The sequence below is a fragment of the Klebsiella ornithinolytica NBRC 105727 = ATCC 31898 genome (assembly GCF_001598295.1).
Classification (GTDB): domain Bacteria; phylum Pseudomonadota; class Gammaproteobacteria; order Enterobacterales; family Enterobacteriaceae; genus Klebsiella; species Klebsiella ornithinolytica.
In genome coordinates this window covers 115344-172840 of sequence record NZ_BCYR01000009.1, presented here as the reverse complement: position 1 = coordinate 172840, position 57497 = coordinate 115344, and the positions used below count along the sequence as shown (strand labels likewise).

The 57497-nt window shown below is 56.3% G+C and carries 56 protein-coding genes, 5 tRNA genes and 1 other RNA gene (2 of these 62 cut by a window edge); 19 read left to right on the top strand and 43 right to left on the bottom strand.

The features are described from left to right. Together ROR01S_RS18115 and ROR01S_RS18110 are read left to right on the top strand one after the other, a co-directional pair. Window positions 1–84: the 3' end of a sigma-70 family RNA polymerase sigma factor gene (locus ROR01S_RS18115; RefSeq protein WP_064359745.1), read on the top strand. Its footprint begins 468 nt before the window's first position; 84 of the gene's 552 nt are visible here — the last part of the coding sequence; its start codon lies off the left edge, out of view; it ends in the stop codon at window positions 82–84. Beyond that, window positions 77–706, top strand: a complete 630-nt coding sequence (locus ROR01S_RS18110) for an NrsF family protein (protein ID WP_004859734.1) — start codon at window positions 77–79, stop codon at window positions 704–706. The genes ROR01S_RS18115 and ROR01S_RS18110 overlap by 8 nt, the downstream gene beginning before the upstream one ends. A gap of 137 nt (window positions 707–843) precedes the next feature. Here ROR01S_RS18110 and pgl read toward each other — a convergent pair whose 3' ends face one another. After that, the gene (gene pgl, locus ROR01S_RS18105) at window positions 844–1839 is read right to left on the bottom strand and encodes a 6-phosphogluconolactonase (protein ID WP_054829419.1); all 996 of its coding nucleotides are present in this window, start codon (window positions 1837–1839) and stop codon (window positions 844–846) included. Window positions 1840–2012: 173 nt separating this feature from the next. Between pgl and ROR01S_RS18100 the strand changes: the two genes are divergently transcribed. Beyond that, entirely contained in the window at window positions 2013–2831 is an 819-nt protein-coding gene (locus ROR01S_RS18100) for a pyridoxal phosphatase (RefSeq protein ID WP_004859730.1), read from the top strand. On the opposite strand, the gene modC is transcribed toward ROR01S_RS18100, so the two are convergent. The 4 genes from modC to ROR01S_RS26400 all read right to left on the bottom strand — a co-directional run bounded on the left by modC (window position 2832) and on the right by ROR01S_RS26400 (window position 5663). After that, window positions 2832–3890, bottom strand: coding sequence for a molybdenum ABC transporter ATP-binding protein ModC (modC, locus tag ROR01S_RS18095; protein WP_015584861.1), 1059 nt, complete (start codon window positions 3888–3890; stop codon window positions 2832–2834). A 2-nt stretch (window positions 3891–3892) separates the two neighbouring features. After that, window positions 3893–4582, bottom strand: coding sequence for a molybdate ABC transporter permease subunit (gene modB, locus ROR01S_RS18090; protein WP_004859726.1), 690 nt, complete (start codon window positions 4580–4582; stop codon window positions 3893–3895). After that, window positions 4582–5355 carry a molybdate ABC transporter substrate-binding protein gene (gene modA, locus ROR01S_RS18085; protein ID WP_064359744.1) on the bottom strand — a complete coding sequence of 258 codons (774 nt, stop codon included), beginning with the start codon at window positions 5353–5355 and terminating at the stop codon, window positions 4582–4584. Before modA ends, modB begins: the two co-directional genes overlap by 1 nt. Window positions 5356–5513: 158 nt before the next feature. Beyond that, complete coding sequence (locus tag ROR01S_RS26400) at window positions 5514–5663, bottom strand: AcrZ family multidrug efflux pump-associated protein (protein ID WP_004859721.1); 150 nt, start codon at window positions 5661–5663, stop codon at window positions 5514–5516. A gap of 153 nt (window positions 5664–5816) precedes the next feature. On the opposite strand from ROR01S_RS26400, the gene modE reads away from it, so the two are divergent. The 7 genes from modE to gpmA all read left to right on the top strand — a co-directional run bounded on the left by modE (window position 5817) and on the right by gpmA (window position 13574). Next, a complete protein-coding gene (gene modE / locus ROR01S_RS18080; protein ID WP_004859720.1) occupies window positions 5817–6605 on the top strand; it encodes a molybdenum-dependent transcriptional regulator in 789 nt (262 codons plus the stop codon). A 67-nt stretch (window positions 6606–6672) separates the two neighbouring features. Then, a complete protein-coding gene (modF, locus tag ROR01S_RS18075) occupies window positions 6673–8148 on the top strand; it encodes a molybdate ABC transporter ATP-binding protein ModF (protein ID WP_032717173.1) in 1476 nt (491 codons plus the stop codon). A 206-nt stretch (window positions 8149–8354) separates the two neighbouring features. After that, a complete protein-coding gene (gene galE, locus ROR01S_RS18070; RefSeq protein ID WP_004859716.1) occupies window positions 8355–9371 on the top strand; it encodes a UDP-glucose 4-epimerase GalE in 1017 nt (338 codons plus the stop codon). Between the two features lie 9 nt (window positions 9372–9380). Then, the gene (galT, locus tag ROR01S_RS18065) at window positions 9381–10427 is read left to right on the top strand and encodes a galactose-1-phosphate uridylyltransferase (RefSeq protein WP_015584864.1); all 1047 of its coding nucleotides are present in this window, start codon (window positions 9381–9383) and stop codon (window positions 10425–10427) included. Between the two features lie 2 nt (window positions 10428–10429). After that, window positions 10430–11578: a galactokinase gene (galK, locus tag ROR01S_RS18060; RefSeq protein WP_004859713.1), complete on the top strand. Its 1149-nt coding sequence runs from the start codon at window positions 10430–10432 to the stop codon at window positions 11576–11578. Continuing rightward, window positions 11572–12615, top strand: coding sequence for a galactose-1-epimerase (gene galM / locus ROR01S_RS18055; RefSeq protein ID WP_015584865.1), 1044 nt, complete (start codon window positions 11572–11574; stop codon window positions 12613–12615). The genes galK and galM overlap by 7 nt, the downstream gene beginning before the upstream one ends. Before the next feature lie 206 nt (window positions 12616–12821). Beyond that, entirely contained in the window at window positions 12822–13574 is a 753-nt protein-coding gene (gene gpmA / locus ROR01S_RS18050; protein WP_004859709.1) for a 2,3-diphosphoglycerate-dependent phosphoglycerate mutase, read from the top strand. 95 nt (window positions 13575–13669) lie between these two features. On the opposite strand, the gene aroG is transcribed toward gpmA, so the two are convergent. Next, on the bottom strand, window positions 13670–14722 hold the full coding sequence (gene aroG, locus ROR01S_RS18045; protein ID WP_064359743.1) for a 3-deoxy-7-phosphoheptulonate synthase AroG: 1053 nt from the start codon (window positions 14720–14722) through the stop codon (window positions 13670–13672). Between the two features lie 408 nt (window positions 14723–15130). Here aroG and zitB point away from each other — a divergent pair, with 408 nt between their 5' ends. Next, window positions 15131–16069 (top strand): CDF family zinc transporter ZitB, encoded by a 939-nt coding sequence (zitB, locus tag ROR01S_RS18040; RefSeq protein WP_064359742.1) that lies wholly within the window; start codon window positions 15131–15133, stop codon window positions 16067–16069. Here the strand turns inward: zitB and pnuC are convergent. The 27 genes from pnuC to sdhC all read right to left on the bottom strand — a co-directional run bounded on the left by pnuC (window position 16066) and on the right by sdhC (window position 39049). After that, entirely contained in the window at window positions 16066–16785 is a 720-nt protein-coding gene (gene pnuC, locus ROR01S_RS18035) for a nicotinamide riboside transporter PnuC (protein ID WP_004859705.1), read from the bottom strand. The two genes, zitB and pnuC, sit on opposite strands and share 4 nt — an antisense overlap. Window positions 16786–16821: 36 nt before the next feature. Next, window positions 16822–17865: a quinolinate synthase NadA gene (nadA, locus tag ROR01S_RS18030; protein ID WP_004859703.1), complete on the bottom strand. Its 1044-nt coding sequence runs from the start codon at window positions 17863–17865 to the stop codon at window positions 16822–16824. Between the two features lie 209 nt (window positions 17866–18074). Next, window positions 18075–18208, bottom strand: a non-coding RNA gene (locus tag ROR01S_RS18025) — RtT sRNA. A 22-nt stretch (window positions 18209–18230) separates the two neighbouring features. Next, window positions 18231–18306: transfer RNA gene (locus ROR01S_RS18020), tRNA-Lys, on the bottom strand. Between the two features lie 128 nt (window positions 18307–18434). Beyond that, a tRNA-Lys gene (locus ROR01S_RS18015) sits at window positions 18435–18510 on the bottom strand. 142 nt (window positions 18511–18652) lie between these two features. Continuing rightward, window positions 18653–18728: transfer RNA gene (locus ROR01S_RS18005), tRNA-Lys, on the bottom strand. 3 nt (window positions 18729–18731) lie between these two features. Next, window positions 18732–18807, bottom strand: a tRNA-Val gene (locus ROR01S_RS18000). Window positions 18808–18945: 138 nt separating this feature from the next. Continuing rightward, a tRNA-Lys gene (locus tag ROR01S_RS17995) sits at window positions 18946–19021 on the bottom strand. A 162-nt stretch (window positions 19022–19183) separates the two neighbouring features. Beyond that, window positions 19184–19972 (bottom strand): cell division protein CpoB, encoded by a 789-nt coding sequence (gene cpoB / locus ROR01S_RS17990; protein ID WP_064359741.1) that lies wholly within the window; start codon window positions 19970–19972, stop codon window positions 19184–19186. A gap of 9 nt (window positions 19973–19981) precedes the next feature. Then, the gene (gene pal, locus ROR01S_RS17985; protein WP_004859700.1) at window positions 19982–20506 is read right to left on the bottom strand and encodes a peptidoglycan-associated lipoprotein Pal; all 525 of its coding nucleotides are present in this window, start codon (window positions 20504–20506) and stop codon (window positions 19982–19984) included. A 34-nt stretch (window positions 20507–20540) separates the two neighbouring features. Continuing rightward, window positions 20541–21833: a Tol-Pal system beta propeller repeat protein TolB gene (gene tolB, locus ROR01S_RS17980; RefSeq protein WP_004859698.1), complete on the bottom strand. Its 1293-nt coding sequence runs from the start codon at window positions 21831–21833 to the stop codon at window positions 20541–20543. Window positions 21834–21962: 129 nt separating this feature from the next. After that, window positions 21963–23300, bottom strand: a complete 1338-nt coding sequence (gene tolA, locus ROR01S_RS17975) for a cell envelope integrity protein TolA (RefSeq protein WP_044349716.1) — start codon at window positions 23298–23300, stop codon at window positions 21963–21965. Window positions 23301–23403: 103 nt separating this feature from the next. After that, window positions 23404–23832: a colicin uptake protein TolR gene (tolR, locus tag ROR01S_RS17970; RefSeq protein WP_004859694.1), complete on the bottom strand. Its 429-nt coding sequence runs from the start codon at window positions 23830–23832 to the stop codon at window positions 23404–23406. A gap of 3 nt (window positions 23833–23835) precedes the next feature. Then, complete coding sequence (tolQ, locus tag ROR01S_RS17965; RefSeq protein WP_004859692.1) at window positions 23836–24528, bottom strand: Tol-Pal system protein TolQ; 693 nt, start codon at window positions 24526–24528, stop codon at window positions 23836–23838. Beyond that, complete coding sequence (ybgC, locus tag ROR01S_RS17960) at window positions 24525–24929, bottom strand: tol-pal system-associated acyl-CoA thioesterase (protein ID WP_004859689.1); 405 nt, start codon at window positions 24927–24929, stop codon at window positions 24525–24527. Before ybgC ends, tolQ begins: the two co-directional genes overlap by 4 nt. Window positions 24930–25089: 160 nt before the next feature. Then, window positions 25090–25383, bottom strand: a complete 294-nt coding sequence (ybgE, locus tag ROR01S_RS17955) for a cyd operon protein YbgE (RefSeq protein WP_004859687.1) — start codon at window positions 25381–25383, stop codon at window positions 25090–25092. Beyond that, window positions 25383–25496 (bottom strand): cytochrome bd-I oxidase subunit CydX, encoded by a 114-nt coding sequence (gene cydX / locus ROR01S_RS17950; RefSeq protein ID WP_004859685.1) that lies wholly within the window; start codon window positions 25494–25496, stop codon window positions 25383–25385. The genes ybgE and cydX overlap by 1 nt, the downstream gene beginning before the upstream one ends. A gap of 15 nt (window positions 25497–25511) precedes the next feature. After that, window positions 25512–26651, bottom strand: a complete 1140-nt coding sequence (cydB, locus tag ROR01S_RS17945; RefSeq protein ID WP_004859683.1) for a cytochrome d ubiquinol oxidase subunit II — start codon at window positions 26649–26651, stop codon at window positions 25512–25514. 15 nt (window positions 26652–26666) lie between these two features. After that, complete coding sequence (gene cydA / locus ROR01S_RS17940; RefSeq protein WP_004859682.1) at window positions 26667–28235, bottom strand: cytochrome ubiquinol oxidase subunit I; 1569 nt, start codon at window positions 28233–28235, stop codon at window positions 26667–26669. An 839-nt stretch (window positions 28236–29074) separates the two neighbouring features. Beyond that, a complete protein-coding gene (gene sucD / locus ROR01S_RS17935) occupies window positions 29075–29944 on the bottom strand; it encodes a succinate--CoA ligase subunit alpha (protein ID WP_004859678.1) in 870 nt (289 codons plus the stop codon). Beyond that, a complete protein-coding gene (gene sucC / locus ROR01S_RS17930) occupies window positions 29944–31110 on the bottom strand; it encodes an ADP-forming succinate--CoA ligase subunit beta (RefSeq protein ID WP_004859677.1) in 1167 nt (388 codons plus the stop codon). Before sucC ends, sucD begins: the two co-directional genes overlap by 1 nt. A 145-nt stretch (window positions 31111–31255) precedes the next feature. Then, a complete protein-coding gene (gene odhB / locus ROR01S_RS17925) occupies window positions 31256–32476 on the bottom strand; it encodes a 2-oxoglutarate dehydrogenase complex dihydrolipoyllysine-residue succinyltransferase (protein WP_004859675.1) in 1221 nt (406 codons plus the stop codon). A 14-nt stretch (window positions 32477–32490) separates the two neighbouring features. Then, on the bottom strand, window positions 32491–35298 hold the full coding sequence (gene sucA, locus ROR01S_RS17920) for a 2-oxoglutarate dehydrogenase E1 component (RefSeq protein WP_004859672.1): 2808 nt from the start codon (window positions 35296–35298) through the stop codon (window positions 32491–32493). A 507-nt stretch (window positions 35299–35805) separates the two neighbouring features. Then, window positions 35806–36522: a succinate dehydrogenase iron-sulfur subunit SdhB gene (sdhB, locus tag ROR01S_RS17915; protein WP_004859670.1), complete on the bottom strand. Its 717-nt coding sequence runs from the start codon at window positions 36520–36522 to the stop codon at window positions 35806–35808. Between the two features lie 15 nt (window positions 36523–36537). Next, complete coding sequence (gene sdhA, locus ROR01S_RS17910) at window positions 36538–38304, bottom strand: succinate dehydrogenase flavoprotein subunit (protein WP_004859668.1); 1767 nt, start codon at window positions 38302–38304, stop codon at window positions 36538–36540. Continuing rightward, window positions 38304–38651 (bottom strand): succinate dehydrogenase membrane anchor subunit, encoded by a 348-nt coding sequence (gene sdhD, locus ROR01S_RS17905; protein ID WP_004859665.1) that lies wholly within the window; start codon window positions 38649–38651, stop codon window positions 38304–38306. Before sdhD ends, sdhA begins: the two co-directional genes overlap by 1 nt. Next, complete coding sequence (gene sdhC, locus ROR01S_RS17900) at window positions 38645–39049, bottom strand: succinate dehydrogenase cytochrome b556 subunit (RefSeq protein WP_004859662.1); 405 nt, start codon at window positions 39047–39049, stop codon at window positions 38645–38647. The genes sdhD and sdhC overlap by 7 nt, the downstream gene beginning before the upstream one ends. A gap of 324 nt (window positions 39050–39373) precedes the next feature. On the opposite strand from sdhC, the gene ROR01S_RS27765 reads away from it, so the two are divergent. Continuing rightward, a complete protein-coding gene (locus tag ROR01S_RS27765; RefSeq protein WP_418325369.1) occupies window positions 39374–39505 on the top strand; it encodes a hypothetical protein in 132 nt (43 codons plus the stop codon). Window positions 39506–39686: 181 nt separating this feature from the next. Next, the gene (locus tag ROR01S_RS17895) at window positions 39687–40973 is read left to right on the top strand and encodes a citrate synthase (protein WP_004859660.1); all 1287 of its coding nucleotides are present in this window, start codon (window positions 39687–39689) and stop codon (window positions 40971–40973) included. A 705-nt stretch (window positions 40974–41678) separates the two neighbouring features. Here the strand turns inward: ROR01S_RS17895 and nei are convergent. The 8 genes from nei to ROR01S_RS17855 form a co-directional block, all read right to left on the bottom strand. Then, window positions 41679–42470: an endonuclease VIII gene (gene nei / locus ROR01S_RS17890; protein ID WP_004859657.1), complete on the bottom strand. Its 792-nt coding sequence runs from the start codon at window positions 42468–42470 to the stop codon at window positions 41679–41681. Window positions 42471–42485: 15 nt separating this feature from the next. After that, on the bottom strand, window positions 42486–43130 hold the full coding sequence (gene pcp / locus ROR01S_RS17885; RefSeq protein ID WP_004859654.1) for a pyroglutamyl-peptidase I: 645 nt from the start codon (window positions 43128–43130) through the stop codon (window positions 42486–42488). 9 nt (window positions 43131–43139) lie between these two features. Continuing rightward, window positions 43140–44135: a DUF979 domain-containing protein gene (locus ROR01S_RS17880; protein WP_015584870.1), complete on the bottom strand. Its 996-nt coding sequence runs from the start codon at window positions 44133–44135 to the stop codon at window positions 43140–43142. Further along, window positions 44132–44860, bottom strand: a complete 729-nt coding sequence (locus tag ROR01S_RS17875; RefSeq protein ID WP_004859651.1) for a DUF969 domain-containing protein — start codon at window positions 44858–44860, stop codon at window positions 44132–44134. The genes ROR01S_RS17880 and ROR01S_RS17875 overlap by 4 nt, the downstream gene beginning before the upstream one ends. Before the next feature lie 62 nt (window positions 44861–44922). Then, window positions 44923–45669, bottom strand: coding sequence for a 5-oxoprolinase subunit PxpA (gene pxpA / locus ROR01S_RS17870; protein WP_004859649.1), 747 nt, complete (start codon window positions 45667–45669; stop codon window positions 44923–44925). After that, complete coding sequence (gene pxpC / locus ROR01S_RS17865) at window positions 45659–46591, bottom strand: 5-oxoprolinase subunit PxpC (protein ID WP_044349706.1); 933 nt, start codon at window positions 46589–46591, stop codon at window positions 45659–45661. The genes pxpA and pxpC overlap by 11 nt, the downstream gene beginning before the upstream one ends. Then, the gene (pxpB, locus tag ROR01S_RS17860) at window positions 46585–47241 is read right to left on the bottom strand and encodes a 5-oxoprolinase subunit PxpB (protein WP_032716910.1); all 657 of its coding nucleotides are present in this window, start codon (window positions 47239–47241) and stop codon (window positions 46585–46587) included. Before pxpB ends, pxpC begins: the two co-directional genes overlap by 7 nt. Before the next feature lie 16 nt (window positions 47242–47257). Next, on the bottom strand, window positions 47258–48001 hold the full coding sequence (locus ROR01S_RS17855; protein ID WP_004859643.1) for a type 2 GTP cyclohydrolase I: 744 nt from the start codon (window positions 47999–48001) through the stop codon (window positions 47258–47260). A 270-nt stretch (window positions 48002–48271) separates the two neighbouring features. Between ROR01S_RS17855 and dtpD the strand changes: the two genes are divergently transcribed. Continuing rightward, on the top strand, window positions 48272–49750 hold the full coding sequence (dtpD, locus tag ROR01S_RS17850; protein WP_004859642.1) for a dipeptide permease DtpD: 1479 nt from the start codon (window positions 48272–48274) through the stop codon (window positions 49748–49750). Here the strand turns inward: dtpD and phrB are convergent. Together phrB and ROR01S_RS17840 are read right to left on the bottom strand one after the other, a co-directional pair. Then, a complete protein-coding gene (gene phrB / locus ROR01S_RS17845; RefSeq protein ID WP_064359740.1) occupies window positions 49722–51164 on the bottom strand; it encodes a deoxyribodipyrimidine photo-lyase in 1443 nt (480 codons plus the stop codon). The genes dtpD and phrB overlap by 29 nt on opposite strands. Window positions 51165–51352: 188 nt before the next feature. Then, entirely contained in the window at window positions 51353–51559 is a 207-nt protein-coding gene (locus ROR01S_RS17840) for a DUF2517 family protein (RefSeq protein WP_004859627.1), read from the bottom strand. Between the two features lie 308 nt (window positions 51560–51867). On the opposite strand from ROR01S_RS17840, the gene kdpF reads away from it, so the two are divergent. The 5 genes in view from kdpF to kdpD are tightly spaced (at most 20 nt apart) and all read left to right on the top strand, a layout consistent with a single transcriptional unit that may run on beyond the window. After that, a complete protein-coding gene (kdpF, locus tag ROR01S_RS26845) occupies window positions 51868–51957 on the top strand; it encodes a K(+)-transporting ATPase subunit F (protein WP_015584874.1) in 90 nt (29 codons plus the stop codon). Continuing rightward, a complete protein-coding gene (gene kdpA / locus ROR01S_RS17830; protein WP_064359739.1) occupies window positions 51957–53636 on the top strand; it encodes a potassium-transporting ATPase subunit KdpA in 1680 nt (559 codons plus the stop codon). Before kdpF ends, kdpA begins: the two co-directional genes overlap by 1 nt. A gap of 20 nt (window positions 53637–53656) precedes the next feature. After that, window positions 53657–55705: a potassium-transporting ATPase subunit KdpB gene (gene kdpB / locus ROR01S_RS17825; protein ID WP_015584876.1), complete on the top strand. Its 2049-nt coding sequence runs from the start codon at window positions 53657–53659 to the stop codon at window positions 55703–55705. A 10-nt stretch (window positions 55706–55715) separates the two neighbouring features. After that, window positions 55716–56291, top strand: coding sequence for a potassium-transporting ATPase subunit KdpC (kdpC, locus tag ROR01S_RS17820; RefSeq protein WP_004859621.1), 576 nt, complete (start codon window positions 55716–55718; stop codon window positions 56289–56291). 1 nt (window position 56292) lies between these two features. Further along, window positions 56293–57497, top strand: the 5' end (the start) of a protein-coding gene (gene kdpD / locus ROR01S_RS17815) for a two-component system sensor histidine kinase KdpD (protein WP_064359738.1). 1483 nt of this gene lie beyond the right edge of the window; only the first 1205 of its 2688 coding nucleotides appear in the window; it begins with the start codon at window positions 56293–56295; its stop codon lies off the right edge, out of view.

Genomic DNA, 57497 nt, shown 5'->3' with positions numbered 1-57497 from the left:
AATAATCTGAGTGTCGCCGCAGTGAAATCGCTGCTGCATCGGGCGCTGAAAAACCTGCGCCGTTTTGGAGCTCATCATGACTAATCATGACCTGTTAATTGACAAACTGGGGCGCGACATGCGGCCGGTGAAACGCCTGCCGTCGACCGGCAGGCGGGTTCTGACCTGGCTGGCAGCGGCGCTGCCGTGCGCGGTTGCCGCCAGTTTCCTTGTGCAACGCAGTCCGACCGACTGGTCACAGCCCGGCGCCCCTCTGGCGGTGGTGCAGCTGCTGCTGGCTTTTGTGCTCGGCGCGCTGGCGATTCGCAGCGCCTTCACGATGAGCATTGCCGGCCGGCGTTCGCTCAGCTGGAAAGCCCTGCTGCCGATTGGGCTGATGTGGCTGGGGTTGAGTATCAGCAGCATTCCCTATCCGGCGCTGCGGGTGGCGGAGAGCGACAGCACGCCCTGCTTTACCTTTTTGCTGGTGGTCAGCACGCCAATGATGGCGCTGATGATCGCCAGTCTGCGCCGCACCCGAACGCTGCATCCGGTGCGCAGCCTGGCAATGGCGGGACTGGGCATTGCCAGCATGGCGGTCAGCCTGCTGGCGTTTTGCCATCCGGTGCATCTGCACCCGATGGATTTTGTCATGCATCTGGCGGCGATAGTCACAATCGTGGCGCTGACGGTGTTGGTTGGCAGGCGCTGGGTGGCGCTGGATTAGCGGGCGTTCTCTACCGCTCATCGCTGCGCTATCGGGTCTGGTCATCCATCAGGTTGATGGCACTTTGTTTGCCGGCGCTTCAGACTACGCTAACCGATAAAAAACCTCGCCGCGGCGAGGTTTTTTATCTCAGCAACTTAGTAAGCGTTAACGACCACCCACATTGGCCCCTGACCGACGGCATAGCGCCCTTTCTCTGTCAGCAGCCCCTGCTCACCGACGATCTCATAGACCGCAATATGGTGTGATTTCTGCCCCGCAGCGATCAGATATTTACCGCTGTGATCGAGATTGAAACCGCGCGGCTGCGCCTCCGTCGGCTGATACCCTTCAATGGACAGCACGCTGCCATCTTCGGATACGCTGAAAATGGTGATGATGCTGGCGGTACGGTCACAGGCGTACAGATGACGGCCATCCGGCGTCAGATGAATATCCGCCGCCCAGCGTACGTCGGTAAAACCGGCGGGCATCATATCCAGCGTCTGGACGCACTCAATTTCGCCATGCGGATCTTTCAGCTCCCAGACGTCAACGGAGCTGTTCAGTTCATTCACGCAGTAGCCGTATTGCTGATTCGGATGGAACACCATGTGACGCGGGCCAGCCCCTTCAACGGTGGTCACTTCCGCCGGTTCTTGCGCCGCGAGGAAGCCATCATCGCTGAGGGTAAACAGGCAAATACGATCCTGTTTCAGCGCCGGGACCCACAGGGTGCGGTTGTCGGGCGAAATATTGGCCGAGTGACACCCTTCCAGCCCTTCCACAACGGCCACCGTTTCACCCGGCAGACCATCGATCAGCGGAGTAACGCTCACGCAGCCGGCGTTATAGGACGCGCTGAAGACAAAACGGCCCTGATGATCGGTCGAAATATGCGTCGGGCTGCCCGGCAGCGCCGCTTCGCCGGCGAAAGTCAGCGCGCCGTTATCGGGCGCAATGCGGTAAGCCAGGACGCGAAACTCCGGACGTACGCCAACGTAGAGATACTCTTTATTCGGGCTCACCACCATCGGCTGAACCTGACCCGGGGCATCCACAACCTGAACAAGCTTCAGGTTACCCTCAAGATCGAGACTCCAGACATGAATCTGCTGGCTTTCCGGGCTGGCGGTATAAACGGTTTGTTTCATGACTGCTCCTTTCCTCACTGCACAGGGAAAACGTATACATTTCATTCATCAAGCTGCTGAGCTGATGCAATGTATAGACTCTTTTAACGGTAGATGCTGAAAAATTTGCCCCGCAGGCATAGCGGTGTACCATCATGCCAGGCAATTTTTTCATCATTAACCGGAAACAACACATGACATCACGCGTGATTGCACTGGATTTAGACGGCACCCTGCTCACCTCCAACAAAACTATCCTGCCCGCCTCGCTGGAAGCCCTGGCCCGCGCCAGAGCGGCAGGGTTCCAGGTGATCGTCGTCACTGGCCGACATCACGTCGCTATCCATCCTTTTTATCAGGCACTGGCTCTGGATACACCTGCAATTTGTTGTAATGGCACTTATTTGTATGATTATCAGGCAAAAAAGGTTCTGCAGTCCGATCCGATGCCGGTTGATAAAGCGTTGAGCCTGACCGATATGCTCGCCGCGCACGATATTCACGGCCTGATGTATGTCGACGACGCAATGCTCTATGAACGTCCGACCGGGCACGTTATCCGTACTAGCCGCTGGGCACAGTCGCTGCCCGTCGAGCAGCGTCCGGTGTTCACCCAGGTCGCTTCGCTGGCGCAGGCCGCCCGCGACGTCGAGTCGGTGTGGAAGTTTGCCCTCACCGATGAAGATATACCTAAGCTGCAGCAGTTCGCCCTTGATGTGGGTCAGACGCTGGGTCTGGAGTGCGAATGGTCGTGGCACGATCAGGTCGATATCGCCCGCGCGGGCAACAGCAAAGGCAAGCGCCTGACGCAGTGGGTGGAAGCACAGGGCCTGTCCATGCAGGACGTGGTGGCCTTTGGCGATAACTATAATGACCTCAGCATGCTGGAAGCCGCCGGAACCGGCGTGGCGATGGGCAATGCAGTTGAGGAAGTCAAAGCGCGCGCCAACGTGGTCATTGGCGAAAACGAAAGCAACAGTATTGCCGACTTCATCAACCGCAACCTGCTGTAATCAGGCGGCAATCGATACGCTTTTAATCTGCGCATACAGCCATTGACCTGGCGTGACCCCCAGGTCATCTCTGGCCCACGGGCTGATGCGCGCCCACAGCGGACGGCCGCTGACGTTCAGCTGCACTTCGATCTGTCCGTGTGTTTCAAGACACTGCACGACCCGCGCCGGCAAAATATTGCGAATGCTGGTCTGCTGCGGCTGTTCGAGCACCAGCGAGACGTCGGAGGCCTGAATGCGAATTCGCGTCGCCTCGCCGATTGGCCGATCGAGATAGTTCACCCAGATCTGCTGCTCGCCCAGCGCCAGCGCGGTCATGGCATAACGGGGATGCTGTGCTGCAACGGACACGTTCAGTATTGTGCTCTGCTGATCCGGCGGCAGCCACGGATGCATCACGCTGCTGCTCCATACCTCCTCCAGATCGCCAAAGGCTTTGACGCTCCCCTCCTCCAGCACCAGCACCTTATCCGCCAGATGTTGAATCTCATCAAGCGAGTGGCTGACGTAGAGCATCGGGATATGTATTTCCCGCGCCAGCCGCTGCAGGTACGGCAGAAGCTCACGTTTACGAGGGATATCCAGCGAAGCCAGCGGCTCATCAAGCAGCAACAGCTCAGGTGCGGTGAGAAGCGCTCTGCCAATCGCCACACGCTGCTTTTCTCCGCCGGACAGCCCCCCCGGCAGGCGATCAAGCAGCGGTTCGATACCGAGCAGCGCCACCAGCTTATCAAACTGACCGGCCATACTTTTCGCCATGCCGTACTTCAGATTGCCGCGCACCTTATAGTGCGGAAACAGGCGTGCATCCTGAAACACATAGCCCACCCGCCGCTTTTCCGGGGCCAGGCAGATGCGTTTTTCCGTGTCATTTAAAACCCTGCCGTTGAGCACAATTCGCCCTTTCTGCGGCCGGGTCAGGCCGCTGATGGCATTAATCAGGGAGGTTTTGCCTGCGCCGGAGACGCCAAAAACGGCGGTGATACCGCTGGCAGGCAGCGTTTCATCGATACTCAGGCAGTGGCTGCCCAGCGTCTGGGTAAAATGGAGTTCAAGCATGGTTATTTCCCCGTCCGCACGCGGCTGAGCCGCGCCAGCCATTCAGAAACCAGCAGCGAAACCAGCGCCAGCACGATGGAAATCAAACATAAGCGCGCGGCGGCCCCTTCGCCGCCGGGGGTTTGAATCAGGGTATACATCGCCGAAGGAATAGTGCGCGTTTCTCCCGGGATATTGGAGACAAAGGTAATAGTGGCGCCAAACTCCCCTAGCGAACGGGCGAAGGCCAGAACGGTACCGACGATAATGCCCGGCAGCGTCAGCGGCAGCGTTATCGTAAAAAACACCCGCCAACGGCCCGCCCCCAGAGTTCGCGCCGCCTGTTCCAGCTTCACGTCCACCCCTTCCAGCGCCAGACGAATGGCCCGCACCATCAGCGGAAAGGACATGACCGCCGCCGCCAGCACCGCCCCGCGCCAGCTGAAGGCAAAGGTCAAACCGAACCAGTCATATAGCCAGCTGCCGATAAAACCGCGCCGACCCATGGCAATCAACAGCAGGTACCCCACCACCACCGGCGGCAGCACCAGCGGCAGGTGGATAATACTGTCGAGCAGCGCCTTTCCGGGGAAATTGCGCCGCACCAGCAGCCATGAGATAAAAATCCCAAAAGGTAAGCTTAACACCACCGCCAGGGATGAGACTTTCAGGCTCAGCAGTACCGCCTGCCATTCGGGATCGCTTAAAATCATTAGCGGGTGGTAAATCCGTATTGTTTGAAGATGGCGGCCGCCTGCGGTCCTTTCAGGTAGTCGTAAAATCCGGTGACGGTGGCATTTTTATGCCCGTCGACGATAGCCAGCGGGTATTCAACTTTCTTGTGCGAATCTTCCGGGAACGTCCCGACCACTTTCACACCTTTGCTCGCCACCGCATCGGAACCGTAGACGATACCCAGCGGGGCTTCGTTACGCTCAACCAGCGCCAGCGCTCCGCGCACGTCTTCAGCCGGTGCCAGTTTCGGCGCCAGCGTCTCCCAGGCACCCAGTTTTTGCAGCGCTTCTTTGGCGTAGATACCTGCCGGCACGTGCTCCGGGTCGCCAACGGCCAGACGGCCGCCTTTCAGCAGGCTGGTCCAGTCGGTTTTGTTGTTAATCACTATGTCGCCCTGCGCGCTGGCTTCAGGCGCGACAACGACCAGGCTGTTGCCAAGCAGCGTTGCACGCGAGGCGGTATCAATCGCTTTTTTCTCGACCGCGTAATCCATCCATTTCTGGTCGGCAGAGATAAACAGATCCGCAGGCGCGCCGGCTTCGATTTGCCGTGCCAGCGTGGATGAAGAGGCAAACGAGGAGACCACATCGACGTTTTTCTCTTTCTTATAGGCCTTCGCAATATCCTGCATTGCATTCGTTAACGATGCCGCGGCAAACACCGTAATTTTCCCTTCTTCTGCCAGCGCGTGCCCTGCGACGGAAAGTGTTAGCGTCGCTCCGGCAAACAAGGGTAACCATTGACGTGCCATCTGAAACTCCTGTAGTTGCGTTATGTATATGACAATATAACGATAAGATCAGGGTTTTCCCAGCGCGAATTGGTGGTAGCCAGAGGAGGATCAAAAGAGGGTGAAAAAAAGAAAAGAACGAGGAAATGAAAACGCCCGGAAAACCGGGCGCCGGGAAATCAGTTGTTCTGCTGGCCGCGATCTTTGTGACCTGCGCCGGAGAAGATGTTAAACACTTCGCCCAGACCGTAAATCAGACCGAGGATGATGGCCATCACCACCGGGACCATGACAACGGCAAAAACCAGACTTTTCAATAGCTCTAACATGGTTGGCTCCAGAAAGTACGAATGCTTTATTGTAACCGCTTCAGCTGGAAAAACACGCCCCATTTGTGCGGTGGCTGGCCGATAACGGCGACAGATGCATCTTGCAAGATGCCCGCTATCGGTCACAATACTCTTTTTTGCCAGGATATCATTATGCAGGCTGAAATTCTTCTGACCCTCAAGCTACAGCAGCGCCTGTTTGCCGATCCGCGTCGTATCGCCCTGTTAAAACAGATCGATTCCACCGGTTCGATTAGCCAGGGCGCGAAAAACGCGGGCATTAGCTATAAAAGCGCATGGGACGCCATCAATGAGATGAACCAGCTCAGCGAACAGACGCTGGTGGACAGGGCTACCGGCGGTAAAGGCGGCGGCGGCGCCGTGCTGACCCGCTACGGACAGCGGCTGATCCAGCTGTACGATCTGCTGGCGCAAATTCAGCAAAAAGCTTTCGATGTGTTGAGCGACGACGATGCCCTGCCTCTCGACAGCCTGCTGGCCGCTATTTCGCGCTTCTCGCTGCAGACCAGCGCGCGTAACCAGTGGTTTGGTACTATCACCGGCCGCGACCACCAGCAGGTACAGCAGCATGTCGACGTGCTCCTTGCCGATCGTCAGACCCGCTTAAAAGTCGCTATCACCGCGCAGAGCGCAGAGCGCCTTGGCCTGGATGAGGGTCAGGAAGTGCTGGTGCTACTGAAGGCTCCCTGGGTGGGGATGACTCAGGATCCGGCGGTTGCCAAAGAGGCCGATAACCAACTCGCCGGGCGGATCAGCCATATCGAATACGGCCCGGAACAGTGTGAAGTGCTGATGGCGCTGCCTGATGGCCAGAGTTTGTGCGCCACCCTACCGCTGGAACAGACCCGAAAACTGGCAGAAGGTGCTGAGGCGATAGCATATTTTAATGCCGATCGAATCATTCTCGCCACGTTATGCTGACGGCATTGACATTGCGCGCGTGACGTCGTATCCCTGTGGCAAATCGCTGCAAAAAGTGGGATACACAATGTCATCATTGCAAATTTCGCAAGGCACGTTTCGCCTGAGCGACACAAAAACGTTAAAAATCGAGCACCTCACCGTTGGCGCTGGCGAGAGCTGGGCCTTCGTCGGCAGCAACGGCAGCGGGAAGTCGGCGCTGGCTCGCGCGCTGTCCGGTGAGCTCACCCTGCTGTCCGGCCAGTATGAAAACCGCTTTTCCCGGGTAACCCGCCTCTCCTTCGAACAGCTGCAGAAGCTGGTCAGCGATGAATGGCAACGCAACAATACGGACCTACTCAGCCCAGGCGAAGAGGACACCGGCCGCACGACGGAAGAGATTATTCAGGAAGAGTCCAAAGACGCCGCCCGCTGCGCGCGTCTGGCGGAGTTGTTTGGCATTACTTCTTTGCTCCAGCGCCGCTTTAAATACCTCTCCACCGGAGAAACGCGTAAAACGCTGCTCTGTCAGGCGCTGATGACGCAGCCGGACCTGTTGATTCTCGATGAGCCGTTTGACGGCCTGGACGTGGCTTCCCGCCAGCAGCTTGCCGGGCTGCTGGCGCGGTTGCACCTCGAAGGGCTCACGCTGGTCCTGGTACTCAACCGCTTCGACGAAATCCCGTCGTTTGTCCAGTTTGCCGGCGTGCTGGCCGATTGCACCCTGAGCGAAACCGGCGAAAAGCAGGCGCTGCTGCAACAGGCGCTGATTGCCCAGCTGGCGCACAGTGAAAAACTGGCTGGCATGAGCTTACCGGAACCAGACGCCCCCGCCGCCCGCCATGCTCTCGACGCCGGGGCCCCGCGCATCGTCCTGCGGGATGGCGTGGTGTCATACAACGACCGGCCGATCATCGAGCGCCTGAGCTGGACGGTTAACCCCGGTGAGCACTGGCAGATCGTCGGTCCCAACGGCGCCGGGAAATCGACCCTGCTCAGTCTGGTGACCGGCGACCATCCGCAGGGCTACAGCAACGACCTGACCCTCTTTGGCCGCCGCCGCGGCAGCGGTGAAACCATCTGGGACATCAAAAAGCATATTGGCTACGTCAGCAGCAGTCTGCATCTTGAGTACCGCGTCAGTACCACGGTTCGCAACGTGATCCTGTCGGGTTATTTCGACTCTATCGGTATTTATCAGGCCGTTTCTGATAAGCAGCGCAAGCTGGTGCAGAACTGGCTGGATATACTGGGAATCGACAAACGTACCGCCGATGCGCCGTTCCACAGTCTCTCCTGGGGACAACAACGGCTGGCGCTGATCGTCCGGGCGCTGGTGAAGCATCCGACGCTGTTGATTCTTGACGAGCCCCTGCAGGGACTGGATCCGCTTAACCGTCAGCTGGTACGGCGCTTCGTGGATGTTTTGATTAGCGAAGGTGCCACTCAGCTGCTGTTTGTCTCCCATCACGCCGAAGATGCGCCGGACTGCATTACCCATCGTCTGGAGTTTGTGCGCAGTGGAGACGGTTACACTTATCAGGTCGGTCCACTCACGGACTGAGCCAAAACAGGGGGCCATGCCCCCCTGTTTTTTTTCAGAGAAATAACCAGAAAAACAATCAACATGCTGTTTTTAAACACTAAAAAGTAAAAATATCGCATTATGTCTTTTAGTGTAAGCGATTCCACCAATTTGGCCTGTGTCACACTTTCCACTTCTTTGATATGCTATCTTCATCACACACGATAAGCCTATTGGAGCGAATCATGAAAGTACTGGTTACAGGTGGTAGCGGTTACATTGGAAGTCATACCTGCGTTCAACTGCTGCTGCAGGGACATGAAGTGATTATTCTCGACAATCTCTGCAACAGTAAGCGCAGCGTATTGCCGGTCATTGAACGTCTCGGCGGGAAAACAGCCACCTTTGTCGAAGGCGATATTCGTAATGAAGCGCTGATGACGGAAATTCTGCACGATCACGCTATTGAAGCAGTGATCCACTTTGCCGGCCTGAAAGCCGTCGGCGAATCCGTCGCGAAGCCGCTGGAATACTACGACAATAACGTCACCGGTACACTTAAATTAGTTTCCGCCATGCGCGCCGCTGGCGTGAAGAACTTTATTTTTAGCTCCTCCGCGACCGTCTACGGCGATCAGCCGAAGATCCCTTATGTCGAAAGCTTCCCGACCGGTACGCCGCAGAGCCCGTATGGCAAAAGCAAGCTGATGGTCGAACAAATTCTGACCGACCTGCAAAAAGCCCAGCCGGACTGGAGCATTGCGCTGCTGCGTTACTTCAACCCGGTCGGCGCGCATCCGTCAGGCGACATGGGCGAAGATCCGCAGGGTATCCCGAACAACCTGATGCCTTATATCGCGCAGGTGGCCGTTGGTCGTCGCGAATCGCTGGCCGTTTTCGGCAATGATTATCCGACCCCTGACGGTACCGGCGTACGCGACTATATCCACGTCATGGACCTCGCCGACGGCCACGTTGCGGCGATGGAAAAACTGGCGGGCCGCGAAGGCGTACACATTTATAACCTCGGCGCAGGCGTCGGCAGCAGCGTCCTCGACGTGATCAATGCCTTCAGTAAAGCCTGCGGCAAACCTGTTAATTACCACTTCGCGCCGCGCCGCGATGGCGACCTCCCGGCCTACTGGGCGGATGCCGAAAAGGCCGACCGCGAGCTGAACTGGCGCGTTACGCGCGACCTTGACGAGATGGCGCAGGACACCTGGCACTGGCAGTCCCGTCATCCGCAGGGTTACCCAGACTAAGGAACCGTCATGAGCGTATTTAACCCCGTCGACCATCCGCATCGTCGTTATAACCCGTTAACCGGGCAGTGGATTCTGGTATCACCGCATCGCGCCAGGCGCCCCTGGCAAGGGGCGCAGGAAACGCCGGCAAAAGCAACCTTGCCGGCGCACGATCCGGATTGTTTTCTGTGTCCGGGTAACACCCGCGTCACCGGCGACACGAACCCGAATTACACCGGTACCTACGTGTTTACCAATGACTTTGCGGCATTGATGACCGACACGCCCGATGCCCCGAATAGCGACGATCCGCTGATGCGCTGTCAAAGCGCACGCGGCACCAGCCGGGTCATCTGCTTCTCGCCGGATCACAGCAAAACGCTGCCTGAGCTGAGCGTTGAAGCGCTGGAAGAGGTGGTTAATACGTGGCAGGAACAGACGGCTGAGCTGGGCCAAACCTATCCGTGGGTGCAGGTGTTTGAGAATAAAGGCGCGGCGATGGGCTGCTCCAACCCGCACCCGCACGGGCAGGTCTGGGCCAACAGCTTCCTGCCAAATGAGGCGGAACGCGAAGATCGTTTGCAAAAAGAGTATTTCGCCGCTCAGGGTTCGCCGATGCTGGTGGATTACGTTCAGCGCGAATTAGCCGACGGCAGCCGGACTGTCGTCGAAACAGAACATTGGCTGGCCGTCGTACCTTACTGGGCGGCCTGGCCTTTTGAGACGCTGCTGCTGCCGAAGGCACACATTCAGCGCCTCACCGATTTAACCGCAGCCCAGCGTAGCGATCTTGCGCTGGCGCTGAAAAAGCTGACCAGCCGTTACGACAACCTGTTCAAGTGCTCATTCCCTTATTCCATGGGCTGGCACGGGGCGCCGTTCAATAACGAAGAGAATAATCACTGGCAGCTACACGCTCACTTTTATCCGCCGCTGCTGCGCTCTGCGACGGTGCGTAAATTTATGGTCGGCTACGAAATGCTGGCTGAAACTCAGCGCGATTTGACGGCTGAACAAGCCGCCGAACGCCTGCGGGCAGTGAGCGACGTCCATTTTCGCGAATCCGGAGAATAACAATGAGTCTGAAAGAGAAAACCCAAACCCTGTTTGCTGAAAAGTTCGGCTACCCTGCGACCCACGTTATTCAGGCACCGGGCCGCGTCAATCTGATCGGCGAACATACCGACTACAACGACGGCTTCGTGCTGCCCTGCGCGATTGATTATCAGACGGTGATCAGCTGCGCGCCGCGCACGGACCGTATTGTCCGGGTGATTGCCGCCGATTATGACAATCAGAGCGACGAGTTCTCCCTTGATAAGCCGATTGTCAGCCACGAGACCCAACAGTGGTCAAACTACGTCCGCGGAGTGGTAAAACACCTGCAGAAGCGCAATAACCATTTTGGCGGCGCCGATCTGGTGATCAGCGGTAATGTGCCGCAGGGGGCGGGGTTAAGCTCTTCCGCTTCGCTGGAAGTGGCCGTCGGAACCGTGTTCCAGCAGCTGTATCATCTGCCGCTGGACGGGGCGCAAATTGCCCTCAACGGTCAGGAAGCGGAGAACCAGTTCGTCGGCTGCAACTGCGGCATCATGGACCAGCTTATCTCAGCGCTGGGTAAGAAAGATCACGCGCTGCTGCTTGACTGCCGCACATTAGGAACCAAGGCCGTCTCGATGCCGAAAGGCGTCGCGGTGGTGATCATCAACAGTAATTTTAAACGTACTCTGGTCGGTAGCGAATACAACACCCGTCGCGAACAGTGTGAGACCGGCGCGCGTTTCTTCCAGCAGCCTGCGCTGCGCGACGTCAAAATCGCCGAGTTCAATGCCGTTGCCCATGAGCTGGATCCGGTGGTTGCGAAACGCGTCCGCCATGTCCTGACCGAAAATGCGCGTACGCTCGAAGCCGCCACCGCGCTGGAAAAAGGCGACCTCAAGCGTATGGGTGAACTGATGGCGGAATCTCATGCCTCGATGCGCGATGATTTTGAAATTACCGTTCCGCAAATTGACACGCTGGTGGAGATCGTCAAAGCCACCATCGGCGATAAAGGCGGCGTACGCATGACCGGCGGCGGATTTGGCGGCTGCGTCGTGGCGCTGGTGCCGGAAGAGTGCGTTGATACCGTTAAGCAAGCCGTCGCGCAGCAGTATGAAGCGAAAACCGGCATCAAAGAGACCTTCTACGTGTGCAAACCGTCACAGGGGGCCGGCCAGTGCTAAACCAAACGACAGACCTGGCGCCGGACGGGCAGCCGTGGAATCTGATCACCCTGCGGAATAATGCCGGGATGGTGGTCACGCTGATGGACTGGGGCGCAACATTATTATCCGCCCGGGTACCGCTGGCCAACGGCGAAGTACGCGAAGCGCTGCTCGGCTGCGCAACGCCGGAAAACTATACCCGCCAGGCGGCCTATCTCGGCGCCTCCGTGGGCCGCTATGCCAACCGTATCGCCAACAGCCGGTTTACTCTGGATGGCCAGACGATCCAACTGACCCCTTCTAACGAAGCCGGTCATCAGCTGCACGGCGGGCCAGACGGCTTTGACAAACGTCGCTGGCAGATCGTTAGCGCCGACGAACATCAGGCGCTGTTTGCCCTCGCTTCTGATGACGGCGACCAGGGTTTTCCCGGCAACCTGAAAGCCACGGCGCACTACCGTCTTACTGAAGATAACCGCATCGCTATTGAGTATCGTGCGACGGTTGACAGGCCCTGTCCGGTCAACCTGACCAACCACGTCTACTTCAACCTCGACGGCGGGCAGACGGACGTCCGCAATCACCAGCTGCAAATTTTCGCCGACAGCTACCTGCCGGTGGAGAGCGACGGCATTCCGGGCGGCCATTTGCAGGACGTCGCCCGGACCAGCTTCGATTTTCGCTCGCCGAAAACCGTAGCGGTCGATTTTCTTCGCGATGCCGATCAGCAGAAAGTCAAAGGGTATGATCATGCTTTCCTGCTACAGGCAAAAGGCGATGCCCGCAAGGCGGCGGCCCATGTCTGGTCTCAGGATGGTCAACTGCAGATGGCGGTGTATACCTCCGCCCCTGCCCTGCAGTTTTATTCTGGTAATTACCTGGGCGGTACGCCGTCGCGTACCGAACAGCCGTACGCCGACTGGCAAGGTCTGGCGCTGGAGAGTGAATTTCTGCCGGATTCACCCAATCACCCGGAATGGCCCCAGCCCGACTGCATATTGCGCCCGGGCGAGGAGTACGTCAGTCTGACGGAATATCAGTTTATTGCCCGATAAGCCCCCGCCCTCCTGATGGAGGGCTTTTTTTCGCCATTTTGCTGCAAATTACGCCACTTACAGACAAAAATATAACCGCCGTTTTACAAGCATCTTACACTGAGCCACTATTTTCGCTATGGTTAGGGATAAGCATTGCCGTGGCTCAAATCGCGGCAATATAATGAGAATTGTTATCATTCAAACAAAGCTTGAGGAGTAAGTGTATGGCTGTAACTAAGCTGGTACTGGTCCGTCATGGCGAAAGCCAATGGAACAATGAAAACCGTTTCACCGGTTGGTACGACGTCGATCTGTCCGAGAAAGGCGTAGGTGAAGCAAAAGCGGCAGGTAAACTGCTGAAAGACGAAGGCTTCAGCTTCGATTTTGCTTATACCTCTGTGCTGAAACGTGCCATCCATACTCTGTGGAACGTCCTGGATGAACTGGATCAGGCCTGGCTGCCGGTTGAGAAATCCTGGAAACTGAACGAGCGTCACTACGGGGCATTGCAGGGTCTGAACAAAGCTGAAACCGCTGAGAAATACGGTGATGAGCAGGTTAAACAGTGGCGCCGTGGCTTTGCCATTACTCCGCCGGAGCTGACCAAAGACGACGAGCGCTACCCGGGCCACGATCCGCGTTATGCTAAACTGACCGATAAAGAGCTGCCGGTAACCGAAAGCCTGGCGCTGACCATCGAGCGCGTTGTGCCTTACTGGAACGAAACCATTCTGCCGCGTCTGAAAAGCGGTGAGCGCGTGATTATCGCCGCTCACGGCAACTCCCTGCGTGCGCTGGTGAAGTACCTGGACAATATGGGCGAAGACGAAATCCTTGAACTGAACATCCCGACCGGCGTACCGCTGGTTTATGAGTTCGATGAAAACTTCAAACCGATCAAACACTACTATCTGGGCAATGCGGATGAAATCGCTGCAAAAGCCGCCGCGGTAGCAAACCAGGGTAAAGCGAAATAATTTTCGCCAGCCATAAAAAAAGCGTGGATTCGTCCACGCTTTTTTATTGGCTCTGAATCCCGGCATCGCGACGCTCTGCCGGGCCAGGCGGCGGATTAACCGCGACGGGCTTTTACCGCATCCGCCAACTGACGCAGGATGGTATCGGTATCTTCCCAGCCGATGCAGGCATCGGTGATGCTTTTGCCATAGGCCAGCGGCACGCCGCTCTCCAGACTCTGGCTACCTTCCACCAGATGGCTTTCAATCATCACGCCCATAATTGCCTGCTCGCCGCTGGCAATCTGCCGGCAAACATCGGCGCCTACTTCCATCTGTTTTTTAAACTGCTTGCTTGAGTTTGCGTGGCTGAAATCAATCATGATCTGCGCCGGCAGGCCCGCTTTCGCCAGCCCAACCTTCACTTCAGCAACGTGCTTCGCGCTGTAGTTCGGCTCTTTGCCACCGCGCAGAATGATATGACAGTCGCTGTTGCCGCTGGTATTCACAATCGCCGAATGGCCCCATTTGGTCACTGACAGGAAGCAGTGCGGCGCGCCGGCGGCGTTGATCGCGTCAATTGCCACTTTTATTGTCCCGTCGGTCCCGTTTTTAAAACCTACCGGGCAAGAGAGGCCAGATGAAAGCTCGCGATGCACCTGGGATTCCGTGGTGCGTGCGCCGATGGCGCCCCAGCTCATCAGGTCAGCGACGTACTGCGGGGTGATCATATCGAGGAATTCACCCGCCGCAGGCAGTCCGCTGTCGTTAATCTCCAGCAGCAGCTTACGCGCAATGCGCAGGCCGTCGTTGATGCGGAAGCTGTTATCCATATGCGGATCGTTGATTAACCCTTTCCAGCCAACGGTGGTACGCGGTTTTTCAAAGTAAACGCGCATCACCACTTCCAGCTCGCCCTTCAGCTCTTCACGCAGCGTCAGCAGGCGTTCAGCATACTCTTTCGCAGCGGCAGGATCGTGGATAGAACACGGGCCAATCACCACCAGCAGACGATCGTCGTTGCCTTTCAGGATCTGATGGATCGCTTTACGAGAGTGCGCCACGGTGTTAGCAGCATTTTCGGTCGCGGGGAACTTTTCCAGGAGGGCAACGGGAGGTAATAATTCGTTGATCTCTTTAATACGTAAATCGTCGTTCTGATAATTCATTTTCTTTCCAGCGTTGCCATACTTAATCAATTGTGTGCAATGCTTTCAATCTAACTCGCCGTCAGAAAAGTGTAAACAGACTTTTACAGTCACAAGGGTAATTCACTGATTAAACAGATAAAAACAATACAAACCATAAAAATGGCGAAAAAAAGAGCCTTAACATCAGTTTTATACTCTGAAAAATTATCATATGTAAATATTATATATTGCACTGACGGGGGAATGATTCGACATTACTCCGTCTCCCCGTGCTTTCACCCTATTGTTGCCTCATTTGCGGCTTGTTGCAGACACATGCCGCCGTACCTTGCCCTATCGACATTGGCTGATGGAACAGACGCCTGATTGTGGTTAATCTGTAATAAGGTCAGAGACTAATTGATAAAATAATGACAGGATTCTGTAATGGCCCATGCTCACACTCCGTCAGAAACCACCGATCGCGGTAACGAAAAACGCCTGTTGCAGGCTTTCATCGTCACCGCCGGCTTTATGCTTGTTGAAGCCATCGGCGGTGTCGTTTCCGGCTCGCTGGCGCTGCTGGCTGATGCCGGTCACATGCTTACCGATTCAGCCGCTCTGTTATTTGCGCTACTCGCGGTCCGCTTCGCCAGCCGTCCACCCAATACCCGTCACACCTTCGGCTGGCTGCGTCTGACCACGCTGGCGGCCTTCGTCAACGCCATTGCGCTGGTTGTGATTACCATTCTGATTGTCTGGGAAGCAATTCAACGCTTTAACCATCCTCAGCCCGTTGCCGGCACCACAATGATGGTGATTGCCGTTGCCGGGCTTCTGGCGAACATACTGGCATTCTGGATCCTGCACCGCGGCAGTGAAGCAAGAAATCTTAATGTCCGCGCGGCCGCCTTACACGTACTGGGCGACTTGCTGGGTTCGGTCGGGGCGATCGTTGCCGCTCTCGTGATTCTCACCACCGGCTGGACGCCAATTGACCCGATTTTGTCGGTGCTGGTCTCATGTCTGGTACTGCGCAGCGCCTGGCGGCTGTTGCAGGAAAGTTTGAACGAACTGCTGGAAGGGGCGCCGCGGTCATTAGATGTCGAGGGGTTAAAGCGGGATTTACGCCGTTCGGTGGCGGAAGTCCGCGATGTGCATCACGTCCACGTCTGGCTGGTTGGTGAAAAAACGGTCATGACGCTGCATGTTCAGGTTGTCCCGCCGCACGATCACGATGCCTTGCTGAATCGTATCCAGGCCTTTTTGCAGCATAAATATAATATCGGGCATGTGACCGTGCAGATGGAGTACCAGCCCTGTAACGGCCCGGAATGCCATCTCAACATGACGCACGCCGGGCACGCCCCTCATCACCACCATTAGCGAGAAAACGCGTGAGAACCTCGCTCACGCGCGCTGTTCATCCACATCCGACTGCCGTTAAGGGCAATAAAGGTCAAAAGCAGATATTCCAGCGACATCGCGTAGACGCCCTGAAGGGCAAAAATCACCACGCTGATGACGTTGATGATCACCCAAAGCAGCCAGTTTTCGACATATTTACGGGTCATCAAAATCATGGCGGCGATCGACAGCACCATCATGCAGGAGTCCCAGAACGGGAAGGCATCCGGCTGCAGTTCCGGCATCGTGACCTGCAGTCCCAGGCTCTGCATAAGCGTGACCGCGATCCGCGTCAGAAAGGCAAAGACCGGATTAATGAAGACCGTCATCAGCGCAATTGCCGCAATACAAGCCGTCAGCCAGCCCAGCGCCTTCGGTAATGGCAACCAGCGAATACGCAGTTCGGCTTCATGGCTGCTGGTTTGCCGGGACCAGGCGTACCAGCCATAAACGTTGGCGGCAAAGAAAAAGACCTGTAGCAGCAGGCTGGCATAAAGCTGAATCTGAAAGAAAATAATGGCAAACAAGGTGACGTTGACCAGCCCAAATGCATAGTTGCTGATCTTTTCCAGACTCGCCAGCCAGATACACAGCAGCCCGGCAAGCGTGCCGACCGCCTCGATCCATGATAAGTCGTATCCGCCGGCGCCGATGGGTATATGCACCAGAATATTCTGCGTACTAAAAAAATCCATATTTTCCCCGCACTGTATTGATTGCGTAATTAACCACTATCCCCGAAGTGTAGCCGCAAAATCCAGCATTCTGTTCAGCGGGACTAATGCGCCGGCGCGCAGCTGCGCATCGACCTTAATTTCGTGTTCGGGGCCACCGTTTTCCAGCCCCTCTGCAATCGCTTGCAGGCCGTTCATCGCCATCCACGGACAGTGGGCGCAGCTACGACAGGTTGCCCCTTCTCCCGCCGTCGGTGCTTCCAGCAGCTCTTTTTCCGGTACCGCCTGCTGCATTTTGTAGAAGATCCCGCGATCGGTGGCGACAATGAGCTGGCGCGCCGGAAGCGTTTTAGCCGCGGCAATCAGCTGGCTGGTAGACCCTACCGCATCCGCCATATCCACAATGGACTGCGGTGATTCAGGATGCACCAGAATGGCGGCATCGGGGTAGAGGGCTTTCATCCGCGTTAACGCCTGGGTTTTAAACTCATCGTGGACAATACAGGCGCCCTGCCAGCACAAAACATCTGCCCCGGTTTGCCGCTGCACGTACCGCCCTAAGTGCCGGTCGGGCGCCCAGAGAATTTTTTCCCCGAGGCTGTCGAGATGTTCAATAAGTTCAACGGCAATACTGGAAGTCACAACCCAATCGGCACGCGCTTTAACCGCCGCTGAGGTGTTGGCATAAACAACGACGGTACGATCCGGGTGGGCATCGCAGAACGCGTTGAACTCCTCAATCGGGCAGCCGAGATCCAGAGAACACTCGGCATTCAGCGTTGGCATCAGGATGGTTTTTTCCGGGCTGAGAATTTTTGCCGTTTCCCCCATGAAGCGCACTCCGGCCACCAGCAACGTCGAGGCGGAATGGCGGGCGCCGAAACGAGCCATTTCCAGAGAATCAGCGATACAGCCGCCGGTCTCTTCAGCCAGCTGCTGAATTTCAGGGTCAGTATAGTAATGAGCAACCATCACCGCATCGCGCTCGCGCAGCAGACGTTTAATCTTTTCACGGTAAAAGTGTTTTTCATCGCGACTTAATGGCAATGGTTTCGGCGGGAAAGGATAAATCGCCGTTTCAGGGTCAAACATTACGCTCATCTTGCAATCTCGTTTTACTGGCTTAACTCAAATACCGTTAATATGCCTTCAGAGGGCATAGCGGCGGTCATGATGTTTTATATGCTAAACAAGATAGCGGATTGTACAGAAAATGTCGTGCGGAATTTATTGTCGTCTGAAGGCAAAAAAAGGAGGATTAATATTTATGGAGGGAAAACAACAGATAGCAAAAAGGCGCCTTTTTACATTGGTGGGTCGTGCAGGATAACGCGCTTTGCTCGCCCTTCGGGCCGTCGCCGCCAGCGGCTCCGTTGTCTCGCCTTGCTCGACTCGAACCTGCCGCAGGTTCGAATCGTTAAATTCTGCGCATAGCAAAAAGGCGCCTTTAGGGCGCCTTTTTACATTGGTGGGTCGTGCAGGATTCGAACCTGCGACCAATTGATTAAAAGTCAACTGCTCTACCAACTGAGCTAACGACCCCTTTCGGGACTTAATACTTGCAATATTCAGGATGCCGGGTGGTGCAGGATGACTGGCTTTCGCTGGCCTTGTGGGCCGTTGCTACGTAACCTTATCCTTCACATTTAACATCAACTTCAATGTTAAAGTGGTGGGTCGTGCAGGATTCGAACCTGCGACCAATTGATTAAAAGTCAACTGCTCTACCAACTGAGCTAACGACCCGCTCGGGTACTACCTGAATTTTTTCACTCGTCACCAATCTTAAACTGGTGGGTCGTGCAGGATGACTCGCTTTCGCTCGCCCTGTGGGCCGTTGCTACGCAACGTTATCCTTCACGTTCAACATCTGAGTTCGATGTTAAATTGGTGGGTCGTGCAGGATTCGAACCTGCGACCAATTGATTAAAAGTCAACTGCTCTACCAACTGAGCTAACGACCCGAGTGGTGGGTGATGACGGGATCGAACCGCCGACCCCCTCCTTGTAAGGGAGGTGCTCTCCCAGCTGAGCTAATCACCCGATACTACGCTGGATACTACATCTGACTAAAGTCAGCGGTGGTTCGTGGAGGAAGACTCGGCTTTGCCTCGCCCTGTGGGCCGTTGCTGACGCAACGTTATCCTTCACGTTTTACTACCGTTCCACCCTGGTAGTTAGTGGTGGGTCGTGCAGGATTCGAACCTGCGACCAATTGATTAAAAGTCAACTGCTCTACCAACTGAGCTAACGACCCACTTTTTTCGTCGCTTCAGGCTTGTTCGATATCCCGTGGCAACGGCGGCATATATTACTGATTTAAGAATTCAGCGCAACAAGTATTTCGATAAAAAACATCTGACTGCTTAGGATTCACGCGACAAGACCAGAAATAATGCGATTTCTGGTCATGCCATAATCACCCAAGGGCATTAAGACGTTTCTGAGCCTGTTTCGCGCCATCGGTGCCAGGGAATTTACTGACTACCTGTTGGTAAACAGCCTTCGCCTTCGCGGTATCACCTTTATCCTGCATAATCACGCCGACCTTAAACATGGCATCAGGCGCTTTCGGGGATTTAGGGTAATTCTTCACCACGGAAGCAAAATAGTAAGCGGCATCATCTTTTTTCCCCTTATTGTAATTCAACTGACCGAGCCAGTAGTTCGCGTTCGGCTGATAGGTTGAATCCGGGTACTTTTTGACGAAATTCTGAAATGCTGCCAGCGCGTCATCCTGGCGGGATGGATCCTTCACCAGCGCAATAGCCGCATTGTAGTCCGTATTTGCATCTCCGGTTGAAGCAGGAGCGCCGGTAGAGGCCGCTGGCGCCGCGGTAGCCGCCGCACCCTGATCGCCTACCGAAGACGATGGCTGTGCACCTGCCGCCGCCCCACCGCTGCTCAGACCGTCGATCTGTAACAGAATTTGCTTCTGGCGTTCGACAACCTGATTGAGCTGATACTGGCTTTCCTGAATCTGGCCGCGCAGGGAGTCAATATCATTCTGGTTATCGGAGAGCTGTTGCTGAAGTTGGGTTAAAAGCTGACTGTGAGCGTTAGAAATACGCTCGAGTTGAGTGACCCGGTCTTCGACCGAGCCTGAGCCGACACTACTGATTGGCGCCTGAGCAAAAGCGGCCCAGGGGGCCGCTATGCCAACCAGTAACGACAGACTCAACAGATGATGTCTGAAGTTACTGCTCATGCAATTCTCTTAGTAAACCAGTACGGCGCGACGGTTTTTAGCGTAAGCCGCTTCGTCATGGCCCAGTACTGCAGGTTTTTCTTTACCGTAAGAAACGATGGAGATCTGGTCAGCAGAAACACCTTTGCCCTGCAGATACATCTTAACGGCGTTAGCACGACGCTCACCCAGAGCGATGTTGTATTCCGGCGTACCGCGTTCATCCGCGTGACCTTCAACAGTCACTTTATAGGATGGGTTGCTACGCAGGAAGTTAGCGTGCGCATCCAGCATTGCAGCGAAGTCAGAACGGATATCGTACTTGTCGAGATCGAAGTAAACGATGTTGTTCTGCTGCAGCTGCTGCATTTGCAGACGAGCTTGCTCTTCGGAAGACATGTTGCCACCGTTAGCGTTAGCATCCATACCAGTGCCGGCACCCAGCATGCCTTCACCGCTCTGGTCGTTGCTGGCGTTCTTGTTAGAAGAACACGCCGCGATTGCCATAACCGGCAGAGCGATCATCAGCCCTTTCAGCACTTTGTTCAGTTGCATTTCTTTGATTCCTTTAATAATCAATTATTTATTATCACAGATACGGAGACCAGGCAGGGAATTTTACCTGTCCATCAGTCGCCGGAAGACGCGCTTTGAAACGCCCATCTGTAGAAACCAGATTCAGCACGGATCCCATCCCCTGAGAAGAGCTGTAGATTACCATAGTGCCGTTAGGTGCCAGACTTGGCGTTTCATCCAGGAACGTTGACGACAGAACTTGTACGCCACCCGCTACCAGATCTTGTTTGGCAATGTGCTGCTGACCGTTGGCCGAGCTGACCATTACCATAAATTTACCGTCGCTGCTGACATCCGCATCCTGGTTCTGAGAACCTTCCCAGGAGATACGCTGCGGAGTACCGCCGCCGACGCTGACTTTATACACCTGCGGACGACCGGCCTGGTCGGAAGTAAAGGCCAGATTCTGACTATCCGGGAACCAGCTTGGTTCGGTGTTGTTGCTGCGACCATTGGTCACCTGGCGAATCTGACCCGAACCCAGATCCATCACATACAGGTTCAGGCTACCGGTTTTCGACAATGCGAATGCCAGTTTGCTGCCATCCGGCGAGAAGGCCGGAGCCCCGTTATGCTGCGGGAAGGAGGCTATCTGACGCACCGCGCCATTTGCCAGAGTCTGGACCACCAGCGCAGAACGGCCGCTTTCGAAGGTCACATAAGCCAGTTTAGAACCATCCGGAGACCATGCCGGAGACATCAGCGGCTGCGGTGAACGGTGGACAACAAACTGGTTATAACCATCGTAGTCGGAGACGCGCAGCTCATACGGGAACTGGCCGCCGTTAGTCTGCACAACGTAGGCAATACGGGTACGGAAGGCGCCCTTAATAGAGGTCAGCTTCTCGAATACCGCATCGCTGGCGGTGTGAGCCGCATAGCGCAGGTACTGTTTAGTCACCTTATAAGAGTTCTGCGCCAGAATCGTCCCCGGAGCACCGCCGGTATCAACCAGCTGGTAAGCCACGTTGTACGATCCGTCAGGGTTCCCGGTCACCTGACCGACAACCACCGCATCAATACCCAGCGCAGACCATGCCGCAGGTTGAACCTCTTGTGCCGTCCCCGGTTGCTGAGGCAGACGCGAGCGATCCAGTGGGTTGAACTTACCGCTGTTACGCAGGTCAGCCGCAACGACACCGCCAATATCTTCAGGCGCGGCACCCGGCCCTGCCCACTGGAACGGTACAACACCGATCGGGCGCGCCGAGTCCACCCCCTGGGTGATCTCGATACGTACTTCTGCGTGCAGCACCGCCGCCCACAGCATTAAAAAACCAAACGCTACTCGTAATGCCTGCTTCATCATATCTCCCTTATCCGGACGGAAAGCCCACGATAATTTAGCAGAATGTTAACAAACTCAAATACACAAAACTACCAAAACCCGGCGTCAGCCCTGGATTGTGTTCCCCCGCTCGCGCCGGGAAACACATCACTGCGGTTTGAAGTCCAGTGGTGCATTTTTGAACGTCTCATACACAGCCTGAGAAGGCGGTTTCGGGAACTTGCTCATCCGGCTGGTTGCCGCCAGCATCTGCTGACAGAAAGCAGGATCGCCTCCCTCCGACTTCACGCTCAATAACGTCCCGTCCTGAGCCAGGTTCACGCGTAACGTACATGTTTTACCTTTGTACGTGTCCCAGTCATAGAGATGCCCTTTAATCGCCGCCTGAACCTGCGAAATATAACTGGCAATCTCAGCCTGAGACGCGCCCCCCTGCCCCGGTTTACTTCCTTTAGCAGGAGATGAGCCTCCATTGCTACCGCTGGTGCTACCTTTAGGCGCATTCTTACCTGAACTCAGATCGCCGAGCAGGTCGTCTACGCCATCAGCATCTTTCGCTGCCGCGGCTTTTTTCGCTGCCGCGGCTTTCGCTGCGGCGGCCTTAGCTGCAGCAGCCTTGGCGGCTTTATCGGCTGCGGCTTTTTCCGCTGCTGCGGCTTTCGCTGCGGCAGCTTTTTCCGCTTTCTCCGCGGCGGCTTTCTCTGCTGCGGCGGCCTTTTCTGCTGCCGCTTTCTCAGAGGCGGCTTTTTGCGCCGCTGCTTTTTCTGCTGCTTTCTCAGCGGCTTTTTCCGCAGCAGCTTTCTCAGCCGCGGCCTGCTTAGCGGCTTCCTGCTGGGCTTTCTTCTCAGCCTGCTGCTGCGCTTTCTTCGCCGCATCGGCTTCGGCTTTCTTCTGGGCATCCGCCGCAGCTTTCGCCGCTTCGGCTTCTGCCTGTTTCTTCGCATCGGCTGCGGCTTTCGCTGCCGCAGCTTCCGCCGCTTTAGCCTGCGCGTCTGCCTTCGCTTTCGCGTCAGCAGCGGCTTTCGCTGCCGCTTCCTGTGCTTCTTTCGCCTGAGAATCCGCTTTGGCTTTCGCCGCTGCCGCCGCTTTCGCCGCCGCTTCTTCAGCCTGCTTCTGCTCTTCCTTCGCTTGCTTAGCCGCTTCCTGCGCCTGCAGACGATCCTGCTCAAGCTGCTTCAGACGCTCCTGCTCAGCGGCCTGCTTTTCACGCAGTTCTTCAGCCTGCTGCTGAGCCTGCTTTTCGCGCTGCTCGGCGGCACGGCGCGAGCTGGCCTGCTGCTGCTGCTGGCGGTTGTAATTATTCACCACCGCCCCAGGATCAACCATCACCGCATCAATGGAAGAACCTCCGCCGCCGCCGGCTGAGGCATCCAGATGCTCGTCGAACGAACTCCAGATCAGCAGCGCGATCAGAATGATGTGCAGCGCGACTGAAACTATGATCGCTCGTTTAAGCTTGTCGTTTTGTTCGGTTGCCTTTGACACTATCGGTTCCCAAAAACTGTTCGCCTGTCCCCGCTACTCTCGCCGGCCACGAGTCTGTTATTCTCGCAGCCAGCGGTCCGGCGGGCGCACATATCCGAAGCGATTAAATAGGCTTGGTCATTAAGCCAACCGATTTAACCCCTGCGCTATGCAACAGGTTAAGCGCTTTAATAATTTCATCGTAAGGTACGTCTTTCGCACCGCCGATCAGGAACACCGTTTTCTCGTTCGCTTCGAGTCGGCGTTTCGCTTCGGCAATAACCTGCTCTGGCGGCAGCTGCGACAGCGTTTCCGGACCCACTTTTACGCTGTACTGCCCGACGCCGGAAACTTCAACAATCACCGGCGGCTCATCATTACTTTTGACCGCTTGTGATTCCGTCGCATCCGGCAGGTCGACCTCTACGCTCTGCGTAATGATCGGCGCGGTCGCCATAAAGATCAGCAACAGCACCAACAAGACATCCAGCAGCGGAACGATGTTGATCTCGGACTTCAGTTCGCGACGTCCGCGTCCACGTGCTCTGGCCATGGCTTACCCCTTATTGCTTTCGCTGCTGGTAAACGCCTGACGGTGCAGAATCGCGGTGAACTCTTCCATAAAGTTGTCATAGTTCAGTTCAAGTTTGTTCACTCGCTGGTTCAAACGGTTGTAGGCCATAACCGCCGGAATTGCCGCAAACAGACCGATTGCCGTGGCGATCAGCGCTTCTGCGATACCCGGTGCAACCATCTGCAGAGTCGCCTGTTTCACCGCACCAAGTGCGATAAAGGCATGCATGATCCCCCAGACGGTACCGAACAGGCCGATGTACGGGCTGATGGACCCCACGGTTCCGAGGAACGGAATGTGCGTCTCCAGCGTCTCGATCTCACGGTTCATCGAGATGCGCATGGCGCGCGACGCCCCTTCAACCACCGCTTCTGGCGCATGGCTGTTTGCGCGATGCAGACGAGCAAACTCTTTGAAACCGCTGTAGAAAATTTGTTCCGATCCCACCAGGTTATCGCGACGCCCCTGGCTCTCCTGATACAGGCGAGAAAGCTCAATACCCGACCAGAACTTGTCTTCAAAGGCTTCCGCCTCGCGGCTTGCCGTGTTGAGGATGCGCGTTCTCTGAATAATAATGGCCCAGGAAGCGATAGAAAAACCAATCAAAATCAACATGATAAGTTTAACCAGAAGGCTCGCCTTCAGGAACAAATCAAGGATATTCATGTCAGTCACTGCTTAAACTCCGCGACAATAGACTTGGGAAGCGCACGAGGCTTCATTAAGAGTGGATCAACGCACACAATGAGAACCTCAGCTTCGTTCAAAACTGTATTCTCTGCGTTGACGATTCGCTGCGTGAAAACCAAAGAGGTACCTCTCATCGAGGTGATTTCCGTCTGGATTTCGAGCATGTCGTCGAGTCTGGCGGGCGCAAAATATTCCAGCGTCATTTTGCGAACCACGAAGGCAACTCGTTCAGCCAGCAAAACCTGCTGACTGAAGTGATGGTGGCGCAGCATCTCTGTGCGTGCTCTTTCATAAAAAGCGACGTAACTGGCGTGGTAAACCACACCACCGGCATCGGTATCTTCATAGTAGACACGAACCGGCCATCGAAACAGCGTTGTATTCACTTTACATCCCGGTAATGCAAAAAAAGATTAGTGCTTTCAAACTTCGCTACTATACGCGCGGGGAACGTGGTTTGGAATGGGGGAAAGTAAACAGCGAGTAAATTTTTATGGGCTTATGCAAGCCCATGAGGTTAACAGAGTTCTCTTATTCTCTTCTCTTTCAAAAGAAGAAAAAAAACAGCCCCGTGATGAGTACAATATCAGCGATAAGTGGACAAAAAATCCCTTGCCAGTGAATGGCATGCGGACGGAAGCCCACGCCGTGGATAACCCCGGCGCACACGGCCCACATCAGCAGGAAGCCGTGCCAGATCTCCAGCTCACTGGTCTTTGCCGCAAAGCGCGACGGATCCCAGAAAATGCAGCCCGCCAGCAGCAGTGCCATCAATAGGGAAAGCGCCCTTAACGGGCGCTTATCCATTATCGCGTAAAGGGTCGCGATAATTTTACTCATCAGTGTTCTTCTTTACCTGCTTTGGTGCTTTCCACGTGCTCAAGCGCTAACGCGGTGATAACCCCAAAGGCACAGGCAAGAAGCGTTCCCAAAATCCATGCGAAATACCACATATCTAGCTCCTTACCTTAATACAACGAGTGGGTGTTCTTTTCGATGTCTTCGCGGGTAATGCGACCGAACATCTTCCAGTAACACCAGGTGGTGTAACCCAGAATAATCGGCACGAAGACAATCGCCACGTAGGTCATCAGGTTCAGCGTTCTTTGGCTGGAGGTTGAATCCCACATGGTCAGACTAACGTTCATCATCGTGCTGGACGGCATGATGAACGGGAACATCGCAATCCCGGCGGTCAGAATGATGCAGGCCAGCGTCAGAGAAGAGAAGATAAACGCCAGAGCGCCCTTCTCCATCCGCGAGGTCAGGATAGTCAGCAGCGGCAATACCACGCCCAGTGCCGGGATAGCCCACAGCGAAGGCATATTATTGAAGTTCACCAACCATGCACCAGCCTGACGAGTCACTTCTTTGGTCAGCGGGTTAGATGGCGCAGAGTGGTCGATAGCCGAGGTGACCACATAACCGTCGATCCCGTATACCACCCAGACACCGGCCAGCAGGAAGCAAACCAGCGTCACCAGTGCCGCAACCTGAGAGGTCGTGCGGGCACGCAGGTGCAGCTCACCAACGGTACGCATCTGCAGGTAGGTAGCCCCCTGCGTCAGAATCATCGCCACGCTAACAATACCGGCCAGCAGACCAAACGGGTTCAGCAGCTGGAAGAAATTACCGGTGTAGTACAGGCGCATATATTCATCCATATGGAACGGTACGCCCTGCAGCAGGTTCCCGAACGCCACGCCAATCACCAGCGGCGGTACGAAGCTACCGATGAAGATGCCCCAGTCCCACATGTTGCGCCAGCGGGTATCTTCAATCTTCGAGCGGTAGTCAAAACCCACCGGACGGAAGAACAAAGCGGCCAGCACCAGAATCATCGCCACATAGAAGCCGGAGAACGCGGCGGCATAGACCGTCGGCCAGGCAGCAAACAGTGCGCCGCCGGCGGTGATCAGCCACACCTGGTTTCCGTCCCAGTGCGGAGCGATGGAGTTAATCATGATTCGACGCTCGGTGTCATTACGACCGAGGAAACGGGTGAGCATGCCCACCCCCATGTCGAAGCCATCGGTGACGGCGAAACCAATCAGCAGAACACCGATCAGTAGCCACCAGATAAAACGCAATACTTCATAATCGATCATTTGACGACTCCTGTCTTAGCGTGCCGGCTGAGTAGTCGTGGAAGACTGCTCGTAGTGGTAGCGACCGGTTTTCAGGCTGCTTGGTCCACGGCGTGCGAATTTGAACATCAGATACAGCTCCGCGACCAGGAACAGGGTGTACAGACCGCAAATCAGCAGCATCGAGAAGATCAGGTCACCGGCGGTCAGGGACGAGTTCGCTACCGCGGTAGGCAGTACCTCACCTATCGCCCACGGCTGACGACCATATTCCGCGACGAACCAACCGGACTCGATAGCGATCCACGGCAGAGGAATTGCGTACAGCGCAATGCGCAGCAGCCATTTCTTCTCGCCAATTTGGTTACGGATAACGGTCCAGAACGACGCCGCGATGATACCGAGCATCAGGATGCCGCAGGCCACCATAATACGGAACGCAAAGTACAGCGGCGCAACGCGAGGAATAGAGTCTTTCGTCGCCATAGCAATCTGCGCTTCCGTCGCGTCAGAGACGTTCGGGGTATAGCGTTTCAGCAGCAGACCGTAGCCCAAATCTTTCTTCACGCTGTTGAATTCATCGCGTACAGCCTGATCGGTTGAGCCTGCGCGCAGCTCTTCCAGCAGGGTGTAAGCTTTCATCCCGTTACGAATACGCGCTTCGTGCTGTGCCAGCAGGTCTTTCAGACCAATAACCGGCGTATCCACGGAACGAGTGGCAATAATGCCCAACGCATAAGGAATCTGGATTGCGAAGTGGTTGGTTTGCGCATCCTGGTCCGGAATACCAAACAGGGTAAAGGCAGCCGGAGCTGGCTGTGTTTCCCATTCGGCTTCGATGGCCGCAAGTTTAGTTTTCTGCACGTCACCCATTTCGTAACCGGATTCATCACCGAGCACGATAACGGAGAGAATCGCCGCCATACCGAAGCTGGCAGCAATGGCAAAGGAGCGTTTAGCGAAAGCGAAGTCGCGACCGCGCAGCATATAGTAGGAGCTGATACCCAGGACGAACATTGCGCCGCAGACGTAGCCGGATGCGACGGTATGGACAAATTTCACCTGCGCAACCGGGTTCAGAACCAGCTCGGAGAAACTGACCATCTCCATACGCATGGTTTCAAAGTTGAAATCCGAGGCGATCGGGTTTTGCATCCAGCCGTTCGCCACGAGGATCCACAATGCAGACAAGTTGGAACCCAGTGCCACCAGCCAGGTCACCGCCATGTGCTGAACTTTGCCCAGACGATCCCAACCGAAGAAGAACAGACCTACAAAGGTAGATTCGAGGAAGAAGGCCATCAGACCTTCAATGGCCAGAGGCGCACCGAAGATATCGCCCACGTAGTGAGAATAATAAGACCAGTTTGTCCCGAACTGGAACTCCATGGTCAACCCGGTTGCTACACCCAGCGCAAAGTTGATACCAAACAACTTGCCCCAGAACTTGGTCATATCTTTATAAATCTGTTTGCCGGAAAGGACGTAAACCGTTTCCATGATGGCCAGCAGGAACGCCATACCGAGCGTCAGTGGCACAAAAAGGAAGTGGTACATCGCGGTCAAGGCAAACTGTAAGCGCGACAGTTCGACTATATCTAACATCATGACTCCTTGCTCATCGCATGAAGACTCCGAGAATGAACCCTGCACACCGGGTTCATACGCATGCCCCAATACAAAATAACTTGCATCCCGCTTCGTTACCGTTTCGTCGCCAGATGAAACAGCTCCTCGCAAAGGTTACAAATACGTTAACGAAAAACCCAATTGATTCCCCAATATATTACGCCGCAATAACCTTACAATAAACAGGATTTTATTGAATCAGTTTTACATTTACGACGGTGATCAATATATAGCGAAAATGCCTGATTTAGGCCAATTTGATTGGCGACAATTTAACGTTTTTTTGTGGTTTTTTCCAAGCTTTAAGTATTGATATAAATCAATTTTTCCCGCTCATGTTAATTATGTATCCCAACAAAGAATAATGGTGAAGGTAATGTTAAATATATGTTTAAAGCATACCAATAATGGTTACTAAAAAGAGAGATATGAGAAGTATAGGTAATATGATTTAACTTTAAGTCGTATCGTATGAAAAAAAATAGCGATCTGATTAATGTTAGACGCTTCACAGTATTTTTTCCTGATAGACAGCATCAATTAAATCATCATTTTTATCTTTTCATTTTCAGGTAAGAAATAGCAGTGAGAATCATTCCCTCTTCTGCCGAAAAATAGCGGGTTATTATTTTAAAAAAAGGTGTTAAATCAATACAATAGAAGTGGTTTTTCCGGATAACGGCGATCTGCCACGGCAAAAGTGCGCCGCGGGGACCGTTGAAACTGCGGCAAAGAGAGGCATAAAAAAGGCCACCTGACGGTGGCCAACCATGTCGAAATCGGACATTTAACTGCTCAGCTTGAGCAGAGAGGGTTTACTTAATGATTGATTTCAGCGCTTCGCCGATATCCGCCAGGCTACGAACGGTCTTCACGCCCGCCGCTTCCAGCGCAGCAAATTTCTCATCAGCCGTGCCTTTACCGCCTGCGATAATGGCGCCCGCGTGGCCCATACGCTTGCCTTTCGGCGCGGTCACACCGGCGATGTAACCGACAACCGGCTTGGTGACGTGATCTTTGATGTAAGCAGCCGCTTCTTCTTCCGCGCTACCGCCGATCTCACCGATCATCACGATCGCTTCGGTCTGCGGGTCTTCCTGGAACAGCTTCAGGATATCGATGAAGTTAGAACCCGGGATCGGGTCGCCGCCGATACCAACGCAGGTAGACTGGCCGAAACCGTAATCGGTGGTCTGCTTAACCGCTTCATAGGTCAGCGTGCCGGAACGGGAAACGATCCCCACTTTACCCGGCTGATGAATGTGACCCGGCATGATGCCGATTTTGCATGCGCCTGGGGTGATAACGCCCGGGCAGTTAGGGCCGATCATGCGTACGCCGGCTTCATCCAGCTTCACTTTCACCGTCAGCATATCCAGCGTCGGGATACCTTCGGTGATGGTGATGATCAGCTTAATGCCCGCATCAATAGCTTCCAGAATGGAGTCTTTGCAGAACGGGGCCGGAACGTAGATAACGGTCGCGGTTGCGCCGGTTGCTTCAACGGCTTCGCGCACGGTGTTAAACACCGGCAGACCCAGGTGAGTGGTGCCGCCTTTGCCTGGCGTAACGCCGCCGACCATTTGAGTGCCGTAAGCAATGGCTTGTTCAGAGTGGAAAGTCCCCTGGCTACCGGTGAAGCCCTGGCAGATAACCTTGGTGTTTTTATCAATTAAAATGGACATTATTTCCCCTCCACTGCGGCAACAACCTGCTGTGCTGCGTCCGTCAGACTTTTCGCTGCAATAATATTCAGGCCGCTGTCAGCCAGTTTCTTCGCGCCCAGTTCGGCGTTGTTCCCTTCCAGACGTACGACAACCGGTACGTTTACGCCAACTTCTGCTACCGCGCCGATGATGCCGTCAGCGATCAGGTCGCAACGCACGATACCGCCGAAGATGTTAACCAGTACGGCTTTAACATTGCTGTCGGAAAGAATGATTTTGAACGCTTCAGTCACGCGCTCTTTGGTTGCGCCGCCGCCAACGTCGAGGAAGTTAGCCGGTTCGCCGCCGTGCAGTTTAACGATGTCCATGGTGCCCATTGCCAGGCCCGCACCGTTAACCATACAACCGATGTTGCCGTCCAGCGCAACGTAGTTCAGTTCCCACTGTGCAGCCTGCGCTTCACGCGGGTCTTCCTGAGACTGGTCGCGCATTTCACGCAGATCCGGCTGGCGGAACAGCGCATTGCCGTCGGCGCCCAGTTTGCCGTCGAGGCAGATCAGGTCGCCCTGCTTAGTGATAACCAGCGGGTTAATTTCGATCAGCGCCAGGTCGCGCTCCAGGAAGATAGTCGCCAGACCCATAAAGATTTTGGTGAACTGCTGAACCTGCTTACCTTCCAGACCCAGTTTGAACGCCAGCTCGCGTCCCTGGTAAGGCATCGGGCCTGCCAGCGGATCGATCGCAATTTTGTGGATCAGGTGCGGGGTTTCTTCCGCCACTTTTTCGATTTCCACGCCGCCTTCGGTGGAGGCCATGAACACTACGCGACGGGAGCTACGGTCAACAACCGCACCCAGATACAGCTCTTTGGCGATATCTGTCGCTGCTTCAACCAGAATCTGGTTAACCGGCTGGCCGTTGGCGTCTGTCTGGTAGGTCACAAGGCGTTTGCCCAGCCAGTGCTCAGCAAATGCGCGAATGTCTTCTTTACTGTTAACTACTTTCACACCGCCCGCTTTACCGCGGCCACCAGCGTGAACCTGACATTTCACTACCCACGGACCCGCGCCGATTTTTGATGCGGCTTCTTCTGCTTCGCGCGGAGTAGTACAGGCATAACCCACCGGCGCCGGTAAACCATAGCGGGCAAACAGTTGTTTTGCCTGATATTCATGTAAGTTCATGTGTTCAGTCCATCCTTCAGGGAATAATTATCTTTAAACCTGTAGGCCTGATAAGACGCGCTAGCGTCGCCATCAGGCATCTCATCAACGCCGGATGGCGGCGTAAACGCCTTATCCGGCCTACGGTAGGTAATACTCTTGCTGACTACACGTCCAGCAGCAGACGAGTCGGGTCTTCCAGCAGCTCTTTGATAGCAACCAGGAAGCCTACCGATTCACGTCCATCGATCAGACGGTGGTCGTAAGAGAGCGCCAGGTACATCATTGGCAGAATTTCTACCTTGCCATTGACCGCCATCGGGCGATCTTTAATGGCATGCATACCCAGAATGGCGCTCTGCGGTGGGTTGATGATTGGCGTGGACATCAGAGAACCGAATACGCCGCCGTTGGTAATGGTGAAGTTACCGCCGGTCAGGTCATCTACGGTCAGCTTGCCGTCACGGCCTTTCACTGCCAGCTCTTTAATATTCTTTTCGATATCCGCCATGCCCAGCAGGTCAACATCACGCAGAACCGGAGTCACCAGACCGCGCGGCGTAGAGACCGCCATGCTGACGTCGAAGTAGTTGTGATACACCACATCATCGCCATCGATAGAGGCGTTCACTTCCGGATAGCGTTTCAGCGCTTCAACCACGGCTTTCACGTAGAAGGACATAAAGCCCAGACGGATACCGTGACGTTTTTCGAAGGCATCGCCGTACTGCTTACGCAGATCCATAATCGGCTTCATGTTGACTTCGTTGAAGGTCGTCAGCATGGCGGTGGAGTTCTTCGCTTCCAGCAGACGCTCGGCAACGCGTTTGCGCAGGCGGGTCATCGGAACGCGTTTTTCAGAACGGTGGCCCAGTTGCGCAACCGGTGCTGCCGCAGCGGCAGGCGCTTTGGCTTCGGTTTTAGCCGGTGCCGCCGCCAGATGTTTCTCAACATCTTCACGGGTCAGGCGGCCGCCGACGCCGGTGCCTTTAATGGCTGCGGCATCGAGGTTGTGTTCAGCCAGCAGACGGCGAATCGCCGGGCTGAGGGCATCATTGCTCTGCTCTTCCAGAGAGGCCTGCTGACGCTGAGCCGGGGTGGACTCTTTAGCGTCGGCTTTCGCCGCGGACTCTTTACCCGCGCTGTTGCCTTCACGCAGGCGACCGAGGATCTGGCGAGAAAGTACGGTTGCACCTTCGTCTTCCAGCACTGCATCCAGAATGCCGTCCGCTGAAGCCGGTACTTCCAGTACCACTTTGTCAGTTTCGATTTCCACCAGCACTTCATCACGCTGGACGCTATCGCCCGGTTTTTTATGCCAGGTCGCAACCGTCGCGTCAGCTACGGACTCAGGCAGATCGGGAACCAGAATATCTACGCTACTCATTATGTATCCTTTAATTAATCGACGTTCAGCGCGTCATTGACCAGATCTTGTTGCTGTTTCTGGTGAACGGACATATACCCTACCGCCGGAGAGGCGGAGGCCGGGCGGCCTGCGTAACGCAGAGAGGCCCCAAACGGAATCACTTCGCGGAAGTGATGCTGGCTGCAGTACCACGCGCCCTGGTTGAGCGGTTCTTCCTGGCACCAGACAAAATCATGCACGTGAGCGTAAGGCTTCAGCGCTTCCTGTACCGCCTGATGCGGGAACGGATAGAGCTGCTCTATACGCACGATAGCGACATCTTTTTGGTCGTTCTTACGGCGTTGTTCCAGCAGATCGTAATAAACCTTACCAGAGCACAGGACAACACGCTTCACCGCTTTCGGGTCGAGGTCATCGATTTCACCGATGGCCGGCAGGAAGGTGCCGTTCGCCAGTTCGTCCAGGCTGGAGACCGCCAGCGGATGGCGCAGCAGAGATTTCGGCGACATCACCACCAGCGGACGACGCATACCGCGCAGCGCCTGACGACGCAGCATGTGGTAAACCTGAGCCGGAGTCGATGGCACACAAACCTGCATATTCTGTTCAGCACACAGCTGCAGATAGCGTTCCAGACGCGCGGAGGAGTGCTCCGGGCCCTGGCCTTCGTAGCCGTGCGGCAGCAGCATGACCAGGCCACACATCCGGCCCCACTTCTGCTCGCCGGAGCTGATGAACTGATCGATCACCACCTGAGCGCCGTTAGCAAAGTCACCGAACTGCGCTTCCCAGATAGTCAGGGTGCGCGGTTCCGCAGTGGCGTAGCCGTATTCGAACGCCAGCACCGCTTCTTCAGAAAGCACGGAGTCCCAGACTTTGAAATGCTCCTGGCCGTTATGCACATGCTGCAGCGGCGTGTAGGTCGAACCGTTCACCTGGTTATGAATCACGGAATGGCGGTGGAAGAACGTACCGCGACCGGAGTCTTCACCGGACAGGCGAATCGGAATCCCTTCATCAACCAGCGTGGCGTAAGCCAGGTTTTCCGCCGCACCCCAGTCGAACAGCTTCTCGCCGGCGGCCATCGCCTGGCGATCGCCATAAATCTTCGCCACGCGAGACTGCATTTCAATGCTGTCCGGCACGGTGCTGATGCGTTTAGCCAGCTCCTGCAGACGTTTCATCTCGACTTTACTCGGGTAGCTCTCATCCCACTCGTGGTTGAGGTACGGTGACCAGGTAAAGGAGTGCAGGTTCATCGGACGCCATTCCTCAACCACGCATTCGCCGGCATCCAGCGCATCACGATAGAGGTTAACCAGTTCGGTCGCATCTTCCAGAGTCGACACTTTGTCCTGCTCAAGTTTGTCGGCGTAGATTTTGCGCGGGGTCGGATGTTTTTTGATTTTCTGATACATCAGCGGCTGCGTTGCGCTCGGCTCGTCGGCTTCGTTATGGCCGTGACGGCGGTAGCACACCAGGTCGATGAAGACATCGCGTTTGAAGGTATTACGGAAATCCAGCGCCAGGCGGGTAACGAAAGCAACGGCTTCCGGATCGTCCGCGTTCACGTGGAAGATCGGCGCCTGAACCATTTTACCGATATCGGTGCAGTATGGCGTGGAGCGCGCATCCAGCGGGTTCGAGGTAGTGAAGCCCACCTGGTTGTTGATAACGATACGTACGGTTCCGCCCACTTCGTAGCCACGCGCCTTGGACATGTTCAGGGTTTCCTGAACCACGCCCTGACCCGTCACTGCGGCGTCGCCGTGGATAGTAATCGGCAGCACTTTATTGCTGCTCGGCTCGTCGAGACGATCGAGACGCGCGCGAACCGACCCGATAACCACCGGGCTGACGATTTCGAGGTGTGACGGGTTAAACGCCAGCGCCAGGTGCACCAGGCCGCCTTCGGTTTCCATGTCAGAAGAGAAGCCCATGTGGTACTTCACGTCACCGGTGCCGAGGTGTTCTTTATGCTTGCCCGCGAACTCGTCGAACAGGTCCTGCGGTTTTTTGCCCAGAACGTTAACCAGCACGTTCAGACGACCGCGGTGCGCCATGCCGAGCACCACTTCACGGGTGCCGCTTTTGCCAGCGTGACGGATCATCTCTTTGAGCATCGGGATCAGCGCATCGCCGCCTTCCAGCGAGAAGCGTTTGGCGCCCGGGAATTTCGCGCCGAGGTAACGTTCCAGGCCTTCGGCTGCTGTCAGCTCGGTCAGGAAACGTTTCTTCTCGTCAGCGGTAAAGCTGGCTTTCCCTGCTACCGACTCAATACGCTGCTGAATCCAGCGTTTCTCTTCGGTAGAGGTGATGTGCATGTATTCCGCGCCGATAGCGCCGCAGTAGGTTTGTTTGAGCGCGGCAATCAGCTCGCCCAGTTTCATCGTATCTTTGCCGATAGCAAATGAACCTACGTTATAGCTTTCCTGGAAATCGGCCTCGGTCAGATCGTGGTATGCAGGATCGAGATCCGCCACTCTCTCTTGCTTCCACAGTCCCAGCGGATCGAGATTCGCATGCTGGTGACCACGGAAGCGATATGCGTTGATGAGCTGCAGGACTTTAACCTGCTTCACATTGGTATCAGGGTCGGAAATCGAAGAAGTGTAACGTGAGGCATCCTTCGCCAGTCGACGGAAATAATCACGCGTTTTCGAATGAAATTGATCCGGTTTGACTCCGGTGCCAGGTAACTGCTGGAACATAGAACGCCAGTTGGCGTCAACAGAGTCAGGATCGGTTAAGAAGTCTTCATAGAGCTGTTCTATCCAGCTCTGGTTCGAACCAGAGAGGTAAGAAGAGTCCAGCCAGGCTTTCATTGCGCCGTTCTGCATCGTGATCCCTTAAGCATTTATATGCTTATTTCGCCGTAGAAACTACCACGCACAGCAATTGTACGTGCCGGGGTTCACTTGTTGCGGACGAGTTGTGGCTTCTGCATCCGCGAAGGAACCTTTAAAAACTGCCATTAATCTTCGGCGTTCAGGCTGCGGTTGCGTTAGCTGCCTTCACTTACCCCGATCACATAGTTCACTATGCTCCCTGGGATGCGTTCAGTTGCCGCCTTACCTCGCTCTGAACGCCTTGATTACTGGTACATATTTGGCGGTTTTTAAAGATTTCCTGCCATCCCCTTCATACTTCAAGTTACATGTGCGTTGGCTTTCCTCACTCACCCCAGTCACTTACTTGAGTAAGCTCCTGGGGATTCGCGGCGTCGCCACCTTCCTGTAACTCGAATTATTTAGGGTATTCATTTCCCGGCGGCACAAACGCTGCCGGGGCTACTGCTTCGGGTAGCCCGGATAAGCGATAGCGCCATCCGGGACAGACCGGGTTACTTACGCACTGCGCTGCAGCAGCATCGACTTAATATGGCCGATGGCGCGCGTCGGGTTAAGCCCTTTCGGACATACACTGACGCAGTTCATGATGCTGTGACAGCGGAATACGCTGAAAGCATCGCTTAACCCTTCCAGACGGCTGTCGGTTTCGGTATCGCGGCTGTCAATCAGGAAACGATACGCAGCCAGCAGACCTGCCGGGCCGATAAACTTGTCCGGATTCCACCAGAACGACGGACAAGAGGTTGAACAACATGCGCAAAGAATACACTCGTACAGACCATCGAGTTTTTCGCGCTGCTCTGGCTTCTGCAGATGCTCGCGAGCCGGAGGATTTTGCCCATTATTCAACAAGTAAGGCTTAATCTTCTCATATTGTGCATAGAATTGCCCCATGTCTACAACCAAATCGCGGATAACCGGCAAACCGGGCAGCGGACGGATGACAATTTTCTTACCCGGCTGATTCAGCGCGGAGATCGGCGTGATACACGCCAGACCGTTCTTACCGTTCATGTTCAGACCGTCGGAGCCACAGACCCCTTCACGGCAGGAACGACGAAATGAGAGCGACGGGTCTTTTTCTTTCAGCTGCATCAAGGCATCCAGCAGCATCATGTCACGACCTTCTTCCGCTTCGAGGGTGTAATCCTGCATGCGCGGAGCATCGTCAACGTCCGGGTTATAACGATAAATTGAAAACTCTAGTTTCATTTTCCTGTCTCCGCATTAATAAGTACGAATCTTCGGCGGGAATGCCGGACGCAGTTTCGGTTCCATATTGACGCTACGACGCGTCATGGATTCCGACTCTGGCAGATACAGGGAATGGCACAGCCAGTTTTCGTCATCACGATCCGGGAAGTCGAAGCGACTATGCGCGCCGCGGCTTTCGGTACGGAAGTTTGCAGAAACCGCGGTGGCATAGGCAGTTTCCATCAAGTTATCCAGCTCCAGGCACTCAACGCGCTGGGTGTTGAACTCGCTGGAGGTGTCATCCAGGCGCGCATTTTTCAGGCGCTCGCGGATCGCTTTCAGCTGCTCAAGCCCTTTGGCCATCGCATCGCCTTCGCGGAATACCGAGAAGTTATGCTGCATACACTCTTGCAGCGCTTTGCGGATTTCCACCGGATCTTCGCCGTTACGGTTACCGTTCCAGCGGTTCAGACGTTCAAGGGACGCGTCGATTTCGGCTTCGGTCGCGTCAAGCAGATCGCCCTGCTCGGCAATCGACTCCTGCAGATGCAGACCGACCGCACGACCGAACACCACCAGGTCAAGCAGGGAGTTGCCGCCCAGACGGTTCGCGCCGTGGACCGATACGCAGGCAATTTCGCCGACGGCGAACAGGCCAGGAATCACCACGTCTTCGCCCTGCTCGTTCACGGTCAGCGCCTGACCGGTCACTTTGGTCGGAATACCGCCCATCATGTAGTGGCAGGTTGGGATAACCGGAATCGGCTCTTTCACCGGGTCGACGTGGGCGAAGGTACGTGAAAGCTCCAGGATGCCCGGCAGACGGGATTCCAGAACCTCTTTCCCCAGGTGGTCCAGTTTCAGCTTCGCATGCGGGCCCCACGGGCCGTCACAGCCGCGACCTTCACGGATTTCGATCATGATGGAACGCGCCACCACGTCACGACCCGCCAGGTCTTTCGCATTCGGGGCATAACGCTCCATAAAGCGCTCGCCGTGTTTGTTCAGCAGATAACCGCCTTCGCCGCGGCAGCCTTCTGTCACCAGAACCCCCGCACCGGCGATACCGGTCGGGTGGAACTGCCACATTTCCATATCCTGCACCGGCACGCCGGCGCGAATCGCCATCCCGACGCCGTCACCGGTGTTGATGTGGGCGTTAGTTGTGGACTGGTAGATACGGCCTGCGCCGCCGGTTGCCAGCACGGTCGCACGGGCTTTGAAGTAAACCACTTCACCGGTCTCGATACACAGCGCGGTACAACCTACCACCGCGCCATCGGCGTTTTTCACCAGATCCAGCGCATACCACTCGGAGAAAATGGTGGTGTGGTTTTTCAGGTTCTGCTGATAAAGGGTATGCAGCAGCGCGTGACCGGTACGGTCAGCCGCCGCAGCGGTACGTGCCGCCTGTTCGCCGCCGAAGTTTTTCGACTGGCCGCCAAACGGACGCTGATAAATGGTGCCATTCTCCAGGCGGGAGAACGGCAGCCCCATATGGTCAAGCTCCAGAATCGCTTCCGGGCCGGTCTTACACATATATTCGATGGCGTCCTGGTCACCGATATAATCGGAGCCTTTCACCGTGTCATACATATGCCATTCCCAGTTATCTTCATGGGTATTACCGAGCGCCACGGTGATGCCACCCTGCGCGGAAACGGTATGGGAACGGGTAGGGAACACTTTAGAGAGCAGCGCACAGGTCTGGCCGCTCTGGGAAATTTGCAGCGCCGCGCGCATACCTGCGCCACCGGCACCAATCACAACTGCATCAAATTCTCTGACAGGCAATTTCATCACACACCCCACACCACAACAAATCCATAAAGAACGTAAGCCACCAGCGCAACAACGATAACCAGTTGCAGAATTAAGCGTACAGCCAGCGGTTTAACGTAGTCCGTCAACACCTGCCACATCCCGATCCAGGCGTGAATCAGAATGGACACGAGGGCTAACAGGGTGAAGACTTTAGTGAATGCGGAGGAGAAAAAGCCCGTCCAGACTTCCCAGGAAATTTCACCGGTGGTGGCAAAAAAGCCGACCATGTAGATGATGTAAAGGGTCAGAACGATGGCGGTAGCACGAACCAGAATGAAGTCATGTACGCCGTTGCGTCCCAGTGCTGAGGCGTTGCTTACCATACGAGGACTCCTGCGAGAAGTGAAAGCACGACAGTAATAACAAAAGAAATCTTAGCGGAGCGTGTCCCTACTTCGAGGGTTTCTTCCAGGTAGCCAAAATCCATCAACAGGTGGCGGATACCGACAACGGCGTGGTACGCCAGCGCGGTCAGGATGCCCCACATGATGAACTTCACAAAGAAGCTATCCATGATGGAAGACGCAACGAGGAAACCTTCTGGAGAGGAAAGGCTGGTGCCCAGCAACCAAAGCAGAATCCCGACCGCCACGAAGGTGATCACACCGGAAACGCGATGGAGAATGGACGCTATCGCTGTGATTGGGAACCGGATCGTTTGCAGATCCAGATTGACAGGTCTTTGTTTTTTCACATTTCTTACCATGAATAACGCCCACATGCTGTTCTTATTGTTTCCTTCCTCCGGTCTGCTTGCGGGTCAGACAGCGTCCTTTCTATAACCTGTGGTCATGATAAAACCCCTTTTCAAGAGCTAAAACGTGACCAGACAACGCTGGGTGGCTCGGGATTGCAGGGTGTTCCGGAGACCTGGCGGCAGTATAGGCCGTTCACAAAATCATTACAATTAACCTACATATAGTTTGTCGGGTTTTGTCCGGAACAGTGATCGATGTCACGATAACAACATTATTTTAAATTTTAATCACCTGATTTGACAAATATTAAACATTCTTGTTACAACCATTACCAGATAAATGCAATAATGCTCAAAAGTTATGGGGTCACTCTTTCACCTGAGAATAAGTTATGCAACAGTGTGATGGTATTGACCGATGTAATCAGGACAGTTATTAGTGGTATACAGATTTTTAAATTCGGACTGCTAAAACGCTGATTTGCTGCTGTTTCGTCGTAGGCTGAAGACGTACCATCAAGCGCCTTTGCTCTGTACCCTGCAATTTCCGCTGACGCAGAGCTGTGTGCAACATAACAAACTGGTAACGTAGTCAGGCACGGGCCGAAGGCAAATCCACACCCGGCAGTCTTACGCAATAAAGGCGCTAAGGAGACCATAAATGTCTGATGCTAAAGCAAAAATCACCCTAGGCGGTGATACTGCTATTGAACTGGATGTGCTAAAGGGCACGCTCGGTCAGGATGTTATTGATATTCGTAGTCTTGGATCAAAAGGCGTATTCACCTTTGACCCTGGTTTCACTTCCACCGCATCATGTGAATCTAAAATCACCTTTATCGATGGTGATGAAGGTATCCTGCTCCACCGTGGTTTCCCGATCGATCAGTTAGCGACCGAGTCCAACTACCTCGAAGTGTGTTACATCCTGCTGAACGGTGAAAAGCCGAACCAGGAACAGTACAACGAATTCAAGACCATCGTTACCCGCCACACCATGATCCACGAGCAGATTACCCGTCTGTTCCACGCGTTTCGCCGTGACTCTCACCCGATGGCGGTGATGTGCGGTATCACCGGCGCGCTGGCCGCGTTCTATCACGACTCCCTGGATGTCAACAATCCGCGCCACCGTGAAATCGCCGCCTATCGCCTGCTGTCCAAAATGCCGACAATGGCAGCAATGTGTTACAAATATTCAATCGGCCAGCCTTTCGTTTATCCGCGCAACGACCTCTCTTACGCGGGCAACTTCCTGAATATGATGTTCTCCACGCCGTGTGAAACCTACGAGGTTAACCCGGTACTGGAACGCGCCATGGACCGTATCCTGATCCTGCACGCTGACCACGAACAGAACGCATCCACCTCCACCGTCCGTACCGCAGGTTCTTCTGGCGCGAACCCGTTCGCCTGTATCGCTGCGGGCATCGCCTCCCTGTGGGGACCGGCGCACGGTGGCGCGAACGAAGCTGCGCTGAAGATGCTGGAAGAGATCAGTTCCGTTGAGCACATTCCGGAATTTGTCCGTCGCGCGAAAGACAAAAACGACTCTTTCCGTCTGATGGGCTTCGGCCACCGCGTGTACAAAAACTACGACCCGCGCGCCACCGTAATGCGTGAAACCTGCCATGAAGTGCTGAAAGAACTGGGCACCAAAGACGATCTGCTGGAAGTGGCCATGGAACTTGAGCACATCGCGCTCAACGACCCGTATTTCATCGAGAAGAAACTCTACCCGAACGTCGATTTCTACTCCGGTATCATTCTGAAAGCGATGGGTATTCCGTCCTCCATGTTTACCGTTATCTTCGCGATGGCGCGTACCGTAGGCTGGATTGCTCACTGGAACGAAATGCACAGCGACGGCATGAAAATCGCGCGTCCGCGTCAGCTGTATACCGGCTACGAAAAACGCGATTTCAAATCCGACGTGGCCAAAGGCTAAGTTCGATCCTGAAGACAAAAAACGCGTCTGCGAACGTCATGCTGGCCACTTAAGGTGGCCAGCTTTTTTTTGTTTATCGTGGACCAGGGCGATGCCGGTAAACGGTGGTTGGCGCGAAAGTAATTTTCGTACTTCGGGGCATGTGTTCTGTGGAATATTCCGTTCACGTGAGGTTCCGCACGCGACTGTTTCCTGCGCGACAGGTGAACGGGCGGGAACGCAGGCGCACATCCAGGACTGACCGCCAGGACGGTGGTCAGAGGATCGGTCGAGACAGGGACGTCGAGTCCGGCCCGGTCCGCCAGATGAAGCCGGAGTGGAGCATACCGCGTAGCGGCCGTTTTCAGCGCAATGCCGGGGGGGCGAGCGAAACGCCCCCCATGCCGTTCACCCGCAGCGGGTGTAAGAAAAGTGGCGGATTCACCGTGAACGGAACATGCCACAAAAGTGAACGATATACTCCACGGAACCCACGCGATAGACCCCTTTCGCACAAACCAGCGTAAAAACAACATCCCTGGCTTAACAGCGAACGACGGGACAGAAACTCCTGCAAAGATGTTGAAAACCTGACAGCGTCGCATAAAAAATCGGCAATCTCATTGAGATAACTGACTCTTACACCACTGCCGGATTGGTCAACCGACCCGTAAACGCCCGGCACGAAAGACGGGCACGATAGCTTAAAAAGCGAACAGCGTATCGCTAATGCTGGCACCCCGGACACCAGTAAAACGGTCGCGACGCGAGCATCGTTTTCTCGATAATCCCGCCGCAGCGCTCGCAGATTTCGCCATCACGATGGAAAACGTTAAAGCGGAACAGCGCGCCATGATGTTTATTCTCATCCACCGCCCCGCGGGTGCGATACGACAGGCGCGGAATATCCAGCAGCGCATGGGCCAGGGCGTCGAGCTGCTTATCATCGAGCGCCGATGCGTTATGCCGCCCGCTCAACCCGACCTGCCAGAGAATCTCCACCCGTAAATAGTTTCCCAGTCCGGCCAGAAACGCCTGATCCAGCAACAAAGCGGAAAACTGCCGTCGGCGGAATCTGGCCGACAGCAGGCGAGCTTTGACCGATTCCGCGGTCAGCGTCATATCCAGCACATCGGGTCCAACCCGCAATAAAAACGGATGGGTAGCCAGCTGCTCCGGCGTCAGAATAGCGATATCCGACGCGCTATAGAGCAAAATCGCCTTCTCCGCCGTCTGCAGCCTGACCCGCAGCACGCGGTTACTGACCGGCTGTTCGCCCGCCTCCACCACGCGCCAGACGCCGTACAGCTGATTATGACTGTAGAGCGTCAACCCGCCGGAGAAATGCGTCAGCAGCGCTTTGCCGCGGGTTTCTATGTGGGTTACCCGCTGGCCCACCAGCGGAGCCTGATACACCTGTAGCTGCGGAAAAGCGAACCAGACATCGGTAAGAGGTTCGCCTTTGACCGCCGCCTCCAGGCTATCCGCCGCGCGGCGGATCTCCGGACCTTCCGGCATAATAGCGTCCTTCTGTTAGTGCGTCGCACCGCCGACAATTTTCACATCCCCCTCCTGGCGCAGGGAGACGGCAATCGCCGTCTCCAGCGCCGCACGGACCGTTTGTACCGCCATACTCGCCTCACCCGGATGGGCGGCCGCCTGCTCCGGGAGGTACGGAATATGGATAAAGCCGCCTTTTGCCCCGCTTCGCCCGTTTAATGCATGCAGCAGACCATACATCACATGGTTGCAGACGAATGTCCCCGCCGTTTGCGACACCGATGCCGGTATGCCCTGCTCGCGCAGCGCCGCGACAATTGCTTTCACCGGCAGGCTGCTGAACCAGGCCGCCGGACCGTCGGCCACTACCGGCACGTCAACCGGCTGCTGGCCTTTATTATCGGCAATACGCGCATCATCGACGTTTATCGCGACACGTTCGACGGTAATATCGACACGACCACCCGCCTGCCCGACCGCTATCGTTAACACCGGTTGATGCTCATCCAGCGCCGCATACAGCGCCGTCAGGGCCTCACCAAATACACAGGGCAGCTGTCGCGCGACCACGCGCTCACCGGCCACCATCGCGCCATCAAGCTGCTTCACCACTTCCCATGAAGGGTTCACCGCCTCACCGCCAAAGGGTTCAAACCCGGTGATTAATACGCCCGCCATCTTTCCTCCTTACAGGAACATCAGGAAATAGAGTAGAAATACGTTGACGATCAGCAGCAGTACGCCGGTCGGAATCTGAGCCTTAATCACCGCATTTTTATCCGGCAGTTCCAGCAGCGCCGCCGGCACGATGTTGAAGTTTGCCGCCATCGGCGTCATCAGGGTGCCGCAGTAGCCGGAGAACATACCGATCGCCGCCATCACCGCCGGATTACCGCCGTGCTGAAGCACCAGAATCGGAATACCAATCCCCGCCGTGACAATCGGGAAGGCGGCAAACGCATTGCCCATGACCATCGTCAGCAGCGCCATGCCGATGGTGTAGACCGCCACAGCGACAAAGCGGCTGTCCACCGCCAGATAATGCTCGGTGAGCCAGGCAATACTGCTACCCACTCCGGCAGTGGTAAACAGCAGCCCCAGCACCGCCAGGATCTGCGGCAAAATAAACGCCCAGCCTACCGAATCCAGCAGACGACGCGCCTCCTGCAGCGGCTGCGCGACCTTTTCCCGGGTCATGCGAATCGCCATCATCAGGCCGATCAGCGTCCCGGCGGTCATCGAAAACAGCGTAATCAGCGTGGCATGATTACCCGGGCCAAACACCCGGACTTGCCACGATGGCAGGTTATTAAACAGCAGCACCCCGATCACCGTGACAACCGGAATAGCCAGCGCCGGATAAAACAGCCGGTTACCCAGGCGGGTCGCGCTGGCGGTTCGCTCTTCCTCGGTGCGCTGGTGATAGCTACCCAGCCTGACACCGCCAAAACCGGCGATCAGCGCCAGCGCCACGACGGCAACGCCGACGGCAATATTGACCGAGCGCTTGTCGTCTACCAGCTGATAAGTCCAGTCGCCAAGCAGGAACAGCAGACCGTACAGCCCCCAGAACAGGCCGGTGGTCAGGCGACGAGGGTTACTTTTGTCGCGCCATGACATGACCGCGACCACCAGCAGAACGACACCCGCCAGCCAGTAGAGCCAGGTTTGTTGAAAATTCATGCGACACCGCCTTTCGCCTGTGCGGCGGCGTTCAGTTTATCCAGCTCGCGCTGCAGGTGACGATCGAGTCGCCACAGACGCGCGGAATGGATCGCGAAGGCGCAAATCGCCGTCGGGATCCCCCACAGGGCAATATGCAGCGGTTCGGTCTGGATCCCACCGGACTCCAGCATAAAGTTGTGCATAAAGATGATGGCGCCGAAGGCGACGAAAATGTCTTCGCCAAAGAACAGGCCGACGTTGTCCGTCGCCGCCGACATCGCGCGTAAGCGATAGCGAATGCTGCCGGGAAGCGGACCTAACGTTTTTTCCGCCGCCCCTTCCGCCATCGGCGCCAGCAGCGGACGCACCATTTGCGGATGGCCCCCCAGGCTGGTTAACCCCAGCGCAGCCGTCGCTTCGCGCACGAACAGGTAGACGATCAGCAGACGTCCGGCGGTGGCGCTGTGGATCTTCGCGATCCACGCCTGGGCGCGCTCTTTCAGGCCATGCCGTTCAAGTAGCCCAATGACCGCCAGCGGCAGCAAGAGAATAAATGGCAGGTTGCGGGTGTTAAGAAACCCCTCCCCCAGCTTTTCCAGAATGGTGGCGATGGGCATTTGCGCCGCCACGCCGGTAACAATTCCAGAGATAATGACCACTAAAACCGGATTAAAACGCAAAACAAATCCGACCACAATCACGGCAATGCCGATCAGCGGCCAGAGAGATATCGCTTCTCCCATGATAACGTCCTGTTAGTTGTGAGTGTTGTTGTGAGTGCTGTAATGCCTTAATAATTATTGTTTTATTCTTCTGTTTCCGCGCTGACCTGAATATTGCGTCCGGCAAAAGCCGCACGCAAACGGCGCGCAAAATCCAGCGCATGTTCACCGTCACCGTGAAGACACACGGTGTCAGCGATAACATGCGCCCATTCACCGGTGAGACTGCGTACCCGATTATGCTGCACCATTTCCAGGGTCTGCGCCAACGCCTGCTCTTCGCTGTCGATAAGTGCCCCGGGCTGTGAACGCGGCACCAGGCTACCGTCAGCCAGGTACCCGCGATCGGCAAAGACCTCCTGCCGCGTGACCAACTTGTAATGTTGTCCGGCGCGAATTAATTCGCTGCCGGCCAGCCCGACCAGGATCAGCGCAGGATCGAAATCTCGCACAGCCCGGGCAATCGCATCGGCCAGCGGCGCCTCTTTTGCCGCCTGGTTGTAGAGCATACCGTGCGGCTTCACGTGCTTCAGTTCGCCGCCTTCCGCGCGCACGATCGCCGCCAGCGCACCAATCTGATACAGCATCTGGGCATAGACCGTCTCCGGCGGCAGCTGCATTGCGGTGCGGCCAAAATTTTCCCGATCGGGAAAGCTGGGATGCGCCCCGACGGCCACGCCGTTTTTCAACGCCTCGCGCACGCATTTATGCATCAGTAACGCATCGCCGGCATGAAAACCGCAGGCGATATTGGCGGAGGAGACCAGCTGTAACAACGCGCTATCGCTCGCACAGCCTTCCCCCAGATCGGCATTTAAATCAATGATCATCGCTCAGTCTCCATGCCAGTTGTTCCAGATAGCGCTGCTGATCCGCACGTGCTTTCAACGCCTCTTCCAGCGTGCACGGAACAAAATGAATCGGCTGGCCCAGCGGAATTTGCGCCAGCTGGTACATATCAGCGTCGATAATGCAGGCAATTCGCGGATAGCCGCCGGTGGTCTGCGCATCGTTCATCAAGACAATCGGCTGACCGTTATGCGGAACCTGTACCACCCCCGGCAGCAGGCCGTGCGAAAACATTTCGCGATGGGTGGTGCGCGTAAGCGGTTGGCCCTGCAGACGATATCCCATCCGGTTGCTCTGGGCGCTAAGCTGCCAGGGGGAACGCCAGAACGCCCCTTGCGAGGCCCGATCAAATTCATGGTACTCCGGCCCCGGTAACGCGCGGATGCGATTGCCGATCGGCAGTGACTTAACGCCCCGCGACGTACTGAATCGTCGGGACGCTTTTCCCAGCTTCAGCCGATCGCCATCCTGCAGGCGTCGCCCTTCAAGGCCGCCAATGCCGACTTTCAGATCGGTACTGCGCGAACCGAGCACCTCCGGAACGTCAATGCCCCCGGCTACCGCCAGATAGCTGCGGATCCCATACTGCGGGGTTTTAAGCACCAGATGCTGCCCGGCCTTCGCCGCCATTCGCCAGCCGACCCATACCGGCTCGCCGTCCAGCATTGCTTCACAGGCGGCACCGGTCAGCGCAAACCAGCAGTCACGTTCAAACTGAATATCCACCTGGCCGAGCGTAATCTCCAGCGCGGCAGCATTTCCCGCGTTGCCGACCAGCAGGTTAGCAATCACCAGCGAGGGTTTATCCAGCGCACCGCAGAGACTGATCCCCGACTGTCGCTGTCCTTCACGTCCGCCATCCTGTACCGAAGAGTACATTCCGGCGCGGATCATCTTCAACATACCCCCTCCTTTTGCGGCACAAAGCGGACTCGATCGCCGGAACGCAGCAGCACGGGCTCCTGACGCATGGGATCAAAGAGCGCCAGCGGCGTACGGCCCAGCAGCTGCCATCCACCCGGAGTCGCCAGCGGATACACGCCGGTTTGCGCGCCGCCGATGCCGACAGAGCCGGCGGGGACCCGCAGACGCGGTTCCGCATGTCGCGGCATCGCTAAACGCTCCGGCAGTCCGCCGAGATAAGGAAATCCCGGCTGGAAACCAAGAAACCACACCACGTACTCGACGGAGGCGTGCAATTCGACAACCTGCTGTTCAGTCAACCCGCTGTGAAGCGCCACGTTCGCCAGGTCGGGGCCGTCTTCGCCGCCGTAGATAACCGGAATGGTCATCAGCCGCGACTGTGGCTCAAGCGCCTCGCTCTCCTCCCACCAGCGCTGCAACTGCTCAATCGCATCCCATGCCATCTCCTGCGGATGGCGCAGGACCACGGTAATATTGTTCATCCCCGGTATCGCATCCAGGACCTCTTCGTGATCCGCCAGTCTCTGAGCCAGGCGCCAGATACGCTTTTGACTTTCCAGCGTGACCGGGGGTTCGAGCTCCAGAACCACGGCGGTTTCGCCTAACATGTAACAACGCGCTCGCTGCACTTTTCTTTCTCTCTCATCAGGCCGGGTTGGGAATATCAATAAAGGTCACATCCAGATCGGTATTTTCCGTCAGCCATTCGCTCAACGCGCGAATACCGCCGCGTTCGGTGGCATGGTGTCCGGCAGCATAAAAATGCAGGGACTGCTCGCGCGCGGAGTGGACAGTTTGCTCCGAGACTTCACCGGTAATAAACGCATCGACGCCAAAGCGAGCGGCGCTGTCAATAAAGCTCTGGCCACCGCCGGTACACCAGGCGACACGGGCCACTTTATCTGGCCCGGTATCACCGCACCACAGCGGCTTGCGCCCCAGGCGCGCCTCAATCCACGAAGCCAGCTCCAGCCCGGAAACCGGCATCGACAGCTCTCCCCACGGGACCAGCGGCTCAATTTCCCCCATGACGGTGATCCCCAGCAGCTGCGCCAGCTGGACGTTATTCCCCAGCTCCGGGTGGGCATCCAGCGGCAGATGCCAGCCATAGAGGTTGATATCATTTGCCAGCAGCGTCTTCAGGCGCTGGCGCTTAATGCCGCGAATCACCGGCGATTCACCTTTCCAGAAATAACCATGATGGACGATCACCGCATCTGCCTGCAGGCGCACGGCCTCGTCCAACAGCGCCTGGCTGGCGGTGACGCCGGTGACAATTTTTTGCACCGTCTCACGCCCTTCCACCTGAAGGCCATTTGGCGCGTAGTCGCTGAATGTCGCGCTATTGAGCTTTTCGTTAATCAGTTGTTCCAGTTCGCTATTTTTCATTGCCGCTCCATCAGGTCATCATTTTGTGCACAGGCATAACATAGCGGTATCCGCGTAGATCGTCGATAGCCTCTGCGTGAGAGACGCTCGTTTGACTTTTAGCTTAATCCCGCAATTTGTCTACCCACCCCGTGATGCATTCGTGTATATTTATGCATTATAAAAGCATATTAAATAACCAGAAAGCCTTTAAGGCCATGAATAACACTGCTAAACCGCTATTCATGCAGAAAGATCGACTTTCGTTTTACGGCAGGAACCAGGCGTTACATGAACAGACAATCATCGCAACCGCGCGCAATCTATTACGTCGTCGCGCTGCAAATTTGGGAATACTTCAGTTTTTACGGGATGCGGGCGCTGCTGATTTTGTATCTCACCAATCAGCTTAAGTACGACGATAGCCACGCCTACGCCCTCTTCAGCGCATACTGCTCTCTGGTCTACGTCACGCCGATTCTCGGCGGTTTCCTGGCCGATAAGCTCCTCGGCAACCGAATGGCGGTGATGCTCGGCGCGTTGTTGATGGCCATTGGCCATTTGGTGTTGGGTGCCAGCGAAATTGCGCCAACCTTCCTCTATCTGTCGCTCGCCATCATCGTCTGCGGCTACGGATTGTTTAAATCCAACGTCAGCTGCCTGTTGGGAGAGCTGTACGAACCCACCGATCCACGCCGCGATGGCGGCTTCTCGCTGATGTATGCGGCGGGGAATATCGGCTCGATCGTCGCCCCCATCGCCTGCGGATATGTGCAGGAAGAGTACAGCTGGGCCATGGGCTTCGCCCTCGCCGCCGTCGGGATGATTGCCGGACTGGTGATTTTCCTCTGCGGCAGTCGCCATTTCCGTCACACCTCGGGCGTCAATCGCCAGGCGCTCTGCGCGCGCCGCTTTATGCTGCCCAACTGGGGCTGGCTGCTGGTTCTGCTGATCGTGGCCCCGCTGCTGATCACCGTACTGTTCTGGCAGGAGTGGTCGGTCTATGCGCTGATCGTGGCGACGATTGTCGGCCTGGTGGTACTGGCCAGAATTTATCGGCGGGCAGAGACGGCCAAACAGCGTCGAGACCTGCGACTCATTATCGTCCTGACCGGATTCAGCCTGCTGTTCTGGGCTTTCGCTCAGCAGGGCGGCAGCTCCATCAGCCTGTATATCGACCGCTTCGTGAACCGGCATATCATGAGTTATGAGGTCCCGACCGCGATGTTCCAGTCGGTGAACGCCTTTGCGGTCATGCTCTGCGGAATGGTGCTGGCCTGGCTGGTGAAAGAGAATATCAACGGCAACCGTACCGTGCGGATCTGGGGTAAATTTGCGCTGGGTCTGGGGCTAATGAGCGCCGGCTTCTGCATTCTGACCCTGAGCGCACGCTGGTCGGCCGCCTACGGACAATCGTCGATGCCGCTGATGGTACTGGGCCTCGCGGTAATGGGCTTTGCCGAATTGTTTATCGACCCGGTGGCGATGTCGCAAATCACCCGTATCGAAATCCCCGGCGTGACCGGCGTGCTGACCGGCATCTATATGCTGCTCTCCGGCGCCATCGCCAACTATCTGGCCGGCGTGATTGCCGACCAGACAGCACAGGGTGCGTTCGATGAAGCCGGTGCGACCAGCTACGCCATTGATGCCTATATCAACGTGTTCAGCCAAATCACCTGGGGGGCTTTAGCCTGTGTCGGCCTGGTGCTGATAATCTGGCTGTATCACGCCCTGCGGGTCAGGACCCGCGCCCTGGCCGTGGAGTAAGGCTTTTACTGGCGGCCTCCCAGGCCGCCAACGTCTCCAGTCGCGCCTGCTTGTGATCGACCAGCGGACGCGGATAGTTCAGGCTCACCCTCTGTTTATCGGCCCAGATCCACGGCTGATGCAGCGCGTTATCAGGGACATCGGCCAGCTCTGGCAGCCACTGCCGAATAAATGTCCCGGCCTTATCGAACTTCTCTCCCTGGGTGGTCGGATTAAATATACGAAAATAAGGGGCGGCGTCGGTGCCTGTCGACGCTGCCCACTGCCACCCGCCGTTATTCGCCGCCAGGTCGCCATCAATCAGCTGGTTGATAAAATAGCGCTCGCCCGCGCGCCAGTCGATACGCAGGTCCTTGACCAGAAAACTGGCGGTAATCATCCGCAGCCGGTTATGCATCCAGCCCGTGGCATTGAGCTGGCGCATCGCGGCATCGACGATCGGAAAACCCGTTTTCCCGGCTTGCCACGCCTCTAATCCTTGCACATCGTCACGCCATGTCACGTTATCGGTCCAGGCAATGAACGGGCGACCTTTGCATAAGTCCGGGTAGAACACCATCAAATGTCGGTAAAACTCCCGCCAGATCAGTTCGTTTAGCCAGACGGAGCCTGCTTCACCGTCGAGCGCCGCCGGCTGCTCAGCCAGCAGTCGATGCAGGCACTGGCGCGGGGAAAGAACGCCTACGGCCAGACATGGCGACAGCCGGCTGGTGCCTTCCCTGGCGGGGAAATCACGCTGCTGGTCATAATCTGCGGCTTTTTGCTGGCAGAAACGGCGCAGTCGGGCGATAGCCGTTTTCTCATCGTCGGCAAAAAGGTGGGGATCAAAAGCCTCCTGCGGATAGCGGATCTCCGGCAGCGGCGCTGGCGTCAGGGGGCCGTGACCACGTACCGTCGGTGCGGCCACGCACTCCGGCAGCGCCTCGCGCAGTCGACGGAGAAAGGCATTTTTAAAGGGCGTAAACACCTTATACATTTCGTGATTCCCGGTCAGCACGCTGCCTGGGGACAGTAAAAGCGCATCGTCAAACCCGTGACATACCACGCCGCTCAGCCGCTTTTCCACCGCCGCATCGCGCTGACGCTCGTTGATTTCGTACTGGTAGTTATAAAACAGGTGGCTGACCTGCTGCTGCGCGCAATAGTCAGCCAGCAGCTGGACGCTGGCCGAAAAATCCTCCGCCTCCGCCACCTGCAACGCAATTCCTCGCTCGGCAAGAGCTGACTGCAGGCTACGCAGATGGCGGACGATAAATGCCGCCTGCCGCGGCGCCATACCGTGCTGATGCCACTGGCCCGGCGTGGCGATAAACAGCGCCAGCACGCGGGCATGCGGATCGCGACAGGCGGCGGCAAGCGCCAGGTTGTCATGGATACGTAGGTCAGCGCGAAACCAAACCAGATGAGTGGCCATAAAACTCCTGCAATCAGTAACATTCATGGATTCGATACCTCCCGGCCGGGTACGTAGCCCGCGAGGGAAGCATCAGGAAATTCAGATATAGAGTGTTGCAGGAGGCACGCAGGTGCAAGCAGAGGTCGTCTGACCGGGCAAAAAAAAACCGCCGGAGAACCGGCGGTTATGCAGTCTGGGGGGCGCGATCAGTAAAAGTCAGCGGCGGCTTTTTCAGCCTGGGCCATCCACACCGGCTGTTCGCTGGTTTTTGCCCATACGCGGTGCAGCCAGCTGTAATAGCGGGCCCGGTCTTTCCAGAACAGCATCACCGGAAGTGCTGCTACGCCAGCCACGACGGCGAAAGCACGACGTAAAAAGACAACGTGAGCAGGATAAGTTTTATACAACGCCATAATTTCTCTCCCTTAGTCAGGCCGGCAAGCGACGCCGGTAAAGTGTCAATGTATTTCTGGCTAAAATAATACCGCTTTGTATGTAATTTTACTACTCATCCGACCACTAAAAACAGCTCGTTTCGTCTTTATTTACATTCATCCGGTAATTGAGTTACAAAAAAGTTAAATTAATACTAATCATTGGTTAATTTGTGGTTTTGCTGATTTTTATATTTTTTTTACACCGCCGGTTCTGATTTTTGCAAAATCTTTGCACCAGAATTTCTATCCTCCGGGTAAATCGTAAAAACACCCGGAGGTGGATTGTGAGTGCAGGCGTAATTGCTGGCGTGGCGCTGGTATTCCTGTTGCTGGCCTATTTGGTCTATGCCCTGATAAATGCGGAGGCATTCTGATGGCCGCACAAGGATTTTTACTTATCGCCAGTTTTCTTCTGCTGCTGATGGTGCTGGCTCGCCCGACGGGGACGTTGCTGGCCAGAATGATCAACGATACCCCGCTGCCGGTGCTTGCCGGCATTGAGCGCGGCATTTGGCGGCTCTCGGGGATTCGTCCCCAGGAGATGAACTGGTGCCAGTATCTGCTCGCCATTCTGCTGTTTAATGGCGTAGGGCTGGTGGGGCTGTTCGCCCTGCTGATGTCTCAGGGCGCACTGCCGCTCAACCCTCAGCATCTTCCCGGCCTCTCATGGGATCTGGCGCTGAATACGGCGGTGAGTTTCGTCAGCAACACCAACTGGCAGGCCTATGCCGGAGAAAGTACCCTGAGCTACCTCAGCCAGATGGCTGGTCTGACGGTGCAAAACTTCCTGTCGGCGGCAACCGGCATCGCGGTGATTTTTGCCTTCACCCGCTCCTGGTCGCGTCAGCAGGTCAGCACCCTTGGCAACGCCTGGGTCGATCTCACCCGCATTACCCTATGGCTGCTGCTGCCGATTTCACTGCTGATCGCCGTGTTCTTTATTCAGCAGGGCGTGCCGCAAAACTTTCTGCCGTATCAGGCCTTCACCACGCTGGAAGGCGTGCATCAGTCGCTGCCAATGGGGCCGGTCGCTTCGCAGGAAGCGATCAAAATGCTGGGTACTAACGGCGGCGGGTTCTTTAACGCCAACTCATCGCACCCGTTTGAAAACCCGACGGCGCTGAGCAACATAGTGCAAATGCTGGCGATCTTTTTGATCCCGGCCGCGCTGTGCTTTGCCTTTGGCGACGTCGTCGGCGATCGCCGCCAGGGACACGCGATTTTATGGGCCATGACGCTGATCTTTATCGTCTGCGTCGCGGTGGTGATGTGGGCAGAAACCCACGGTAACCCTCACCTGCTGCAGCTGGGGGCGGACAGCAGCCTGAATATGGAAGGCAAAGAGAGTCGCTTTGGCATTCTCGCCAGCAGCCTGTTCGCGGTTGTCACCACCGCCGCCTCCTGCGGCGCGGTCAACGCCATGCACGACTCCTTCACTGCGCTGGGCGGCATGGTTCCCATGTGGCTGATGCAGATCGGCGAAGTGGTCTTCGGTGGCGTGGGATCGGGGCTGTACGGCATGCTGCTGTTCGTCATGCTGGCGGTCTTTATCGCCGGGCTGATGATCGGCCGGACGCCGGAGTATCTCGGCAAGAAGGTCGATGTGCGCGAAATGAAAATGATCGCCCTGGCCATCCTCGTGACGCCCACTCTGGTCCTGCTGGGTACCGCGCTGGCGATGATGACCGAGGCCGGACGCGCGGGGATGTTTAACCCGGGACCGCACGGCTTTAGCGAAGTGCTGTATGCCGTCACCTCCGCCGCCAATAACAACGGCAGCGCCTTCGCCGGCCTCGGCGCAGCAACGCCATTCTGGAACCTGCTGCTGGCGTTTTGCATGCTGTTCGGTCGTTTCGCGGTCATCGTGCCGGTGATGGCTATCGCCGGTTCTCTGGTGAGTAAAAAGATCCAGCCGACCAGTTCCGGCACCCTTGCCACCCACGATGTGCTGTTTATCGGTCTGCTGATCGGTACCGTGCTGCTGGTTGGCGCCCTGACCTTTATTCCTGCCCTGGCGCTCGGCCCGTTGGCGGAACACTTCTCCTTACTTTAAGTGATGCGGAGCACCCTGTTATGAGTCGCAAACAATTAGCCCTGCTCGAGCCGACGCTGGTGCGCCAGGCGCTGCTGGATGCAGTGAAAAAACTGAGCCCGACGGTGCAGTGGCGCAACCCGGTGATGTTCATCGTCTGGACGGGTAGCCTGATAACCACACTGCTGGCCGTGGCGATGGCCAGCGGGCATCTCGCCGGCAGCGCCGCTTTTACCGCCGCCGTGAGTATCTGGCTGTGGTTTACCGTACTGTTCGCCAACTTCGCCGAAGCGATGGCTGAAGGCCGCAGCAAAGCGCAGGCCAACAGTCTGAAAGGGGTGAAAAAAACCGCTTTTGCTCGCAAGCTGCGCGCACCGCAGCATGACGCGCCTGTCGACCATATTCCGGCCGATGACTTACGCAAAGGCGATGTGGTGCTGGTGGAAGCAGGCGATATTATTCCCTGCGACGGGGAGGTCATTGAAGGCGGCGCCTCGGTGGACGAAAGCGCCATCACCGGTGAATCCGCTCCGGTGATCCGCGAATCCGGCGGCGACTTTGCATCGGTCACCGGCGGGACGCGCATTCTTTCTGACTGGCTGGTGATCCGCTGTAGCGTGAACCCCGGTGAAACGTTCCTTGATCGGATGATCGCCATGGTCGAAGGCGCTCAGCGCCGCAAAACGCCGAATGAAATTGCGCTGACGATCCTGCTGATCGCCCTCACGCTGGTGTTCCTGCTTGCCACCGCCACCATCTGGCCGTTCTCCGCCTGGAGCGGCAATGCGGTCAGCGTGACGGTGCTGGTGGCGCTGCTGGTGTGCCTGATTCCGACCACGATCGGCGGACTGCTCTCGGCGATCGGCGTCGCCGGGATGAGCCGTATGCTGGGCGCCAACGTCATCGCCACCAGCGGACGCGCGGTAGAAGCCGCCGGCGACGTTGACGTCTTACTGCTGGATAAAACCGGGACGATTACCCTCGGTAACCGCCAGGCCTCCGCGTTTTTACCTGCGGAAGGCGTAGAAGAAAAAACCCTTGCCGACGCCGCCCAGCTCTCATCTCTGGCCGATGAAACGCCGGAAGGTCGCAGCATCGTGATACTGGCAAAACAGCGCTTTAACCTGCGCGAGCGGGATCTGCAGTCGCTGCAAGCGACCTTCGTCCCCTTCACCGCCCAGACGCGCATGAGCGGGATTAATATCGATCGGCGGATGATCCGCAAAGGCTCCGTCGACGCCATTCGTCGCCATGTCGAGGCCAACGGCGGCCACTTCCCGGCGGACGTCGACAAACAGGTGGAAGATGTTGCCCGCCAGGGGGCGACACCGCTGGTGGTCGCGGAAGGCAAACACGTGCTGGGCGTTATTTCGCTGAAAGATATCGTTAAAGGCGGAATTAAGGAGCGCTTTGCTCAACTGCGCAAGATGGGCATTAAAACGGTCATGATTACCGGCGATAACCGCCTCACCGCAGCGGCGATTGCCGCTGAAGCGGGGGTCGATGATTTCCTTGCCGAAGCGACGCCGGAAGCCAAACTGGCGCTGATTCGTCAGTACCAGTCCGAAGGTCGTCTGGTGGCGATGACCGGCGACGGTACTAATGATGCCCCGGCGCTGGCTCAGGCCGATGTCGCGGTGGCGATGAACTCCGGTACCCAGGCGGCAAAAGAGGCGGGCAACATGGTGGACCTCGACTCCAACCCGACCAAACTGATCGAAGTAGTGCACATCGGTAAGCAGATGCTGATGACCCGCGGGTCGTTGACCACCTTCAGTATTGCCAACGACGTGGCGAAGTACTTTGCCATTATTCCGGCCGCCTTTGCCGCCGTTTACCCGCAGCTGGCCATGCTCAACGTCATGCACCTGCATTCGCCTGCCTCGGCGATTCTGAGTGCGGTTATCTTTAACGCGCTGATTATCGTCTTCCTGATCCCGCTGGCGCTGAAGGGCGTGAGCTATCGCCCGCTGTCGGCTTCGGCCATGCTGCGCCGTAATCTGTGGGTCTATGGCCTGGGTGGGCTGCTGGTGCCGTTTATCGGTATTAAAGCTATCGATCTGTTACTGACCCTGACCGGGCTGCTGTGAGGAAAATACCATGTCATTCATTCGACCGGCACTTGTGCTATTTATTCTGTTAACGCTCCTCACCGGTGGCGTCTATCCGCTGCTGACGACGGCGCTTGGGCAGTGGTGGTTCCCGCAGCAGGCAAACGGCTCACTGATCCGCATCGCCGGCGAAGTCCGCGGCTCCAGCCTGATTGGCCAGAATTTTACCGCGGCGGGTTATTTCCAGGGACGCCCTTCGGCGACCGCTGAAACGCCGTACAATCCCCTCGCCTCCGGCGGCAGTAATCTGGCCGCCAGCAACCCGGCGCTGGATAAGGCCGTCAGCGAACGCGTGCAGGCGCTACGTCTCGCCAACCCGGACGCTGACCCGCGCGTTCCGGTAGAGCTGGTGACGACATCGGCAAGCGGGCTGGATAATAACCTCACGCCGACGGCCGCGCTCTGGCAGGTCCCTCGCGTCGCGAAGGCCCGCAATCTGAGTATTGAGCAAGTCACCCGCCTGGTGAATGAGGCGACGCAAACGCCGCTGGCCAGTTTTCTCGGTCAGCCTGTGGTAAATATAGTGCAACTGAATATGGCGCTGGATGCCCTGAAGGATAAGTAAAATGAGTGACGAGCCGCTGCGCCCGGACCCGGACCGCCTGCTGCAACATACCAGCGAGCCGCATCGCGGCAAGCTAAAAGTGTTCTTTGGCGCCTGTGCGGGCGTCGGTAAAACCTGGGCAATGTTGGCGGAAGCGCAGCGGCTGCGCGCCCAGGGGCTGGATATTCTGATCGGCGTGGCGGAAACCCACGGTCGGAAAGAGACCGCGGCGATGCTGGAAGGGCTCAGCACCCTCCCCCAGCGCCGCCTCTCTCATCGTGGACGCTACGTCCACGAATTCGATCTCGATGCCGCGCTGGCGCGCCGGCCGGCGCTGATCCTGGTTGATGAACTGGCGCACAGCAATGCGCCAGGCTCGCGCCACCCCAAACGCTGGCAGGATGTCGAAGAGCTTCTCGATGCCGGTATCGACGTGTTTACCACCGTGAACGTCCAGCACCTCGAAAGCCTGAACGATGTCGTCAGCGGCATTACCGGCGTTCAGGTGCGCGAAACCGTCCCCGACCCCTTTTTTGACGCCGCCGACGATGTTGTGCTGGTCGACCTGCCTCCTGACGATCTCCGTCAGCGCCTGAATGAAGGCAAGGTCTATATCGGCGGCCAGGCGGAGCGGGCTATCGAAAACTTTTTCCGCAAGGGAAATCTGATTGCCCTGCGTGAACTGGCTTTGCGCCGGACCGCCGATCGGGTCGATGAACAGATGCGCGCCTGGCGCGACCGTCAGGGGCAGGAAAAAGTCTGGCATACCCGCGACACCCTTCTGCTGTGCATCGGCCATAATACCGGCAGTGAAAAACTGGTACGCGCCGCCGCGCGACTGGCCGCACGATTTGGCAGTATCTGGCATGCGGTTTATGTCGAAACCCCTTCCCTGCACCGTCTGCCGGAAGCCAGGCGGCGGGCCATTCTCGCCGCCCTGCGGCTCGCGCAGGAGTTAGGGGCGGAAACCGCCACGCTCTCCAACCCGTCCGAAGAGAAAGCCGTACTGCACTACGCCCGCGAGCATAATCTGGGCAAAATCGTGATTGGCCGTCAGGGAAAACGCCGCTGGTGGAACCGCAGCGGATTCGCCGATCGCCTGGCGCGCGACGCGCCCGACCTCGATCTGGTGGTCATCGCCCTTGATGAGAAAAGCGCCCCTCTGCCCACGCGGGCCAGCGATAGCCGTACCGCTATGGAGAAGTGGCGCGTGCAAATCCAGGGCTG

Bases quoted from the DNA above. Each gene is read 5' to 3' on its own strand.
- ROR01S_RS18110 (WP_004859734.1), top strand. From the start codon at position 77: ATGACTAATCATGACCTGTTAATTGACAAACTGGGGCGCGACATGCGG.
- pgl (WP_054829419.1), bottom strand. From the start codon at position 1,839: ATGAAACAAACCGTTTATACCGCCAGCCCGGAAAGCCAGCAGATTCAT.
- ROR01S_RS18100 (WP_004859730.1), top strand. From the start codon at position 2,013: ATGACATCACGCGTGATTGCACTGGATTTAGACGGCACCCTGCTCACC.
- modC (WP_015584861.1), bottom strand. From the start codon at position 3,890: ATGCTTGAACTCCATTTTACCCAGACGCTGGGCAGCCACTGCCTGAGT.
- modB (WP_004859726.1), bottom strand. From the start codon at position 4,582: ATGATTTTAAGCGATCCCGAATGGCAGGCGGTACTGCTGAGCCTGAAA.
- modA (WP_064359744.1), bottom strand. From the start codon at position 5,355: ATGGCACGTCAATGGTTACCCTTGTTTGCCGGAGCGACGCTAACACTT.
- ROR01S_RS26400 (WP_004859721.1), bottom strand. From the start codon at position 5,663: ATGTTAGAGCTATTGAAAAGTCTGGTTTTTGCCGTTGTCATGGTCCCG.
- modE (WP_004859720.1), top strand. From the start codon at position 5,817: ATGCAGGCTGAAATTCTTCTGACCCTCAAGCTACAGCAGCGCCTGTTT.
- modF (WP_032717173.1), top strand. From the start codon at position 6,673: ATGTCATCATTGCAAATTTCGCAAGGCACGTTTCGCCTGAGCGACACA.
- galE (WP_004859716.1), top strand. From the start codon at position 8,355: ATGAAAGTACTGGTTACAGGTGGTAGCGGTTACATTGGAAGTCATACC.
- galT (WP_015584864.1), top strand. From the start codon at position 9,381: ATGAGCGTATTTAACCCCGTCGACCATCCGCATCGTCGTTATAACCCG.
- galK (WP_004859713.1), top strand. From the start codon at position 10,430: ATGAGTCTGAAAGAGAAAACCCAAACCCTGTTTGCTGAAAAGTTCGGC.
- gpmA (WP_004859709.1), top strand. From the start codon at position 12,822: ATGGCTGTAACTAAGCTGGTACTGGTCCGTCATGGCGAAAGCCAATGG.
- aroG (WP_064359743.1), bottom strand. From the start codon at position 14,722: ATGAATTATCAGAACGACGATTTACGTATTAAAGAGATCAACGAATTA.
- zitB (WP_064359742.1), top strand. From the start codon at position 15,131: ATGGCCCATGCTCACACTCCGTCAGAAACCACCGATCGCGGTAACGAA.
- pnuC (WP_004859705.1), bottom strand. From the start codon at position 16,785: ATGGATTTTTTTAGTACGCAGAATATTCTGGTGCATATACCCATCGGC.
- nadA (WP_004859703.1), bottom strand. From the start codon at position 17,865: ATGAGCGTAATGTTTGACCCTGAAACGGCGATTTATCCTTTCCCGCCG.
- cpoB (WP_064359741.1), bottom strand. From the start codon at position 19,972: ATGAGCAGTAACTTCAGACATCATCTGTTGAGTCTGTCGTTACTGGTT.
- pal (WP_004859700.1), bottom strand. From the start codon at position 20,506: ATGCAACTGAACAAAGTGCTGAAAGGGCTGATGATCGCTCTGCCGGTT.
- tolB (WP_004859698.1), bottom strand. From the start codon at position 21,833: ATGAAGCAGGCATTACGAGTAGCGTTTGGTTTTTTAATGCTGTGGGCG.
- tolR (WP_004859694.1), bottom strand. From the start codon at position 23,832: ATGGCCAGAGCACGTGGACGCGGACGTCGCGAACTGAAGTCCGAGATC.
- ybgE (WP_004859687.1), bottom strand. From the start codon at position 25,383: ATGAGTAAAATTATCGCGACCCTTTACGCGATAATGGATAAGCGCCCG.
- cydX (WP_004859685.1), bottom strand. From the start codon at position 25,496: ATGTGGTATTTCGCATGGATTTTGGGAACGCTTCTTGCCTGTGCCTTT.
- cydB (WP_004859683.1), bottom strand. From the start codon at position 26,651: ATGATCGATTATGAAGTATTGCGTTTTATCTGGTGGCTACTGATCGGT.
- cydA (WP_004859682.1), bottom strand. From the start codon at position 28,235: ATGTTAGATATAGTCGAACTGTCGCGCTTACAGTTTGCCTTGACCGCG.
- sucD (WP_004859678.1), bottom strand. From the start codon at position 29,944: ATGTCCATTTTAATTGATAAAAACACCAAGGTTATCTGCCAGGGCTTC.
- sucC (WP_004859677.1), bottom strand. From the start codon at position 31,110: ATGAACTTACATGAATATCAGGCAAAACAACTGTTTGCCCGCTATGGT.
- odhB (WP_004859675.1), bottom strand. From the start codon at position 32,476: ATGAGTAGCGTAGATATTCTGGTTCCCGATCTGCCTGAGTCCGTAGCT.
- sucA (WP_004859672.1), bottom strand. From the start codon at position 35,298: ATGCAGAACGGCGCAATGAAAGCCTGGCTGGACTCTTCTTACCTCTCT.
- sdhB (WP_004859670.1), bottom strand. From the start codon at position 36,522: ATGAAACTAGAGTTTTCAATTTATCGTTATAACCCGGACGTTGACGAT.
- sdhA (WP_004859668.1), bottom strand. From the start codon at position 38,304: ATGAAATTGCCTGTCAGAGAATTTGATGCAGTTGTGATTGGTGCCGGT.
- sdhD (WP_004859665.1), bottom strand. From the start codon at position 38,651: ATGGTAAGCAACGCCTCAGCACTGGGACGCAACGGCGTACATGACTTC.
- sdhC (WP_004859662.1), bottom strand. From the start codon at position 39,049: ATGTGGGCGTTATTCATGGTAAGAAATGTGAAAAAACAAAGACCTGTC.
- ROR01S_RS27765 (WP_418325369.1), top strand. From the start codon at position 39,374: ATGCTCAAAAGTTATGGGGTCACTCTTTCACCTGAGAATAAGTTATGC.
- ROR01S_RS17895 (WP_004859660.1), top strand. From the start codon at position 39,687: ATGTCTGATGCTAAAGCAAAAATCACCCTAGGCGGTGATACTGCTATT.
- nei (WP_004859657.1), bottom strand. From the start codon at position 42,470: ATGCCGGAAGGTCCGGAGATCCGCCGCGCGGCGGATAGCCTGGAGGCG.
- pcp (WP_004859654.1), bottom strand. From the start codon at position 43,130: ATGGCGGGCGTATTAATCACCGGGTTTGAACCCTTTGGCGGTGAGGCG.
- ROR01S_RS17880 (WP_015584870.1), bottom strand. From the start codon at position 44,135: ATGAATTTTCAACAAACCTGGCTCTACTGGCTGGCGGGTGTCGTTCTG.
- ROR01S_RS17875 (WP_004859651.1), bottom strand. From the start codon at position 44,860: ATGGGAGAAGCGATATCTCTCTGGCCGCTGATCGGCATTGCCGTGATT.
- pxpA (WP_004859649.1), bottom strand. From the start codon at position 45,669: ATGATCATTGATTTAAATGCCGATCTGGGGGAAGGCTGTGCGAGCGAT.
- pxpC (WP_044349706.1), bottom strand. From the start codon at position 46,591: ATGTTGAAGATGATCCGCGCCGGAATGTACTCTTCGGTACAGGATGGC.
- ROR01S_RS17855 (WP_004859643.1), bottom strand. From the start codon at position 48,001: ATGAAAAATAGCGAACTGGAACAACTGATTAACGAAAAGCTCAATAGC.
- dtpD (WP_004859642.1), top strand. From the start codon at position 48,272: ATGAACAGACAATCATCGCAACCGCGCGCAATCTATTACGTCGTCGCG.
- phrB (WP_064359740.1), bottom strand. From the start codon at position 51,164: ATGGCCACTCATCTGGTTTGGTTTCGCGCTGACCTACGTATCCATGAC.
- ROR01S_RS17840 (WP_004859627.1), bottom strand. From the start codon at position 51,559: ATGGCGTTGTATAAAACTTATCCTGCTCACGTTGTCTTTTTACGTCGT.
- kdpA (WP_064359739.1), top strand. From the start codon at position 51,957: ATGGCCGCACAAGGATTTTTACTTATCGCCAGTTTTCTTCTGCTGCTG.
- kdpB (WP_015584876.1), top strand. From the start codon at position 53,657: ATGAGTCGCAAACAATTAGCCCTGCTCGAGCCGACGCTGGTGCGCCAG.
- kdpC (WP_004859621.1), top strand. From the start codon at position 55,716: ATGTCATTCATTCGACCGGCACTTGTGCTATTTATTCTGTTAACGCTC.